This is a genomic window from Syntrophotalea sp., from assembly GCF_050253115.1.
Taxonomy (GTDB): domain Bacteria; phylum Desulfobacterota; class Desulfuromonadia; order Desulfuromonadales; family Syntrophotaleaceae; genus Syntrophotalea; species Syntrophotalea acetylenica.
On sequence record NZ_JBFWJQ010000005.1, the window covers coordinates 1 to 50,069 of the forward strand.

A 50,069-nucleotide genomic window follows, 5' to 3' on the forward strand; every position below is an offset into this window, starting at 1 on the left:
AAATTTTCGCTTTGGTGTAGCGGGTGATGTCATGCGTTACGGTAAAAACGCCGTAAGCCCCCGACCCTTTGGCATGCATGCGGCGTTCGGGGATCACCTCGCGGTCGAAATTGGCCATTTTTTCCAGGAACCAGGTGTCCTGCAGCAGCACCGGGCCGCGCGGACCGGCGGTCATGATGTTGTTGTTGTCCACCACAGGAGCGCCGGCGTTGGTGGTGAGTTTTTTCGACTTGTCGGATTTATCCTTTGCCATGAAAAACTCCTTTTTGCGTATCTGACGCATTCTTTCCGTAAGGTTTGACCCGAACCCGGCTATAAAAAGCCATCTCAGGCCGTGGTTTCATACCAACCCGAATGCTGCGGCAGAAACACATTGTCGATGATGTGGATGACACCGTTGGCGCATTCGATGTCCGGTTCGATGATGTGGGCGTTGTCGATCATGATTTCGTTTTCATCGAGATACACCGACAGGCTCTTGCCCATTTCAGTGGCCAGGGTAAAGATGTTCTGGGCGTCCAGCGCGGCTGCGGCGTGTTTTTCGGCCACCAGGTGGTATTGCAGAATGGTGGCGAGCTTGTCCTTGTCCTCCATGATCACTTCGATGTTCAGCCGTTTGAACGCATCATCGTTGGGCGCGAAAAAGGTGAAGCTGCCGGGCTTGTTCAGCCAGTCGGTCATGCCGGCAGTTTTTAGGGCGGTGGCCAGCGTTTTGAGGGTGCTGTTGGCCTCGATGGTCTGCATGATGGACGGCATGGGGTCTCCTTTCTCCCCGAAGGGAATCTTCTTAAATTTTCAGTAGTTTTCTCCAAGCAGTTCGAAGTGGGCCTGGGGATGGGCGCAGGCCGGGCATTCGGCGGGCGCCTGCGTTCCTTCATGCAGGTAGCCGCAGTTGCGGCAGCGCCAGACCGCCGGACTGTCTTTTTTGAAGACCTTGCCGTTTTTAATGTTGGCCAGCAAGGCACGATAGCGTTTTTCGTGCTGTTTTTCGGCGACCGCAATCGCCATGAAAATATCCGCGATGGCTTCGAATCCCTCTTCCCGGGCGATTTTGGCGAAGCCGGGATACATCTGGGCGTGCTCGTGGTTTTCCCCTGCAGCGGCTTCCTCCAGGTTGGTGGCGGTGTCGCCAATCACTCCGGCCGGAAAGGCCGCGCATATTTCCACCTCGCCGCCCTCGAGCAACTTGAAAAGCCGCTTGGCGTGTTCCTTTTCCTGATTGGCGGTTTCTTCGAAAATGTCGGCAATCTGCACGAAACCATCTTTTTTGGCCTGGCTGGCGAAGTAGGTGTAGCGGTTGCGGGCCTGGGATTCACCGGCGAAGGCGGTAAGGATGTTCTTCTCGGTTCTGCTGCCTTTAAGGGTCATAAGCTGTTCCTTTCTATCGTGTTACAGGTGAAAAACGCATGGTCGGAAAACGCGATGTCGCTTACACTTAACTGAAAAAATAAATGATGCAACATGCATTTCAAGGGTCGTAATGCGGATTTGGCGGAATTGCCCTTGTTTCCGAAACCCGGCTGTAGAATAGTAATTATTACTATTGAACATTTCTACCAAAAGTCAAGGTGATGGGGGTGGTTTTTCCCCGGTTTTGTTTCGACAGTCATGGCAGACGCCCCGCACCTCGACGTGGACGGAGCGGATGTCGCCGAACTCGACCACTTGTTCCGGAGCGGTGAGGCTGTCAAATGCGTCGCTGTAAAAATCCCGTACCGAGCCGCATTCAGTGCAGATGAAATGGTGGTGGTGCTGCAGATTGCCGTCAAAGCGCATGCTTTCTCCGGGCGCACTGACGCGGGAGATGATGCCTTGTTGTTCAAACAGGCGCAGGGTGCGGTAGACCGTGTCCAGGGAAATTGCGGGAAGGCGTTTTTTTACCTGGCCATAGATGATTTCCGCGCTCGGATGATCCTCTCTCGCCCGCAGCTCCCGGTAGATTTCGATGCGCTGCCGGGTCGGTTTGATGCCCTGCCGACGGCAGAATTCGGTAAAAGCCGCAAGGTCCGGGCCCGCGGTGTCACGGCATGGGGTGGTTTTCAAGCTTGTGGGTCCTTTCACCTGTTGTTATGCTTTTGTGCAAATGATATCAGGTTTCGCGCAACTTGATATCGCCAGACACCATGGCGGATATTTTCCCGCCTGCCACGGGGGGCGAGTGTTCCCTGCCGCCATGATGAACTGCCCTTCAACCCGGAGGTTGCCCTATGAACAGGCAGTCGATTGCCTCGACGGGATTCTTTGGTCTCGATGATATCCTCGACCATTTGCGGGTGGGCGACAATGTCGTGTGGCGTGTCGACAGCGTGGCCGACTACGATTATTTTGCGCAGCGCTTTGTGCAGCAGGCGCTGGGCGAGGGCCGGCAGGTCGTCTATATGCGGTTCGGCCAGCACCCGTCTCTGGTTGAGCCGGCTCCGGGGGTTACCATCCACAAACTGGATGCCTATAAAGGGTTCGAGCCCTTTGCCACCAAAGTCTATAATATCCTTACCGAGACAGGCCCCGGGGTGTATTACGTGTTCGATTGCCTGTCGGACCTGCTGCTGGCCTGGGCGACAGACGCCATGATCGGCAATTTTTTTCAGGTGACATGCCCATACCTTTATGAGTTGGATACGGTGGCCTATTTCGGACTGATCCGCAGCAGCCATTCCTTTAAAACGATTGCCCAGATCCGCGAGACGACCCAGGTGCTGCTCGATCTCTACCGGTTTAACGGCCTCATGCATGTGCACCCCACGAAAGTCTGGCAGCGGCACTCGCCGACCATGTTTCTGCCCCATGTGAAGCAGGATGAATGCTTCGTGCCGATCGCCAACAGTTACGATGCCACCAACCTGACCCGGATCTATCTGCGCAATTCCGAGAACGCCCACCGGCATCTGGATTACTGGGATCGCCTTTTCCTGCGGGCCGAAGCGCTGGCCGCTACGCCATCCTCCCGTAGTGAGCAGGAGGAAATGGTCGATCAGCTATGCCGCATCATGATCGGGCACGATGACCGCATGTTGAGCCTGGCGCGCAGCTATTTTTCCCTGGAGGATTTGCTCGAGATCAAATCGCGCACTATCGGCACCGGTTATATCGGGGGCAAGGCCGTTGGCATGCTGCTGGCCCGCGGTATGCTGCTGCGTGATTTTTCCTTTGACTGGCAGCGTTATCTGGAACCGCACGATTCCTTTTACATCGCCTCGGATATCTATTTTTCCTATATTGTCCATAACGGCTGGTGGAAACTGCTGATGCAGCAGAAAACTCCGGACGGCTATTTCCGGCATGCCCCCGATCTTGCCGAAAAATTCCGCCATGGCTCGTTCCCGCCGGAGGTGCGGGAAAAATTTCGGGAAATGCTCGAACATTTCGGGCAATATCCGATTATCGTGCGCTCCAGCAGCCTGCTCGAGGACAGTTTTGGCAACGCCTTTGCCGGAAAATACGAGAGTTACTTCCGCGTCAACCAGGGGGCTCCGGAACAGCGCTACGAACAGTTCGAAGATGCGGTGCGCCAGGTTTTCGCCAGCACCATGAGCGAAGATGCCCTGACCTATCGGCGGCAGAGGGGGCTCGACAAGCGGCAGGAGCAGATGGCCCTGCTCGTGCAGCGTGTGTCCGGAGCCTACCATGAACACTTTTATTTTCCGGAACTGGCCGGGGTGGGGGCCTCCTACAACACCTTTGTGTGGGATCGGGACATGGATCCCAGGGCCGGCATGTTGCGCCTGGTGCTCGGATTGGGAACCCGTGCCGTGGACCGCGCGGAGAGCGATTACCCGCGCATTGTCGCCCTGGATCAGCCCGGCAAGATTCCCCAGAAAAACGCCTCGGATCTCCGCCGCTTTTCCCAACGGGACGTCGATGTGCTGAATGTAAATAAAAACGCTCCGGAAACGGTATCCTTGCTGACCCTTGCCGGACACCGGCTGAATATGGAGCTGGAGCGTTACGCGGTGCCGGACCGGGAGGCGCTGCAACGACTGGAAGAGCGCGGCCTCAAGTCGCGGCCCGCCTGGTTGCTGACGTTTGAAGGGCTGTTGTCCGAAACCGGCTTCGCAAAGCTGATGCAACGCATGCTCAAGACCCTGGAGAAAACCTACTGTTACCCGGTGGATATCGAATTTACGGTAAATTTCATCGGGGACGATGTGCCCCGTATCAACCTGGTCCAGTGCCGTCCGCTGCAAACCCGCGGTCTGGAGAAGGGCGGCAATATCCCCGAGGCTTTGCCCCAAGAGCGGGTTTTTTTTGAGTCAGAAGGGCATTTCATGGGGGGCAACGTTGTGCAGCCGGTGCACTGCATCATCTGGATCGAGCCGCAGGGCTATTGCCCTCTGCCGCTGTCCGACAAGTATGAAATCGCCCGGCTGGTGGGAAGGATCAATAAAAAGGTCTGTGACAAACAGGATCTGCCCACCTTGCTGATGGGGCCTGGCCGATGGGGAACCAGCACCCCTTCGCTGGGCATCCCGGTGAGATTTTCCGAAATCAACAATGTTTCCGTGCTGGTCGAAGTGGCATTTCCGCCGGGTGGCCTGATGCCGGAACTGTCTTTCGGATCGCATTTTTTCCAGGATCTGGTGGAGACCGAGATCTTCTATCTGGCGTTGTATCCCGAAGATGGGCACTGTTTTTTCAATCGCAGCCTGCTCGATCGGCACCCGAACCGCCTTCTGAGCCTGGAGCCGACCGCCGGAAGGTATGAAGAGATTGTCAAGGTCGTGTTTCTGGACGAAGGCGAACTGCAGTTGATGTCCGATGTGCTGGCGCAAAAAGTGATCTGTTTCGGTCGCTGAAAACAGAAAAGCCCGGCAAAAGCCGGGCTTTTCTGTTTTTCGTGAGCTGTATGGATCAGACCAGGCCCATGGCCAGCATGGCCTTGGCGACCTTGATGAAACCGGCGATGTTGGCGCCGTTGACGAGGTTGCCGGGGGTGCCGAATTCCATGGCGGTTTCGGCGACGTTTTTGTGGATGTTGATCATGATCTCGTGCAGACGTTTTTCGGTGTGCTCGAAGGACCACGAGTCGCGGCTGGCGTTCTGCTGCATTTCCAGCGCCGAGGTCGCAACCCCGCCCGCATTGGCGGCTTTGGCGGGACCGTAGGCGATTTTGGCGTCGAGGAAGACGCTGACGCCTTCGGGAGTCGTCGGCATGTTGGCGCCCTCACCGACCGCGATACAGCCGTTCTTGACCAGAGCCTCGGCATCCTTGCCGGTCAGTTCGTTCTGGGTTGCGCAGGGCAGGGCAACCTGGCAGGGGATGTCCCAGATGTTGCCGTTTTCGGTGTAGACGGCATCGCTGTGGTAGCTGGCGTAGTCGCGGACGCGGCGGCGTTCGACTTCCTTGAGTTGTTTGAGCAGGTCGAGGTCGATGCCCTTTTCATGGAACAGCACGCCGTTGGAGTCGGAACAGGCTACTACTTTGGCGCCAAGGTGGAACAGTTTCTCGATGGCGTAGATGGCCACGTTGCCGGAACCGGAAACGGTGCATACCTTGCCTTCCAGCGAATCGCCGCGGGCCTTGAGCATCTCTTCCACGAAATAGACCGTGCCGTAGCCGGTAGCTTCGGTGCGCACCAGGGACCCGCCCCAGGTCAACCCCTTGCCGGTCAGAACGCCGGCTTCGTACTTGTTGGTGATGCGCTTGTACTGGCCGAACATATAGCCGATTTCGCGACCGCCAACACCGATGTCGCCTGCCGGAACGTCGGTGTTTTCACCGATGTGACGATACAGTTCGATCATGAAGCTCTGGCAGAAGCGCATGATTTCGCTGTCGGATTTGCCCTTGGGATCGAAGTCCGAGCCACCCTTGCCGCCGCCGATGGGCATGCCGGTCAGGGAGTTTTTGAAAATCTGCTCGAACCCGAGGAACTTGATGATTCCTAGGTAAACCGAGGGGTGGAACCGCAGGCCGCCTTTGTAGGGACCAAGGGCGCTGTTGAACTCGACGCGGAAACCGCGGTTGATGTGCACGCGGCCCTGGTCGTCCTGCCAGGGTACCCGGAAGATGATCTGGCGCTCCGGTTCGCAGATCCTTTCGATGATTTTGTATTCGCGAAATTCCGGGTATTTGCTCAGAACGGGTCCCAGGGATTCGAGAACTTCGCGCACCGCCTGGTGGTATTCCACTTCCCCCGGATTGCGGGCCAGTACTTCCTGATAGATGGGGGAGACTTTTTCATCCAGTGTTACAGTCATAGTGCCTCCTGTTGCGTTAAATGTGTATGTGTTTTTTGCCCAAAAAATAGGCAGTCTTAAGCCAAAATTTAAGCAGATCGCATTTTAGTGTAAAAGTGTGGGACATGTCCAGAATAAAAAATAGGTAGGCTTTACCCTGTATGACTAAAAATTAGGCAAAATTGCCGGAAATTTCATCAATTTTGCGCATCGGACCTGCTTTCGCCCTTTCCCGCATTGGATTAAACTTTTTGGTCGTGTCGGTCGATGAAGCAACAGGTCCGCTGGTTTGACGCCCAATGGTAATAGGGGTCATCCTTTTTTTTTGCAGCGGTTCGGAATCGGCATGCGCAGACCAGGTTTGCACGGCCGGTAGCATGGCTTTTGCCGGTCCGGTTTCCGGACAGGACCCCGGAGGTTGCTTGTGACTTTACGTTTGCGAACCTTTTGGCTGGTTGCCGTGACCTTGCTGGGGTTTTATGCCGTTTTATACGGGATATCCTCAACCATTTTTCTCGGCAGTTTCAAACGGCTGGAACACAAATACATGTTGCAGCGGGTGGAACTGGCAAGGCGGGTGGTGAACAGCCTGCTGGAAACCCAGTCCTTGTATGTCCGAGACTGGGCTTACTGGGATGATACCTATGCTTTCATGCAGGATGGCAACAGGCAATACGTGCGTTCCAATCTGCCGGTGGCCACTTTTCTGCAGCTGGATGCCGAGCTGTTTCTGTATTTTGGTCCTGACGGCTCCTTGTTTGAAGGCTTCTGGCACAATGGCAGCAATGTCGTGACGGCCCCACCTGCCGCCTGGGTCGCCGCAATTCAGGAAAGCGGAAGGTTCTCGCGTCTTTCGGCAAAGCATCCGCCCGCCAGCGGCTTGATAGGCGTGGAAGGTCGGCCCCTGCTGGTTGCCGCCGCGCCGATTTTGAACAGCAACGCCATGGGGCCAGGTCGCGGCACCCTGCTGGTAGGCCGTTTCCTCGATGACCGGCGTTTGCAGCAGGCCGCGCGGCCTGCCGGGTTGAACCTTTCCCTTGTTTCCCGGCCGAACGATGTGCCCGTTTCAGCAGCCTCACCTGTGGCGGTTCGCACGGAAGGCGCGGATGCCATCAGCGGATATGTTCTGATTGCCGACGATGCGAAGCGCCCGGCGGCTGTTCTGCGCGTTCAGGATGCTCGCTGGATTTATCGGCAGGGGAAAGCCGGACAACACTATCTGATGGCAAATCTGGCCGCGGCGGCGGTGGTCTTCCTGATAGTTCTGATGCATCTCATGCACCGTCTGGTTCTGGCGCGACTGAAACGTCTGGACCGGGGCCTGGCGCGTATCCGCGATGCCGGTGAAGCCGATTTGCGGCTGACGGTGGAAGGGAATGACGAACTGGGCATGATTGCCGTCAGCATGAATGAGACCCTGGACAGGTTGCAGAAGGTCCAGCAGGCGTTGCGCCACGAGGCGCTGCACGACCCTTTGACGGGGCTGGGCAATCGTTCCCTGTTTTTCCAGCGTGCGCATTCGGCCTTGCAGAGGTTAAGGGAAAACCAGTCTGCCGGTCTGGCTGTTTTGCTGATCGACATCGATCACTTCAAGCGGATCAATGATACCTTCGGTCATGGCGCTGGCGACGAACTGCTGACGGTAGCCGCGGAGCGCCTCGGCCGCTGTTTCCGGGAGAGCGACACCCTCGCGCGCATGGGGGGAGACGAGTTTGCCGTACTGCTTGATCCTGTGGCACGAAAGGTGGACGCCGTCCATCTCGCCTCGCGGCTGTTGGAATCCCTTCAGGAACCGGCTTTTCACAATGGCCATCCGGTGCGTTTTGCCGCCAGCATCGGAGTGGTTTTTGTTGGAGGTGGCCATATCGATATTGAGCAGTTGCTGCGCGCAGCTGCCGCCGCCATGTACCGTGCCAAGCGGGAGGGCAGAAGCAGAGTGGTAGTGTTTCAGCAGGCCATGCACGAAGAGTTTTCGGCGGGGCTTCCGCTCTGAGTTTTGCAGGCGGTTTGTCAGTCATCAAACCGTGCATTGTGAAAAAAGGCGGCAGGATTTCCTGCCGCCTTTTGATCGTGGGTTATTTCCGAATCAGCCGAGGATTTCCTTGAGATCGGCATCCGGGGTGCTGATGGGGGCGATGTTGAAGTTTTCCACCAGGTAATTCAATACGTTCGGCGAAACAAAGGCCGGCAGGGTGGGGCCAAGCTTGATATTCTTGATGCCAAGGTGCAAAAGGGTCAGCAGGATGACCACCGCCTTCTGCTCGTACCAGGACAAAATCAGCGACAGGGGCAGATCGTTGACGCCGCATTCGAAGGCGCCGGCCAGGGCGATGGCGATCTGGATGGCGCTGTAGGCGTCGTTGCACTGTCCCACGTCGAGCAGGCGTGGAATGCCGCCGATGTCGCCGAAGTCAAGTTTGTTGAAACGGTACTTGCCGCACGCCAGAGTCAGGATCACGCAGTCCTTGGGGACTTTTTCGGCGAACTCGGTGTAGTAGTTGCGCCCCGGTTTGGCGCCGTCGCAACCGCCGATGAGGAAGAAATGTTTTACCGCGCCGGCCTTCACCGCTTCGATGACCTTGTCGGCTACGCCCAGCACCGCGTCGTGGCCGAAACCGACCATGATTTCCTTGCCCGGTGCTTCGGGCAGGTCGGGGCAGGCGAGGGCCTTGTCGATAACCTCGGAGAAGTCCCATCCTTCCAGATGCCTGACGCCGGGCCAGGCTACGCAGTCCCAGGTGAAAAGGCGGTCTTTATAGGAATCGGCCGGACGCTGGATGCAGTTGGTATTGAAGATAATGGCGCCAGAAAATTCGGGGAATTCCTTGGCCTGGTCCTGCCAGGCGCCGCCGAAGTTGCCGGCCAGGTGCTTGTATTTTTTCAGACCCGGATAGCCGTGGGCCGGCAGCATTTCCCCGTGGGTGTAGACGTTGATGCCCTTGCCCTCGCTTTGCTTGAGAACTTCCTCCAGCATTTTCAGGTCGTGTCCGGAAACCAGGATTCCCTTGCCCTTGCGGGTACCGGTGTTGACCATGGTCGGTTCGGGTTTGCCGTAATGTCCGATATGGGCCTCGTTGAGCATCCCCATGACGGTCAGGTTGACCTTGCCGCATTCCATGGCCAGGTTGACGAAATCCATCAGTCCCAGGTTGGGGTCGCAGGTGGCGGCCAGCGCCCGGTGGAAAAAGGCGAAAACTTCATCGTCGGTTTTACCCAGGATCATTGCATGGTGGGCATAGGCCGCCATGCCTTTGAGGCCGTAGATCAGGATTTCAATGGCTGAACGCACGTCCGGATCGGCGTGCAGATGCTCGATGCTGTAGCTCTCCCCCTGTTTGATCAGGTCGGAAGTCGGTTTCCAGTCCTTGGCGTCCGCCGGCACCCCGGGTTTGAAGGCTTCCTTGATGCCGCTCACCAGCTTGCCGATGCCGCAGCAGGAGGTTCCGGCCAGATCCATGGCTTTTTTTTCCATGTTGTAGCAACGGGCGATGAGTTCTTCAAGGTGCTTGGGATCGAAGTCGACGTTGGTCACGATGGCGAACAGCCCGGCCAGCATGAATTTGTCGATCTGCATATCTTTTTTACCTTGTTTGCGCGCCTCGTTGGCGTAGTAGGCCAGACCCCGCAGGCCCTGCAGCAGGTTGTCCTGCAGCGCCGCCGTTTCCGGTTGCTTGCCGCATACGCCGGTTACCGTGCATGCTACGCCTTTTGCCGCCTGTTCGCATTGATGACAGTACATGTTTCCTCCTCGTCTTGGTGGGATATGCCTGGGCGATATCTGTTCAGAAGCGTTTCAGGGTGTCTTTGATGGCAACCTAACCCGGATCGACAAGAGAAAAATTGATGCCGGTCAACTTTGCACCGATTTACCTGACCGTCCTGTGAATTTATCAGAAACTTCTGCGAAATCAATTTCATGCGTTGATATTTCGCAGGGTTTTGCGCAGCGCTGCGATCAATGCCTGTTGCAGCCTTGCCCAAGTGTTTTTGCCGCTGAGCGGGATGGCCTGGTTGATTTCGATTTCGATGCCGAGATAGCTGTTTTCCCCAAAATTTTGGCGAAGAGAGGTAACCAGGGCGTCAGCGTTGCCGCGATAGGGGTAGTTACGACGGATGCGCAGTGTCGGTTGTGTTGCCGCGAGGGCTTTTTGCCACTGGCGGCAAAACAATTTTTCGGCGCTCCGCGACGGGTCGTACAGCAGGCCGATATCGGCATTGCGGACCTTTCCGTTGAGGATCGGCGTGAAGCTGTGCACCGAAAGGTGCAGCGCGCGATCGTTTTGAGCGATGATGCCGGCGACGATGTCTTTGGCGGTGCGCCAGTAGGGCCGGTGGTAGTGTTGTTGCAACAGTTGCTGCTCCGAGAAAGGCAGGTGGCGGCTGAATTCGGAAAACAGCGTACGGTTGGCGGCAGACCGGTTGAGGTCCACGAGCAGGCGGCTGACATTGGCGACAAGCAACGGTGCCTGGAAGGCTGCCGCCAGACTTTCGGCAAAAGGCAGTATGCCGATATCGTATCCACGATGGGTTTCGAGTACGGCCCGCCGATCTTCGAAAAGGTGCCGGTATCGCACTGGAATCCGATTGCTGGCATGTTCGCAACTGACAAAAATCCGGGGCGTGCAAGTCATGGGGTGATCCTTTGATCCGGTTGGGTCAGGAGTGCAAAGAGCCATGGGTTTATCTGCTCTGCCGCTCACTCGGCAAGAAACATGCGGCCTTTGCCAAGGCAGTCGCACAGGGCTCGGTAGATTGCGGCTATATTATCCAGACCGGGATGTTTGCCCAGGGCATCAAGGATGCGCCGCGCCAGTGGCCCCCGATCCAGGATGGTTGTCAACTCCGGCAGAAACGATTTCAATTCCCCCCATTGCTCCCGCCCCAGAGTGGTTACGAGGTGCCGCCACAACTCTTTCGCCGTGGCACGGTCGCGGTCGAGACCGAACATAGAGAGATAGGCGCGGTTGCCGATGACAGCTTGTTCGGCGTCGCGGATGGTGGCGGAAAGTATTTCCGCCAGTGGTTCCACCGGCCAGTCCCGCATCTTTGCCGGAGACTGCCAGCGTTGTTTGGTCAAGGCTTTGAGCGTGGCTACCACGGCAGCGGCAATCGCCAGGTCGGCCACCGGCGTTTCCTGCACATCCAGGGTGCGTATTTCGATGGTGCCCCGCTCGAACCGGGCGATGGCACCCCGCGAATTGAGCCATTCTTCCTGCAGAACGCCTTGCGGGTCGTCGGTGGCGATGGCGCGGTAGAGTGGCCACAGGATCTGCTCCCGGTAGGTCCGCCGGCTGAACACCGCTTCAGGGATTACCCGGCCGGTAATCATCGGGATACGTTTCTGATTGTCGCGGTAAACCTGCAGGCGGGTGTCGAGCAACCCGCTGAAGCGACCGTCCATAAAAGGCGAGCTGGCCGACAGTGCCGGCAGGATCGGCAGCAGCAGGCGAATGGCGGCGTGCAGACTGCCGAATTCCGCATCGCCGCAAAACGGCAGGTTGAGGTGACAACTCTGCAGGTTGGCCCATCCGTGGCCGCGACAGTCGAAAATCCGATGGTAGGTCTGGTAGATAAGGCTGTTGTCATGGGGCCACAGACGGCTGTCCCTGGCGGGGTCCATCCAGGGGTGCATGGCGGTGGGCATCAGCCGTGCGTTAAATGTTTCCAGACGCCGGTTGACCGCGGCAACACCTTCTTGAAAAATCGGCGCTAACTCGGTCAGGCCGGCTGCGGGGCCGTTGGTTTTCAGCTCGATCACATGCAGGACCAGCTCGTTGGACCAGCGCAGCGGTCCGGCCTCCACTTCGTCCTTAAGATGCCCGGCCTGGGCGGCCAGCAGCCGGTCGGCCATGGGTGCCACCGCCAGGGATTGCCGGTCGACGAGCATGTACTCCAGTTCCACGCCAATGCCTTCGAACAGATGCAGCCTTCTGGATGTTGTCATTTGCCCGGAATCCCCTTGCGCATCTCCACCCGCCGCATCAATCCCTGCATGATGATGCGATACAGGTTCTCCTTGAGAACGGCGTCTTCCACTCCTGCATCGATATTTGGATTGTCATTGACCTCGATGACATAGACCCGTCGGCCCACCTGTTTGAGGTCCACCCCGTACAGACTGTCACCGATGAGGTTGGCGGCCTTGAGCGCCGTGGAAACGACCCCGGCGGGGACGTCCTGGATTGGCAGCGTTTCCCAGCGGCCTTCGTCGAGCAGCCTGCCATCAAGATCGTGGCGCAGGATCTGCCAGTGCCGGGCCGCCATATAATAGCGACAGGCATACAATGGCTGACGATCGAAGATGCCAATGCGCCAGTCGAAAGTTGTTGGCAGGTAGCGCTGGGCAATCACCAGGTCGGAATGGGCCAGCAGGTGGATAAGTTCCTGACGCAGGTCTTCTGCCCGATCGACCTTGAGCACGCCGCGGGAAAAGGAACCATCCGGCTGTTTCAGAATGCAGGGCAGTCCCAAACTGGCGATCACCGGTTCCGGGGCGGGGCGGTGCAGGATCAGGGTATCCGGCACAGCGATGTGATGTCGGCGCAGCAGTTCTGCCAGAAATACCTTGTTGGTGCATTTCAGAATCGACTCCGGACTGTCGATGACGACCAGGCCTTCAGCGACAGCGCGGCGGGCGAAACGGAAGGTGTGGTGATTGACGCTGGTCGTTTCTCGCAGAAACAGCGCGTCAAACTCGGCCAGGCGGCCGAAATCATTGCGCCCGATGATCTCTGCTGAGAATCCGACCTGCCTGGCGGCATGCAGAAAGCGCTGCAGGGCTCGGGTGTTGGATGGCGGTTCGGCTTCATCGGGGTTGGTCAGGATAGCCAGGTCGAAGCGCGCCCGGCCGTGCCGCTGCGTTCGCGGTCGGGGACGCTGAAAATATTCGACGGCCTTCTCGAGGGCAAATGCTCGATGTTCTTCGGGGATTTCGCTGGCGGCCAGCGGCATGATGTTCTGCATCTGCCACTTTTCCCGTTTGGGGTTGTAGGCGAAGCAGGCCCTCAGAAACGGTGCCGGAAACAGGCTGAACAGTTGCTGGCTCAGTCGGTCGTAGCGTTTGGCAAAATTACGTCCAAGGTAGATGCTGAGGATGAATTCTCCGGAACGCAGGGGACGCAGGCTTTTCTGGATCATATCGTCCAGTTCGTCCGACACGGTACGAATCATGCTGTTCGATTTCAGATCCTGAATCGCCGAGACATCCGGCAGCGGCCGGTGACCGCGGGCCTGGGCCAGCAACGAGACGTAATACCCCAGGCTCTGGTAGCGGTAGGAGCGACAGAGGTTGAAAACCTTGACACGCCGCCGGTTTTGATATCCAGGGTCGGTCAGGTAGTGGCGTGCTTTAACGAGTTCCGTGCCGGGGATATCGATAGGCCAGGCGGCCGGGTCGTCAACCACGATCAGGGTGTCGAGAGGCATGGTGTTGTCGCTCCTGTCGGGGTTGGATGATCAGCAGGTTGGCGTCATAGGTCAAAACACCCAGCAGTATGGCGCACAGCACCCGTTCGATGAGAACATTGTAAATCTGCCGATCCGCCACCGGATTGGGCAGCAGCGGGTCGGCCACGGCGATGGTGCGCCGTTCCTTGTCGTAGCCACACAAAACGACGAAATGTCCCGAAGGTTCGCCGCGGATATCGTCGTATTCGCAGAGTGGACCATACTCGCGGGGAGTGCGGTACAGGTAGGTGGCGCTGAGCCCGGTGATGATCGGCAGTTCGCGCTTGACGTAACGTCGGATAAGATCGAGGGTAAGATCCTCGAAGCGCAACTGCCCTCCCAGATCAAGAAAACGCAGATAAGCCCGTGAGGCGGCCTGCAGTTTCGGATCCTTTTTGAACAGCATCTGTTTTTGCAGGCGGTCCCGAATATCCGGCCCGCCCGGCATCAGCCAGGTGGGGTCGAAAAGCTGCATCTTGTAGCTGTAGATGGTGGCGCGAAATCCCTTGTCCAGAGCGTGACAGGCCAGCAATACCGCCAGGGTGCCGCCGCCTTCGAGCATCGGCACCTCCCGGATCACCTGCGACAGGGGCATTTCCTGGTTGAAATAGCAATAAAGCGCATGGAGGCAGGTCGGGCCGCAGGTTGTTTCATCCGGTTGCGGTAAAATATCAAAGGGCAGATGCATGTGCCGCATGCGACAGCCTCCTTTGAGCATGGGATTTCTTTCCTTATTCTAGCAGATTGAAGGGTGGTGGCGTGGCATGCGGATCTGTAAAATGAATGCTTTTGGTTGCAGAAAAAACATAATAGGTGTAAAAAATATCTATTAACAAAAAACATGATACACCAAGGGAAATGATATGGCTTTTGGTTTTGGCAGAGGTGGCAGACGAGGTGGAAATCCCTGGAGTGGCTGCAAACGGCCCGGCGGTCCGCCCAGCCATTGCGTGTGCCCGGTATGCGGGCTTAAACTTCCTCACCAGCTCGGAGTGCCCTGTTTCAAGCGGATCTGTCCTGAATGCGGCTCGCCCATGACACGGCAGCTCGTTACCGAAGAGAGGTAGCGGCATGACTGAGGTCTGTGTTCAACGAGCCCAGACGGCCCGGCTTCAGCGCGGCCAGAGAATCGCCCTGCTGGCGACGGCGGCCACCTTTGGTCTGGCCGTCGGCAAGGCTCTGGTGGGCTGGCATTACAATTCTCCGGTGCTGATCGCCGACGCTTTTCACAGCGGTGCGGATCTGCTGGCGATTTTTGCCAGCTTCTTTGGCCTCTGGCTGGCCGCCAAGGAAAAGACCGAGCGGTTTCCCTACGGTCTTTACCGGGCGGAAACCTTTGTCACCCTGCTTGCCGGGGCGGTGATCTGCTGGGCGGGACTGGAATTGATTCCGGAAGGGTTGGACAAACTGGGGCATGCTGCGGGCAGGGGAACCATGCCATTGGTACCGATGCTGGCCAGCGCCGTTTCCATGGTGGTATCCCTGGCGATCGCTTTGGCGGAAAGACACGTCGGCCGCGCCATCAATTCCCAGTCGCTGCAGGTCAATGCCGGCGAATCGTTTCTTGATATCGCGACCTCGAGCGTGGTGCTGGCGGGATTGCTGCTCGACTACCTGGGTATCCGTTATATCGAGGGGGCTGTCATTCTGCTGATCGCCTTTCTGATTATCAAACTGGGCTGGAGCAGCGTGCGGCAGTCTTTTCTGGCGCTGCTGGACGCCAACCTCGATCCCCGGTTGACCCATGCCATCGAAGCGTGTGTCAACAGCATCTACGGTGTCAAGGGCATCAGCGAGGTGCGTATTCGTCAGGCCGGCCCGTTTCGCATGGTCGATTGCGTCATCTATACCAGTCCCACCCTGCCTTTGTATCGCGCCCACCATCTGGCGGATCTGGCCGAGCAGGCCATCCGCAAGCAGAGCGAACACATTGAATCGGTTTTCGTGCATGTCGAGCCGGCCACCGATCATGAATTGACCGCTATCGTTCCGGTCAAGGATATCAAGGGACTGGAATCCCGGGTACACGGTCATTTCGGGCGTGCGCCCTTTTTCGTGGTGCTGCGTTTGCATGCGCAGGGCGAGGAAATCGAGGACTTTTATTCCAACCAGTTTCTCGACCAGAAAAAATTCATCGGCCTGAAGGTCATCAAGACCATGCTGGCGCAAAAAATCGACCTGCTGTTTACCCCCCGTATTGGCGAAATTTCCTTCTATATGCTCAAGGACAATCTGGTCGACATCTACCAGGTGGCCGAGGACCAGAGTGTCAGCGAAGTCATTGCCCGATTCCGCGAAAAACAGCTGCCGGTCCTGAGCGAACCGACCCATTCCGTCGAAGAATCCCTGGTGGAATAATCACCCTTGACAAGGCGGCACACGGGTATTATCTTTTAAGTGTAAAGAACATCTACAAGCAATTTGTGTGGATCGCAATAGCGAAAAGGATCCCGCAGAGGCCGCGCAAGCGGCGGAAAGGAGGGCGAAATGCCACGTGGAGATGGAACAGGACCGATGGGATATGGGCCGTTGACCGGTCGGCGGATGGGGTATTGCGCCGGTTTTGATATGCCTGGCTTTGCCTATGGTGCAGGTTTCGGCATGGGCCGGGGGCGCGGCGGTGGCCGGGCCATGGCCTGGCGGCGCGGTTTTGGCGGGTGGGGTTTTCCTGCTGCCTATCCCGCTGCCTATCCTGTACCGGGTCCAATCGCGCAGGCTCCGGACAGCAACCAGCTCAAGGCTCAGATCGATGCGCTTGAGCAGTCGTTGACGGTGTTGAAACAGCAGCTTGAGGCCATGGAGAAAAGCAGCGAATAAATGCTGCCATTCATGAAATGAAAAGAGGTGATGCGGGAAATATCGGCATTGCCTCTTTTTTTATTGAAAGACCGAAAAGTCCGCTGGATGCCGGAATATTAAAATTCCAACTTCCCGGTTTCGTCCATCGGGCCAATCTGGTAAAGTATGCAGTGATTTGGTTGCCGTTTGTTATGGAGGTATGTATGCGCCAATTATCCAGTCTGACAGCGGGCCTGCTGTTTGCGGCGTTGTTGTCGGGGTGCGCCGGCTCGGGAGACGCTCTTCTACGTTTGCAGGAAGAGAATCGGCTCCTGCAGCAGCAGCTGGTACTTGCCCAGCAGAACATCGCGGACCTTACCGGGGAGAAGGCTTCTCTGGACGAAAAGGTCGCCGATCTGACGCGGGTATCGGGTACCTTGCAGCGGGAAAAGCGCGCCAGGGTCGAAGAGGCGGAGCAATTGCGCAAGTCCATGCGCGGTTTCGTGCAGGCGCAGATGGATGCCCTGCGGGAATTCTCCATCAGGCAGGATTTTTTCGACTACATCGGTGCCGAACTGGTGAATCGCCAGCACAGCGGCGAAGAGAATCTCACCCTGGTCGACCATGGCAATCGCATCCCTGGCAGCGGAACCCTGCTGGCGGTGCGGGGGTACTTTATCGTGCCCTGCAGGTTGCGGGTGCTGGTACTGCGGCCAGCCCAGAACGTATGGGAGGTGGTGAAGGTGTCGGAATTGCAGGAAGTCGCCAAGCCCGGCATGGCCCAGGTCGAGCTTGATGTGCCCATGGCCGTGCAGGCCGGAGATATCCTCGGTTTTGCTTTCGCGGGCCCGGTGGGGGTTCCCTATGATGAGAAAACCGGAGCCACGGTGCTGTTTTCCGATCCCCTCAAGGCGGGCAGCCGCCTGCATATCCCGGAAATCAAGGGGACTCCCAGGCGGCGCGCCTATTCCATCGGCGGCGTGGGTTTATTTGATTAGACCGGTGCTCTCCGGCCGCGGATAATTCAACAGGAGTTTATTAAGGCAGGTCGGGATTTTCCCGGCCTGTTCTGTTTGGGGAAAGCTCCGGATTAAAAATGCATTGCGCGGCAGGGAGTGTCAACACCATGCCTGTGCCTGCCGGCTGTATGCTTCGGCCTGCAATCCGGATCAAGCTCTTGTGTCGTTTTTACAAACGATAATTTGGCGGCGGTCCGATTCCCGGCCCATCTGCAAAAATGTCTAAAGGAAAATAAGAGTGATCATCGAATGCGAGCAACTATGTCACACCTACGGTGAAATGGATGTTTTGCACAACATATCCTTTAGTGTGCAAAAGGGCGGCGTGTTTGGGCTTCTGGGTAAAAACGGCGCCGGAAAAACCACCATTATCAATATCATCATGGGATTTCTGCGTCCCACCGCTGGATTTTGCCGGGTTCTTGGTGAGCCCGGTCACGCCTTGTCGCCTCCGACTCGCAGTCGCATTGGCCTTCTCCACGAGCGCTTCATTCAGTATGACTTCATGTCCATTGCCGAACTGGAACGTTATTACGCCGGTTTTTATCCCCGCTGGGAGCGCGAACTTTTTTTCGATCTGGTCAGACGTCTCCAGGTGCCTTATGAGCGTACGCTTGGCCGCTTGTCCTGTGGACAGCGATCTCAAGTGGTTTTGGGGCTCATCGTGGCGCAGCGCCCCGATCTGATGATCCTCGATGATTACAGCATGGGGCTTGATGTCGGTTATCGGCGGCTGTTCGTCGAGTATCTGGGAGAGTATGTGCAAAAATATGGAACCACCATTTTAATCACCTCCCACATCGTTCAGGAACTGGACCCGATCATTGACAATCTCATCATTCTCGACCATGGCCGGGTCTGCATTTCGGGCCGCAAGCAGGCCTTTATGGAGGAGTTCCAGTGCTTCAGTTTCGAGCGCTCGCCATCCGCGGAGCGGCTCGAGGCGGGTGACGTGTTGGTGCGCGTGGAGCATGTGGGTGGGCGGACCCTCGTGCATGGCTTTATTACCGGCGCAGAGTTGGCCGGCTATCTGGATGCGCACGGTGTTTCGCATGAGACGCTGCGGCGGTTGCCAATGAACTTTGAAGATGCCTTTATCGGTTTGACCGGAAAGTACTGAAAATGCTCAGGCGTTCACCTTTGCATTCCTTGCTGTTGAAGGAACGCATCAAATTGCGATACATAGTCTGGCTTTTGCCACTGCTGTTGTTCTATGCAACTGTAGACAGTTTTCTGATTCTCAAGGCCGTGCATCGCGCGCACGGAAGCTTCGGTCTGGTTTTCACACTGTTGACCCGGGAACCCCTGTTTTTCAGGAGTTTCCGGGTGCTGCTGGTGGCCGGCGTGCTGCTGGCCTTTATGCAGGTCTGGCCGGAAGTGCGTGGCAAGCGGTTGCGCCTGCTCTTTCACACGCCTTTGCCACCGGAGAAACTGGTCGGCATGACGTTGCTTTGTGGCATGATAATCATGCTGACGGCCAACCTGGTTGCTCATATGCTGCTTGCCGGCACCATGTTCTTTTTTCACATCCCGACCGATATTATCGGGCCGGTGTTGCTGACCTTGCTGCCGTGGAGTTTGTTGAGCCTGATTGTTTATCTGGGTTGCGCGGCGCTTCTCTATAACGACAGCATGGTTTTTCGCGGTTTTGTCTTGCTTGCCTGTATCGCCATGCATGGGTTGATGGCCCCTTTTGCGGGATACGGTCTGCAGGCGCACGCTTCCGGCCTGTATGCGGTTTTCTTGCTGTTTTTCAGCGCACTGGCTTTTTTCGCCTGTCTGCGCTTGTCAAGTGCCCCCGACCAGAGATTAATCTACCGTCTTGCCCGTGCCATCAGTCTGACCTTGATCATCCTGTCTTTGTGTTCGCTGCTTCCCGATCTGTACTGGCGTTTCGCCACGCCCAGGCAGGTGCGCCACAAGCTTTTTTACAGTCCGGTCCATGAACAGTTTGTCGTTGTAAAACAGTTCCCCGACAAGGTGATCGGTCCGTCGGGCACGGGGCACAGCCGCATCGAGCTGGAGGACGGCACGCCGCTGAGCCGTAGACAGATGGTTTATGCCCTGCCGATCCTGCATGCGGACAGCCTGCTCAAATGGAACGCTTTTCCCGACAATATTCAGGGGATCCACCTCACTCCGGAACAGGCCCGCAACAGCTGGCGATACCTGACCCTTCATCCGCATGACTGGAATGCGCCGGAACCCAGGCTGCACTTGCTGCTGGAAAGCGAACCGGAGGGGGCCAGGCTGGAGTTGCCGAGCGATTTCTTCCGCCTGAGCGCCGCCCGCAGCGCGTTGGAGTTTATCAACCCCCGGACCGGTTGTGTCGATCGGGGCAAGAGCACACACTTCACGGCGGCCCTGCGCGGGGCAGGATTCAGTTTCCCGGTGCGGGCTTTGGCCGGCAATCCCGACCCGCGCAAGGATTACGACGAAGGTTATCTGCTGCTTGATGGGCAAAACCGTTTGTTTCAGCTCAAAATGGCCCGTGGGGCGCCGGTCTGCCGTGCGGGCGGTGTGCTGCCGACAGGCGTGGTGCGGGGCATGATTCTGATGGAACACCGTAGCAGCGAATTGCTTGGTCTTATCATCACCGCTGCCAAGGTTTTTGGCGTCATGCAAAAGGATCTGTCTTTGCATGCTATCCCGATTTCCGGGTTTGATGCCGACCGGACCCGTTTCAGTCTGTGGGCCGATCTGCTTGGCAAGTGCGTGGTCAGCGGGGACGTAACGGATCCCTGCGGGGGCAGCTTGGGGCAGGCCATGACGCCCGATTTCAGTATCCGGCGGGAATATTACCAACCCCGGGAAGCGTCGGACATTTTATCCATGCGCCGACGGGAACAGGTTGCCGCCGTGCTGTTCCCGTTGCGGCTGGTTCAGCAGGACATCACCCGTACCTTTGCCCATTTGCGCCTGGAGCCGACCCGATTTGCCGGTCTCGGGACAATCGGCAATCTGCTGTGTGTTTTGCTGCTGATGGTGCTCCGCTACTGGAAGCGGGTCTCTTTACGTTGGTGGGAATATGCCCTGGTCGGGATTTTCGGACTTGTAGCTCTGGTGGTGCTCTGGTTGGAAAAGTTCCCCGTAACGCCCAAATGGCGCCGGTTTGGAATGTAATATCATGCAGCCCTCGTTCCCCGGAGCTGGTCTGTAGCCGGCCCCGGGGGACGAAAGCCCAGGGGAGGGGTCAGAATTCGAAAGCGAGCTGTGCGGTAAGCACGTCTTGGTTATCGTGGTTTTCAAATTCGCCGTGCAGATATTCGAGGGACAGGGTGGTGCTTTCGAACAGCCCGTAGCTGGCGGCGATTCCGTACTGGTTGTCCGGCAGCAGATCGCCGAGGTCGTCGCCGCCTTCGTATCTGGCGGCGACAGTCAGCTTGTCGGTGACCGCGTAGCCGAGTTCGGTGTTCCAGGTTTTGGGCTCCAGGGACTGCCCGTCGTCGAAGGCCAGTTCACCGGCTCTGAACTTTTTCAATGCACCGACGTATTCGGCGATCAGGGTCAGGCGATCCTGCCAGGTGGCGCTGAAAAAGGCTCCGACGCCATTGATTTTTCGACGGATGCTGTGGTCGATTTCCTCCGACAGCACATCGCTGTCGGCCAGGTTGGAAATCCAGGATACCCCGGCACTCAATGCCAGTCCGGGAATGGCTTCCCGCGGCATGTTGTAGACCGCGCTGGCGACAAAGCTGTCAAGATGGCTGTCTTTGCCTGTTTCGTCGACATCGCCGTTAAAAACGCCGAAGGACAGCTCCAGCAAGTCACTGGCGTAGCCGATGACCACCGCCGATTCGCGGGTTTCACCCAACTCCAGCGTAAGCGGGTCGCTGATGAAGTGGGTTTCGAAGTTGCCGAAGGGGACATACATTTTTCCGGCCTGCAGGTACATGGGCACCACGTCTTCTCCGTCGAGACGGATGAAGGCTTCATCCACGTCCAACGGTTCGGTTTCGTCTTCTTCCCACAACAGCAGGACGTGGCCCGAGACATGTTTGACGAAATCGACATCGATGCCAAGTTCCACCGTCGCCAGGGTCAGGTCGCTTTCGTTGCCGTCAGCGTCGGGGTCATCGGAATCGACGTTGACATAGGCTGCTTCCACTTCGATCAGTCCGCCGATGCTGATGCGGTCCAGCCAGCTGTGCAGACCGCCAGCCGATTCCTCCAGCGTTGCGACGCGGTCGGCGAGACTCCGGGTTTCAGGTTCGGCGGCCAGAACCCAGGCCGGAAAAGTTAATGCGAGTCCCAGAATCAGAAAAATGGAACCTGATTTGCCCTTAGCGATCATGGCGTTGGGTTTCGCCTTCTGTCGATGCACGGTGTTTCTCCTTTTCGGATGTCAGTGGTTGATGGCAGGTGCCGCAATTTCCTGTGCAGCAATTCATGTTGGCTGTGTTGAATTTTTGGAGCAGTTGCCGGATGCCATAAACAGCGGCTATCAGAACAATCGTGCCAACCAGCAGTTTTTCCATGGGCCGTTATCCTCCAAACAGGGTTAAGGATCCGATCTGGTAGACCAGGGTTGCCAGGATGAAGGCCAGGGTGGTGTTGAAGATCACGGAAAAGGCCCCCCATTTCCATGAGCCGGCTTCGCGGGCGATGCACACCACCGTGACAAAGCAGGGGGCATAGAAGATGGTAAACACGATCAGGCTCAGGGCGACCGCCGGATTCCAGGCCGGCGAGCTTGCCAGGGTCTGGGACAGGGAGGCGGTTTCTTCCGGGTCGACTGCTCCAAGGGAATAGGCGGTGCCGAGAGTGGAAACCACCACTTCCTTGGCGGCAAAGCCGCCGACCAGGGCGATGTTGGTTCGCCAGTCGAATCCGGCCAGGCGTGTCACGTTTTCCATGGCGATGCCGATGCGACCGGCGATGGAATGGCGCAGGGCGGCCTCGGCCTGGCGGGCGTCGATGGCCTGCAGCTGTTTTTCCATGTCCCGCGGGGCGAGGGCGGTGACGGCGGCCCGTTCCGTTTCAAAGCTCTGCTCGCGGTTCTCCGGCAGGCCGGGAAAGGTCATAAGCGCCCACAGCAGGATGGAGATGGCCAGAATCACGGTGCCGGCTTTTTTGATGTATTGCCAGGTGCGTTCCCAGGTGTGGATCAGAAGCCCGCGGAACGTCGGCAGACGGTAGGGAGGCAATTCCATGACGAAGGGGGTCGACTCGCCTCGGATGATGGTGGAACGCAGCAGCTTTGCGGCCAGCAGAGCGCCGATCCAGGCCGTAATCGTGATGAAAAGCATGACCCTGGCTTCGTTTTCGGCGAAAAAAGCCCCTACCAGCAGAGCGAAGACCGGCAGTTTGGCGCCGCAGTTCATGAACGGAGCGGTGAGCAGGGTCGCCAGCCGTTCTCGCGGCGATTTCAAGGTGCGGGTGGCCAGCACGCCGGGTACCGCGCAGCCGCCGGCGATGCCGCCGGAGACGATGAAGGGCATGACCGACGCACCGTGCAGGCCGAAGCTGCGAAACACCCGGTCGAGCATGAAGGCGACCCGCGCCAGATAGCCGGAATCTTCCAGAATCGCGATGCCGAAGAACATGAACATGATGATCGGGGCAAACCCCAGCACGCCGCCGACGCCGTCGATGATTCCCGAAACAATCAGTGATTTGAGAAGCCCGTCGGCCAGGTTGGCCTCGGCGACGCCGCCCAGCCATCCGAAGAGGCCTTCCAGCCAGACGACGGGCCATTCGCTGTAGGTGAAGGTGAATTTGTAGAGGCCCATAATAACTGCAAGCATGATCAAGGGGCCGGCGATGCGGTTGGTGAGAACCTGGTCGATGCGATCGGAGAGAAACAGGCGATTGCGGTCCTGATTGTGGCTGACCACGCCCTGCCTGATCAGTGATTTGATATAGCCGTAACGGTGATCGGCAATCACTGCTTCGGGACAGGTGGCCAGCGTGTCGTCAATGTGCTTGACGACCTGCTTGCGGACGGCTTCCAGGGCGATGAACAGATCGATGCTTTGTTTCTGGCAAAAGGTTTGGATCTGTTCGTCGTTTTCCAAAAACTTCAGTGCCAGCCAGCGCGGCGGGCAGTTCAGGTCCGGCAGCACGGCGCAAATGATCCCCTGCATTTCTTGCAGGGCAAGGTCGATGTCCTTGCCATAGGACAGCGCCAGTGGTTCGGTTTTGCTGCCGTTTTCTATCAGTTGTGCCGCGGCGCGCATGAGTTCGGTTTTGCCCTGTCCGCTGCGCGCCACGGTAGGAACCACGGGGATGTCCATCAGCCTGGACAGCTTTTCGCCATGAATTTCGATGCCGCGTTTCCGGGCCGCATCGACCATGTTCAGGGCTATGCACACAGGTATGCCCAGTTCCCTGAACTGCACGGTAAGGTAGAGATTCCGCTCCAGATTGCTGGCGTCGACGATATTGGCAATGGCCGCCGGTTTTTCCTGGATCAGAAAATCCCTGGCGACCATTTCTTCCATGGAGTAGGCGGTCAGGGAATACATGCCTGGCAGGTCGATAAGGTTGAACCGCTGTCCGTTGAGAACGTAAGCCCCCTCTTTTCTCTCCACCGTGACCCCCGGATAGTTGCCAACGTGCTGGCGCGCACCGGTAAGGGCGTTGAAAAGCGTGGTTTTTCCGGAATTGGGGTTCCCCGCCAGGGCTATGGTGATACCTGTGCTCATTTTTCAGTCCTCCACGGTCACGTCAATGTAATCGGCTTCACTGTTGCGCAGGGTGAGGGTAAATCCCATGATCCGGATGGCCACCGGATCGTACAGGGGCGCCCGTCCCTGGATCTTGACCTCGGCGCCGGGAACCAGCCCCATGTCCCGGATCCTTTTTCCCAGCTCTCCTTTTGCCCGCACCTCGGTGATAACTCCGCTCTGGTTTTCCTTCATTTCCCGCATGCTGAGTCTGAACATTGGCTGTCTCTCCCTGATGCATGTTGCGGCATGCCGCGGCACGCGAACACCCGTTCAAATGTGCAACGCCTGTTGTGAAATTGAAAACAATTTTCAGGAAAATAGACGACCGTTTCTGCGATGTCAAGTTTAAAATTGACAATCGTTTTCATTTGTTGCGACGCCATCGTCACTGTCAAGTTGCAGCGTTGATGTCTGTCGTTATGCCTTCGGAGTTTTTTTTGTCGCCGGTTTGGGGTAGTATGCGGCGGGGCGGACAGGCGGAGGCCGTTCGCCATTCTGAATCGGGCTCTTTTTTATCGGGAGGAATGTCGTGAAAAAAAACGATTGGTTGTTTATTCTGTGCCTGGGACTGTTTTTCGGCCCGTTCGTTGTGTCGCGCCAGCTGCTGGATCTGTATCTGGCGGCAGTCGGCTCCCGGCCCTTGTTGATGAGCTTCGTCAAGTTCGCCGTTCTTGCCACTTTGGGCGAGGTTATCGGGCTGCGGATTTCACGGGGCGTCTATTACCGGAAGGGCTTCGGCGTGCTGCCGAAGGCGTTCGTCTGGGGGTGTCTGGGTATTGCAATCCAGTTGGTTTTTGTGATGTTTGCCGTCGGCGCACCGGCGGTGGTGAGCAGATTCTTCACGGCATTGCCGGCGGATGTTTTAAAGCAGGGAGTCAGCGGCGCCAAGCTGCTGGCGGCTTTCGCCATCAGTGTCAGCATGAACCTGATTTTTGCGCCGATGTTCATGACGCTGCACCGGATAACCGACATGCATATCCAGCAGACCGGCGGTTCCTTGAGGGGTTTTTTCCGTCCTATCGATTTCAGTCGTATGCTGCAGCAGATCGACTGGCAGGTCATGTACGGCTTTGTGTTCCGGAAGACGCTGCCGCTGTTCTGGATCCCGGCCCATACCGTTACTTTCCTGCTTCCGGAAGTGCATCGGGTATTGTTCGCGGCCCTGCTCGGGGTCGTTTTGGGTACAATCCTGGCAGTAGCCGGTCTTGCCAGGGGAGAGCGTGCGGCGTCGGCGTAACAAGGCCGGGGCCGGGATGCGCATAAAAAAGACGCGTTGCTCAGGAGGTGAGGCAACGCGCCAAAAATGGAGGTGTTGGTTTGTGATTTGCCAACCGTTCTTATCGACGGCCTGTCGATGGACTGAGCATACCCCGCCCGCGGTTGTCGGGCCACGTGGATTGCCGTAAAAAATCAGCGGCAAACCCTCGCCGCAAAGCTGTGCTTTTGAACAGGCGGGTTCCGCTTTGGGGTTTTTCAGGCCGATTTTTCCATGCCTTGTTCCATAGCCATCACCAGATCCTCGATGCTGACCACGCTAAGGTAGTGACGTTCTGCAAAGGTGATGATTTCGGACAGGCGCGCCATGCTGCCATCTTCGTTGGTCAGTTCACACAGCACCCCCGCCGGTTTGTAGCCGGCCAGACGCATCAGGTCGACGGTTCCTTCGGTATGTCCGCGCCGGGTCAGGACGCCGCCGGGACGGGCGCGCAGAGGGAACACATGGCCAGGTCGAGCCAGATCGTCGGGGCGGCAGTCATCGGCGATGGCGGTGCGGATGGTGGTGACCCGGTCGGCTGCCGAAACTCCGGTAGTGACGCCGTGGCGCGCTTCGATGGAGAGGGTGAAGGCGGTCTGGTTGGCGCTGGTGTTGTTCCCGACCATCTGCGGCAGTTCAAGCTGTTTGAGTTTTTCATCGGTCAGACACAAACAGACGATGCCGCTGCACTCACGGATCAGCATCGCCATTTGCATCGGCGTGATGGTTTCGGCGGGAAAGATCAGGTCGCCTTCGTTTTCGCGGTTTTCATCGTCCACGAGCAGCACGCCGCGACCTTGGCGCAGGCGCTCTACAGCTTTGTTTACGCGTTCAACTGGGGTTCCGAAACGGTCGAGCAGAGACAGGGACATCACGACGCTCCTTGAAATGGTGAAGGGTTGCATCTCAAGGCGTGATGGGGTTGCGCGTGGTTCGCGGGGAGTCGAGGCGGCAGGCGCCTGCAGGCATGCATTCTCTCCCGTCCGGACTGTAACCGTCGGCCCCGGATTCCAACCGGGTCAGCTGGCCTTCCCTGGGGGACAGGCGCTCGCGGGCTTGTTTGCGCATGGCAACATCACCGCCGGTGGGGACTTTCACCCCGCCCTGAGAATTTTTATCGCGCTCAACATATCGCCGGTCGCCGAAGGTGTCAACGGTTTTTTACGCCAGCAGAATACAGCATGGCGTCCCGCCGGCAAGGCCCGAGTTGCAGTCTTTCCCGGCGGGACAGTCGCACCTGTTCTCTGTCACCCGACTGTTTCCAGAAGGGTGGCCTGCTTGCCCAATCGGCGGCTGAGTTTACGCAGCATGCTGTCTTTTTGCTCCGAGTCCGCGATTTGGATGGTCAGACGGTCGCCTTCGATGAAAATGCGCCCCAGTTCGGGGTTGTCGGCATCGGAAGGTTTGCGGTTGCCTTTTTCCAGCCAGGGGAAAGCCATGCGACGGGGCTGGCCCTGTTCATTTACCTCGGTATCCGGGGGCAACTCATCGTCACCCAGCTTCCAGCTCAGGGTGCGCAGCGCTTCGAAGGCCTCCTGGACAGTGCAATCCAGCCGGTACGCCAAGCGCGCCCCGTTCCCGGAAGTCACGGGAGGCGTTTCCTGCTGTGCTGTGGCCACGGTATCCCCGGCGCTATTTTCCTGCTCTTCGTCCAGCTTTTGCATTTCGCTGCGGATTTCGAAATAGCAGTTCCTCAGCCGATCCGCCATGGCAAAGAGCGTGTTGCGATCGATACCGCCGAGATTTTTTTGCATGGCGTCGCGTACCTCGATAAGGCGTACCTGATAGGCGTCGGGGATGGCAAAGGGCGCACAGCCGAGCAGGATGGCCGCGTTGTCGATGGGCAGTACCTGGGTGTACAGGAGATTGCCGCGGGACAGCAATGTGGAGGCTTTCTGCTCGAACACTTCCAGTTCCCGCGGCCAGAACAGGTCGCGCAGGGTTATGGAGATTCCGGGGTTGAGGTCGGTGACGACGAAAAAGCTGAAGGGTTGACGGCAGGCTTCATCCAGAAATCGACGCTGCATGATGGGGAGTCGATGGCCCATGCGACGGCGATAGCGGCCGGCCAGGCTTTCAAGCGGCTGCTCGCCGGCTCCCGTTTGCCAATGCAGCAGCAACCAGGACAGGAAACAGGTATTGGCCTCAGGCTGGGACTGCGGATCGGGGAGGTCTTCCCGGCTTCGGCAAAAAACTCGCCAGGCTTCCGTAATTCCTTCGGGGCCCAATTGGTTTTGGGCCTGCTGGAACAGGATGTGGAACAATTCTTCTTCGGCTTTGCGCAACGGTTCCACCGGTGGGCGCGTCTGGCCAAGGTCGTTTTTTACGAGACAGCATTTCTTGAATTTCAGGCCGCTGCCGCAGGGGCAGGGCGCATTCCGGTTGATTTTGCTCATCGGGCTACTCCATGGGCTTTTCCGGAGGGTGGTATTCCGCCGGGCAAGGTGAATCGGGGTGAATCACGGTTTTATCGCATGATCGATCCAGTCTTCGATTGGGCCTCACGGCCAGGGGCGCCTGTCTGCACGGCGGGATTATGCGAATCCGGATAAAGCTCACTCCCAGTACAAAAAGCTTCTAGATATCACAGGTCCACCCGAAACTGCAAAAAAAACCGCAGAAGTTTCTCTGATGGATGCGATGTCGGGAAGCAAAACCCGTGGATCGGGAAATCGTCCGCGAAAATAAGGCATCAACGACGAATGGTCAGCTCAGGGCGCTTTGCGGTGATGGCGCAATCCGCGCCAGAGAGACAGTGTAAGCGTGATCGCGGTAAGGGGTATGAAGAAAAAAACCATGGCCTGCACGAAGGCCCCCATGCGGGGGTGATGCATGGAGTTGAGGACGGTGAAAGCGGTATAGGCTATAAAATAGGCCAGGAACAGCCCCCCTTCCCAGCGGGCGATGCGATGTTCAGTGAGGAAAATGGGCAGGCAGGCAAAGCTCGCCGCGAGCATGATCGGCAGGTCGACCATCATGGCCTGCCGGGGAATATCGATGGCCACTGGTGCAATCCCGGAGGTCAGCCCCAGCACCACGAGAATATTGAAAATATTGCTGCCAACCACGTTGCCCACGGCAATATCCCGCTGACCGCGCAGGGCGGCCAGGGCCGAGGTGGCCAACTCGGGAAGGGAGGTCCCGACCGCCACCACGGTCAGACCGATGACCATATCGCTGACGCCGAACCAGGTTGCTATATCGACGGCGCCGCCGACCAGCCAACGGGATCCAAGCCCGAGCATCGCAAGGCCGGCGACGATCTGAACGATCTGCAGAAGACGTCTGGGCCGCGGTCGTCCGTCCAGTTCACATTGTGGCGCCTGGCCGTTGTTTTCGCGCCGGCTGCGCAGAACCGTCCAGGTGACATAAACCGCGGCGCAGGCAAACATCAGCAGCCCTTCCCCGCGGCTCACGCTGCCATCGAGGCTCAGCAGCATAAACAGCAGCGCCGCGCCGATCATGATAGGCACTTCGAGCCGCACCACCTGACGGGATACCACCAGGGGCGCGATCAACGCCGAAACACCGAGGATCAGGAGGATATTGCAGATATTGCTGCCCACCACGTTGCCGAGCGCCAGCCCGGCCTGACCGTTCCATGCCGAAAACGCGCTGACGGCCAGTTCCGGTGCGCTGGTGCCGAAGGAAACCACGGTGAGGCCGACCACCAGCGGTGAGATGCCCATATCCGAGGCCAGCTGCGCCGCTCCGCGAACCAGCAGTTCGGCGCCGCCGATAAGAATAATGAAGCCTGCCAGAAGCAGGATGAATGTCAAAAGCTGCATAATTTCCCCCGGGAAAGAATCGCATGAAAATCCGCGCCACCGATAGCCATGGCGCGGTGGTGAACGCCCACGGTAATATGATGCAACCCGTAAATTTTTTCAAGGCGCTGCCGTTAATTGCCGGGGGGAACAGGCCCGCCAGGTTTTTTGCCCTTGTCCCGGCCGCCGTAACACCCGCCCGGACACCGCCGCAAAATGGGCTGGCACCGCCGAGCCCGGACCGGAAGCGCGGTTTTGCCGATGCGGAGGCAAGATTACTCCTGATCCTGCCCGGGCCACGGCAGGACCGACCCTTCGTTGCCCGGAGCGATAACGGTTTGCAAAATCCAGCCGGTATTGTCCCAGGGCAGGCGTTCGTAGCCGGGCTCGATGCCGCTGTGGAAGAATCTGCCCAGGGGCGTATCGTAGTATCCCCCCGGATCCCTGGGCATCATGATCTCCTGTCCTTTGTAATAGAGCCGCCCCTCAAGGCCTTCACTGCGGGTGCCGGGGTTGCGGATTTTGACCGCGTAAGTCCAGTCATCCTTGCTGGTGGTCCGGTTCTGGCTTTGTGACGGGCGCGCAACGACCATTTTCCCGATTTGATCAGCCGGCATCTGGCCGGGGGGACCGCCGCAGGCTGCCGCTGCCAGCAGACCCAGTCCGCCGGCCAGTGTAAGTATCCGTTTCATCGTTGAGTTCCTTTGTACTGGCTGCATATCAAAACGGCAGGCCCCGTCGCGGGGCCTGCCGTTTGTCACATTGCGAGCGGAGCTTATTTGTCCTTGCACTGCCGGTAGCCTTCGCGGCAGCCTTCCAGGGCCTGGTCGTCGCCGGCGGCCTGCTTGATGCAGTCCATGAACACTTCGGCACAGGCGGTGGTTTTGGCCTGGCGTTCCTCGCACTGCTGGCTTTGTTCCTGGCAGCGGTCGAGACAGCGCTGGTAAGCGTTGGCATTTTTGGATTGCTCGGCCATTTCGTCGCAGGCTTTTTCACAGCGCGAAGCCTGTTCCCCACAATGATAGTCCGGCATGCTCCCAGCGGAGGCGGGAATCGTGAGAATGGTCAGAAACACCATTGCCAGAGAAAACAAAAGCGTGCTTTTCATGGTAGCGATTTCTCCTTTCCGTTCATGTTTGCAAAAAACGATCGATACCTCTACCTATCATTAATCGGAGGAAATTTGAAGTTTTTTCACTCTGTTGGCATTTGTTGCCGGCTGCCGGCGGATGCTATCCCCGGCCTCGCGTTTTTGTTTTGCCGGGGCGGGTATGCTTTTCGATGAAGTGGATAATCGCGTCGGCGACATCCTTGCCGGTGATCGTTTCAATGCCCTCCAGCCCCGGTGAGGAATTGACCTCCATGACAATCGGACCGCGATCCGATTGCAGGATATCGACTCCGGCGACGTTCAGTCCCATGATGCGCGCCGCCTTCACTGCCGTGACACGCTCCGCCGGGGTGAGCCGCACGGTCGAGGCTTTGCCACCGCGATGGATGTTGGAGCGGAATTCACCTTCGGCTCCCTGGCGTTTCATGGCGGCGACCACTTTGCCGCCGACCACCAGGCAGCGGATGTCCGCACCGTGGGCTTCCTGAATGAATTCCTGCACCAGAATCTGCGCTTTGAGGCCCTTGAAGGCTTCGATGACGCTCTCGGCGGCTTTGCGGGTTTCGGTCAGTACCACACCGATGCCCTGGGTGCCTTCCAGCAGTTTGACCACCAGCGGCGCGCCGCCGACCCTGGCGATGAGATCCTGCGTATATTGGGTCGAATGGGCAAAACCGGTTACCGGCAACCCGATGCCCTCGCGGGACAGCAGCTGCAGACTGCGCAATTTGTCGCGGGAGCGGCTTATGGCCACCGACTCGTTGACGCTGTAGACGTTCATCATCTCGAACTGTCGCACCACTGCCGTGCCGTAAAAGGTGATGGAGGCTCCTATGCGCGGAATAATGGCGTCGAATCCGCACAGTTCGTCGCCCTTGTAATGGATGGTCGGGCGTTCCGAGGCGATGGTCATATAGCAGCGCAGCGGATCGATGATCCTGGCCTGGTGACCGCGGATAATGGCGGCCTCGTACAATCTGCGGGTGGAATAAAGTTCGGGGTCGCGCGACAGGATGCCGATTTTCATGGGTGGTGTCCCGGATCGTAGGCTTGGCTCAATTGACGTCCCCGCAGATAGGAGGCCGCCGGGTCGACCAGCAGCTGGCCGGCCATGGCCGAGCGGCCCAGCAACATGCGAAACCGCATGGTTGTACGATCGGTAAGGGCGATTTCGATGGGCCACTGCATTTCGCCGAAACGTACGGCGGTCTGGATGATATAGCGCATTTCCCGGTGGCCGCCGCTGTCGGTGATTATCCGGCGGTCCTTGACCGGCGCTTCACAATTCATGGCGATATCGGTGCGGCGCTGCAGGGGGTGCAGGCCGAAACGGACATGCTCCGCGCCGTTTCGGCGAAAGGGTTCGATAAACCAGGCATGCAGCGACGACGTGCGTGCGCCGGTATCGATCTTGGCCTTGATGGCGGGTACGCCCAGTTCGGGCAGGGCCAGCCATTCGCGCCAGCCTACGGATGATTTCATGGTGAAGCCTCTGCGGTGAAAGGGCACGGCCCGACCACGGGGATGGAAAGCCTGTATATGAAGCAAGCGGGCCCAATTTGCAACATGTATTATCGCGCCAAAGCGAATTTTATCGAACCGGGCATGAAAACATAACCCCGGCGTAATCCGTTTCTAATGGCGTCACGATAGCCTCCTGTCCGAACTGCTGATACAAGGAGGCGAGGCCGATGCAGCATAACTACGAAAACAATCCCTTTGACATTCCCTGGCCGATGCGTGGCAGTCGCATGGCGCAATCCCTGCTGATAACTCCCCTGGAACATCTGTTTGGCATCAGGCAGTTCCGCAAGCTGTATCAACTTCTGCCGGAGACATCTTCCCCCGAGGCGTTTTGCCAGGCAGCGCTTGAAGCGCTGTCCGTCGGCTGCGTCTGAGATGGCGGCTGCGCTCCCTGCAAAGGCAATGTGTCTTTTTGCAGAAGCGCATGCAGGCCGCCAGTCACTGAATCCATATGCGATTCTAACAAACACCTTACATGTTCGGGGAAGAATAAGACGCAGGTTGGCATTCGACAGATGCGGAGGTAAACGCCATGGCATTTCTTTTCGGCTTGCTGATGCTGGCTGGTTTTTGCGGTCTGGGCTATGCCTACTACCGGATTGTCCGCAAAGCTGCCCGCCGGTTGCAGCGGCTTTTCACGGACGAGACGTGACGGGCCGGCCGGCGCCACCGGCAATGATTTTTCTTTCGACATTGGAGGAGCGATGGACCCATGCCGCTGAAGCTAACCCTGGTTTCCGAAACCTACATGCCGCAGATCAACGGCGTGTCCCGTACCCTTGAGCGGCTGGTTGAGCACTGTCTGCAATGCGGAGATCACCTGCAGCTTCTGGTGCCGCACTATCGGGACCGGGTCGAGGACAGCGCTGGCGTGGTGCGGCATGCCTGGCGCGGTGTGCGGCTGCCATTTTACCGGGAGGTCTGTCTGCCCCTGGCGGTGACATCGCTGGTGCGCCGTCAGCTGCGCCGTTTCGGTCCGGACCTGGTGCATGTGGCCACGGAGGGGCCGCTGGGTCTGGCGGCGTTGAAGGCCTGCCGGCAGCTCGGCCTGCCGGTGGTGAGTTCTTATCACACCAATTTTCCGAACTATCTTGTTTCTTATCGATTGGGGCGGCTGGAACCGCTGGCATGGCGTTATCTGCGCTGGTTCCACAACGCCACATCAACAACCCTGTGCCCGACCCCGACGATTCGCGACATGCTCGCGGAACGCGGCTTCGAGCGTGTCAAGGTCTGGGGCCGGGGGGTGGATACCCGTATGTTTGACGTTTCCCGTCGCGAGGAAGCGGTGCGCCGCGAACTGGGAATCGGTGCCCGGGAGGTGGTGGCGGTATATGTTGGACGGCTGGCGGCGGAAAAAAATCTTGAGCTGCTCATGGAAGCCTGGCGGCAGCGCTCACCCGGGGGCCCGGACCGTCTGCTGCTGGTCGGGGATGGACCCTTGCGGTCTCTTCTCGAAAGGCGGGCGCAACCGGATGTGATATTTGCCGGATATCGCCAGGGCGAGGACCTGGCGCGCTGCTACGCCGCCGGTGATTTCTTTGTTTTCCCGTCGCTTACCGATACCTTCGGCAACGTCATGCTGGAGGCTATGGCGTCGGGGCTGCCGGTCATCGGCTTCGACGTTGCCGGCCCGCGGGATATTATTCGTCACGGTCAGACCGGTCTCATTGTGGAAGAACGTAACGCGGCGGCGCTGGCGCTGGCCATGGGACAGCTGGCGGGCATGGCGCGGCAGCGGGCCCATATGGGCCGGGCGGCGCGCAAGTTTGCCGAAACACAGAGCTGGCAACAAATCCTGGAGCAAATTCGTGATCAGTACCGTGTTGTCATGTCCTTTGTCCAACATGGAGAAACTCGCCCCGGATATGCTGGCCGAGATCCTGAACGACATTATTGAAAACCGTCGTCTGACATTCGTCTGACATCTTTGTACCAACCGATCATCGAAATCAGGACCGGTGGTGTTGTGGGGCATGAAGCGCTGCTGCGCGGCCCTTCCGACAGCCCGTGAACGCGGCGAAACACAACTTTAGCGAACCTCTAATCAACCCGAAATTACGGGCCGCTATCCTTTGGCGCATAATCCCGGGCCGCGTCGCGGCATCTTTTGTCTTTTGCCAGGAGGGGGTGGTTATGTCCGGTTCTTACGCGCACAGAAGATGGGTTGCCGGTTACACACATTATGTAACACCTGTCGAGGCTGCTTTGATGCGGCGTCTTGGCTGGCTGCGCGATTATCCCTGGCTGACAGCAGGGTTCAAGTTGGTGAGCCGCCTTGGCGACGGCGTTCTTTGGGGAGCCGTCGCCGTCACTCTGCTGCTGGTCGGAGGTACGCGCGAACGGGCGGCGGTGGGGGCGGCAGCTGTAGCCGCTGTGTTGGCGATTGCCCTGTTCAGTATCATGAAACGGGTGATTCGCAGGCCGCGTCCCTTCGAGCGCTGGTCGGATCTTTCCTGCCTGATGATGCCTCCGGACCGTTTTTCCTTCCCTTCAGGTCATACCCTTACCGCATTTGCCATGTATGGCAGCCTGGGGGGGCTGCTGCCGGTATTGGTGCCTCTGCTGCTGACCTCGGCCGTGTTGATTGGTCTGTCGCGGGTCTACCTCGGTGCTCATTATCCGACCGATGTGTTGGTCGGTGGCCTGCTCGGCACCTTGCTGGGGCGCCTGATTGCCTGGAGTTGGTGCGCTTGGCTGCCTTTTTAAAGTGCCATGTTCTGATTGGTTTACCGATGTGCTGATCCAGAAAATCCTGCAGAAAGTTGAACTCAAATCCGCGGTGGCGGCGTCGACGTATCAGGCGTTGCGGGAAATGGCGCGACCTGGCCCGATCCTTGAAAAGAAAACGGTTTGGTGTAAGAATGGTCCGATATAAATCCAAGGACGACCTGACCGTTGATACGACTTTCGGTTTCACAAAAAATTGCCGCGGGATACCTGCTGGTGGTGGTTTTCTGCCTAACGGCCATCATTTATGCTCTGACGGTGCTCGGCGATCTGACCCGCCGTTCCGAACAGCTGGTGGTCAGGGAATTCGGGGCTGTGGTGCTGGCGCGGGATCTCTCCCAGGCATTGTGGGATCAGGAACGTCTGGAAAAGCAGGTCCTGATTCTCAAGGACGCCTCCATGATTCCCCTGATCGACGCGCGGCAGCAGTCTGTTGACACCCTTATGGAGCGGTTGCGGGCGCTCTCCCTCGGGCAGCGCCTTGATGCGGTTGAGCAGCGCTTTGCCAGCCTCGAAGCGGCGCAAAGCGAGGCCCGCGCTCTGCTCGATGAGGGGCTTTGGCAACGGGCCGAACGTCATTCCGCGGAGGTGGTCACGCCTTTGCACGAGGAGACGGTCGATAGCCTTGAAGCGTTTCGTCAGCGTCGGGAAGCTCTTATGGATCAGATGCTGCACGACTTTTCCGATCGGAGCGGCAACGCCTACCGTCTGACATTGCTGCTGGCCGCTGTCGGCATCGGGCTGGCCGCCCTGGTGGTTACCGCCGTCATTCTCAAGATGCAGCGTGCCCTCGCCCGCCTTACCGAGGCCACCCGGGTGATTGCATCCGGCCGCTTCAATCATGCCGTCGGGCTCGAAGGGGAAGACGAGTTCGGACGCCTGGCGCGTGACTTCTCTGAAATGGAGAACAAGCTCAACGAGTTGCAGCGACTCAATCTGGACGCCAATCCGCTGACCCGTCTGCCGGGAAACCTCGCCATCGACCGGGAACTGGAAAACCGCATTGCCTCCGATCGGCCCTTTGCCCATATTTATATCGACCTCGACTATTTCAAGGCCTACAATGATCGCTACGGGTACCTGTCCGGCAGCGAAATTATTGCCCGGGTCGGCTCCATGATCAAGGATGTTGCCGCGCGTCTCGGCAACGCGGAGGATCTCATCGGCCATATCGGAGGTGACGATTACGTGGTGTTGAGCACCCCCGACCGGGCCGAAGCCATATCGGCTGCCCTGATTCGGGAATTTGACGCATTGGTTCCCGGATTTTACTCGGAACAGGATCGCGTCGCCGGTTTCTTCAAAGGGCTGGATCGTTATGGGGTCGAGCGACAATTTCCGCTGTTGTCCATGTCCATCGCCATTGTCTGCTCGGACAATCTGCGCAACCCCTCCGCCGAAGCCATTGGCCGTGAGTGCGCCAAAATGAAGGAATATCTCAAAAAACTGCCTGGCAGCAATTACCTGCTGGACCGCCGGGAGAAACGGTAATGATGCGTTTGCTGTGCTGCCTGTGCCTTGCCTTGCTGGTCGGGGGGTGTGCCTCGCGACCCATGCCCGGGCTTTTTACTCCGCGCGATCAGCAATTGTTTGTCCAGGGGATGGACGATCTGTTGGCCCACAGGCATCCGTCACCCGCCTTCGCTGCTTTGCAGCAGGACTGGCCGGAGAGCCCCTGGACCCGCAAATCCCTGGAAATCGCGGAGCTGGTGAAAACCATCCAGACGCAGCAAAAGACCATCGACCAGCTGCGACGCGACCAGGCTAACCGCGTTCGGTTGCAGAACACGCTTCAGGCCAAGGTCAAGACTCTGGAAAACGAGCGGGAAAAGTTGCGGCAGCTTCTGATCGATCTGGAAACCCGCGGCAGGTAGCTCGTCTACGGGTTGGTTCGTTTGGGGGCACATGGCTCCATGGTCGTCAGTGCACCGTTCCCCCAGGCCTCCCAGCCCGAGGTGCAGCCAGAGAGGCAGCCTTGTCGCGGCAAACAGATTTCCGTTGCCCGGCACCACGGCTTCCATGCAGTCGGTTGCTGGCCCGGAAGGCCGCAGCCCGGTTTTCACCGGCTGTTCTGCAGATACCTGTAAAAATCGCTGTCCGTACTGAGCACCAGTCTGCCATTTTTGCCGACCGATTTGCGGTAAGCTTCGAGGCTGCGCAAAAATGCGTAAAAGTCACGATCCCCACCGTAGGCGGCCGCGTAGATGGCCGCCGCTTCGGCGTCGGCCCGGCCTCGTATCTCTTCGGCCTGGCGATAGGCGTCGGAAGTGATGCTTTTGAGTTCCTTTCCCATCTGGCCGAGGATGTCGGCTTTTTCCCCTTCGCCTTCGCTGCGGAATTCCGCGGCGACTTTTTTGCGTTCGGAGATCATGCGCTCATAAACGCGCTTGCGCACCTGCTCCACATAGTTGATGCGCTTGATCTGTACATCAATCAGTTCGATGCCGTATTCCGGCGTGCTGGCGCGGGCTTTTTTCAAAAGATCGGCCAGAATTTCCTCGCGGCCGACCAGATGTTCGCTTGCTACGGGAACACCTTCAAGCTCAATCTGTTCCATCGCATTGCCGGGCGGGCGGTAGTCCTTGCCCCGTACCAGTTCGACCAGCAGATGCCCGGAAACGGCATCGCGCACCACCGAGTCCAGAATATCGTCAAGGCGGCTTTGGGCGCCGCGCTCGGTGGCGACGGTCTTGAAAAACAGCAGCGGATCGGCAATGCGCCAGCGTGCGGTGGTGTCGAGGAAGATGTAGCGCTTGTCCTTGGTCGGGATCTGGTTAGGGTCGCCGTCCCACTTGAGGATCCGGTTTTCGAAGCGGTGCACTTTCTGGATAAAGGGTATTTTCAGATGCAGCCCGGGGCCGAGGACCCCGCCGACCGGTTTTCCGAACTGGGTCACCAGGGCCTGTTCGCCTTCTTCGACGATGACCATGGGGGATTGCACAAAGCCCGCGATCAGCAGCATAAGTGCCAGCAGCAACAGGGGCTTTTTCATGGCTGACCTCCTTTGGTCTCGCTGCGCAGGGGCAACAGCGGCAAGGTGCCGGTGCCGGCGCGGTCCATGATGTAGATTTCCTCGAGCCTGGGCAGGATCTGCTCCAGCGTCTCCAGGTAGAGGCGCTGCCGGGTTACCTGTGGCGCCTTGCGGTATTCGGTCAGCAGGTCGAGAAACCGGCGGGTTTCGCCGCGAGCCTTGTTGATCCGCTCCACAGCGTAGCCCTCCGCCTCCTGGATGGTTCGACGCGCCTCCCCGCGGGCTCTGGGCACTTCGCGGTTGTACTGTTCCCTGGCCTGGAAGATCAGGCTTTCCTTCTGCTGCTCGGCTTCGTTGACTTCATTGAAAGCGGCTTTGACCGGATCCGGCGGATTGACGTCCTGGAATTTGACGGTGACGATACGGATGCCAATATCGTAGCTGTTAAGGATTTCCTGCAGCTCCCTGTGGGCCGCGTCGGCCAGCATTGCGCGCTCCGTGGTAAGCACCTCGGTGACTTTGGAATTCCCCACCACCTTGCGGACCACAGCTTCGGCCAGATCGCGGATGGTCGCTTCCGGCTGACTGATGCGGAACAGGTATTTGTAGGGGTCGGCGATCTGGTACTGGACGATCCACTCCACATCGCTGACGTTGAGGTCGCCGGTCAGCGTCAGGGATTCATCTTCAAGTGCTTGTTTGGTATAGAGGGAGCGTCCCTTGGTCTGCAGGGTGCGAAAACCGAACTCCTCCTTGAGTACCCGGCCGGTCTGCACTTTGTGGATGCGATCGATACCGAAGGGAAGTTTCAGGTGCAGTCCCGGCTCGGCAAAACCGCTGAAGCGGCCGAAGCGCAGAATCACGCCGGTTTCTTCCGTAGCCACCTTGTAGAAGCTGCTGAACAGGCCGATCACCAGCAGCAGTCCGGCCACGGCAGCAAACCGCAGCCGCGGTGACAAAGGGTGCGATCTGAGGTTTCTGGCCAGGTTTTGCAGATTGTCGCCGGAAAACCTTGCGGGCATGGTTCCTCCTGTCTGAATCCGGTTCGAAGCCTTGTTTTCGTCCGGGAACGGTCTTTTCCCCGGACGCAAACGGTGTTGTGTCCGTTTGCGTTTTGCGGATGAACGTCAGGTAGTGTCCATCATGAAACAAACGGGTCGTGGCAGGATTATAACAGAGATTTTATAAACTCCGGCAGAAAAGCTGCTGAACCATCACAGCGGCTGTCCGCCGCCGGGCATTCCGGGTTGCCGGGCAGGCTTGGAAGTTCGACGGCAAGTGTGATAGGATTTTTGAAAAACGACCGTGCAAGGGGGAGAAGGTGAGTCAGAAAAAAACGTCGGCGGATATTCATGTTCACGACCAGACCGCGGCCCGGACGGCACCGCCATCGCTCTACAGGGTATTGATGCACAACGACGACTACACCACCATGGAGTTTGGTGGAGGTTCTCGAGGGGATCTTTCATAAATCGGCAACGGACGCACATCACATTATGCTGAACATCCACAATGAGGGGACGGGCGTATGTGGAACCTTCCCCCATGAAATCGCCGAAACCAAGGTTGCCCGGGTTCATCGGCTGGCACGTCAGGCCGGTTTCCCGCTGCGCTGCAGCCTGGAAGAAGCCTGAAGGGAGCGATCTTATGTTCGCACAGGAAGTACAGATAACCTTTTCCCTGGCGGTGCGTGAAGCTCAACGGCGACGCCACGAATACCTGACCACCGAACATGTCCTCTATGCCATGCTGCTTGAACAGCACGGCAAGGATCTGATCGCGGCCTGCGGCGGTGACACCGAAGCCCTCAAGGTGCAGCTGGAAAGGTATTTTGCCGAGCATCTTGAAAGCCTTGTCGATGATGCCGATGCGGTTCCGGAGCAGACCGTCGGGCTGCAGCGGGTTCTGCAACGGGCGGTGCTGCATCTGCATTCCGCGGGCAAGAAAGAAATCACCATCGGCGATTTGCTGGCGGCCATGTTTGCCGAAAAGCACACCCATGCCGTCCATTTTCTCGAAGCTCAAGGCGTGTCGCGGCTCGATGTGCTCAATTACATCTCCCACGGCGTGACCAGGGTCCCGCCACGGCACGATGCCCCCTCCGCCGGGGATCCAATCCCTTCGGACAGCGGCAGCCGCGAAAAAAGCGACGAAGCACGAGACAAGCCGAAACAGGATCCTCTGGCCCTGTTCACCGTCGATCTGGTGGCGCGGGCGCGTCAGGGGCGCATCGATCCGCTTATCGGCCGTGAGGCCGAACTGAAGCGTACCGTACAGGTGCTGTGCCGCCGCCGCAAGAACAACCCCCTGTTCGTTGGTGAAGCGGGGGTTGGCAAGACCGCCATGGCCGAAGGCCTGGCACTGATGATCAGCCAGCAAACGGTGCCGGAAATTCTTCGCCAGTGCTCGGTGTTTGCTCTGGATATGGGGGCCTTGCTGGCAGGCACCAAGTTCCGGGGGGATTTCGAGGAGCGCCTCAAGGCGGTTGTCAAGGCGCTGGAAAAGCACCCCGATGCCATCCTGTTCATCGACGAGATTCATACCGTGGTCGGTGCCGGCGCCACCAGCGGCGGTTCCCTCGATGCGTCCAATATCCTCAAGCCGGTGCTGGCCAGCGGCGATTTCCGCTGTATCGGATCGACGACCTACGAGGAATACAAGAATCTGTTCGACAAGGATCGTGCCCTGTCCCGGCGTTTTCAGAAAATCGATATTGTCGAGCCGAGCGTCGAGGAAACCATTGGTATCCTTCACGGACTCAAGGATCGTTATGAAGAGCATCATGGCGTAACCTACACCGAAGACGCCATCCAGGCCGCCGCCGAGCTGTCCGCGCGCCATATCAACTTCCGCCACCTGCCGGACAAGGCCATCGACGTCATCGACGAAGCGGGGGCGGCCATGCGTCTGGCCGGGGGCCGGGTGGTGCATCTGGACGATATCGAACGGGTGGTGGCCGGCATCGCCCGCATCCCTGAACGCAGCGTCTCGACGTCCGACCGTCGTCGGCTTAAAACCCTGGCGCGGGATCTGAGCCGCAAGGTGTTCGGGCAGGATGAGGCGGTCGAGACCCTCTCCCGCGCCGTGCTGCGGGCCCGCGCGGGGCTGGGGCATCCGGAAAAGCCGACCGGATCTTTTCTGTTTACCGGCCCGACGGGTGTCGGCAAGACCGAAGCGGCCCGGCAACTGGCTTCGCAGCTGGGTGTGGCCTTTATCCGTTTCGACATGAGCGAATATATGGAGAAGCACTCCGTTTCACGGCTGATCGGTGCGCCTCCCGGCTATGTCGGTTTTGATCAGGGCGGGCTTCTGACCGAAGCCGTGATCAAGCAGCCCTACGCCGTATTGTTGCTCGATGAAATTGAAAAGGCCCATCCGGATCTGTTCAGCATTCTTTTGCAGGTCATGGATCATGGCAGCCTGACGGACAATAACGGCAAGAAAGCCGATTTTCGCAATGTTGTGCTGATCATGACCAGCAACGCTGGCGCCCGGGAAATGAGTGCCAACCCCATCGGTTTCGGCAAGGAGGAGGGGGGCAGCCCCCGGCAGGCGGTGGAGAGGACCTTCTCGCCGGAATTTCGTAACCGCCTCGACGCGATTATCCCCTTCCATGGTCTGGGCGAAGACACGATGCTCAAAATCGTCGACAAATTTATCGAAGAGTTGCGCAGTCGCCTGACGGAGCGCCGGGTCAAGCTGGCGCTGTCTCCGGCCGCCCGTTCCGATCTCGCCCGCCGCGGTTACGATCCCCGCTTCGGCGCACGTCCTCTTGCCCGGCTCATCCAGGCCGAAATCGGCGATACCATTGCCCAGGAAATATTGTTCGGGGAACTGCAGGATGGTGGGGAAGTGCGGATCGGCTGTCGCTCGGGCAAGTTGACCTACCATTTTTCCAAAGGGTAGCATGCCCATATATCAGCTGATCGATGACATGATCTTTCCGCCTGTGGAGCATGCCGAGGATGGCGGAATCCTTGCGATCGGGGGGGATCTTTCCCCCCGGCGCCTGTTGCTTGCCTACAGCATGGGCATTTTCCCCTGGTTCGGCGATGACCAGCCGATTCTCTGGTGGTCTCCCGATCCCCGCTGTATTCTTGAGCCCGGAGCGCTGCGCGTGAATCGCAGCATGGCCAAGGAGCTGCGACGCGCCCGTTTTAACATTACCTACGACCGCGCTTTTTCCCGGGTCATCGAGGCCTGTGCCAAAACCCCGCGCAGGGAAGGGCCCGGTACCTGGCTGACGAGGGATATGCTGGAGGCGTACAAACTGCTGCACGGTCTCGGTTATGCCCATTCCGTCGAAGCCTGGCTCGAAGACCGGCTCGTCGGAGGCCTGTACGGCATCGCGGTGGGGCGCTGTTTTTTCGGGGAGTCGATGTTTCACTCCATCGACAATGCCTCCAAGGTTGCTTTCGCAACCCTCGTAACCCGCCTCGCCGAGCTTGGATATCAGCTGATCGACTGCCAGCAGACATCCACACATCTGTTGTCCTTCGGTGCCCGGGAAATTGCCCGCGACCTGTTTCTGCAACGCCTGGAAGCCGCTGGCATATTGCCTTCCACGCATCCGGCCAAGGGGATTTTCCCTGTCTGATGCGGGCATGTTCCCTGCGCCATGCCGCTGCACCCTGATGCTTCGGCCGGCGGTTATGCAGCGGCCTGTCCTCGGGTTTTTACCGGGGGCAACCCGCCCTGTTTCTGGCTATTTCTGTCTGCTTAAAAAATATGCAAAGAGCCAGAAGTGCCCTTTGTATCAAGGGTCTGCGGGGGATGCATGCCCGTTCCCCACAGGGTTTTCCACGGATCTGTGGATGGATTGAAAAACATCTGTGAAAATAGCAAATTAAAAGTTGTGATGAAGGTGGTTTCAGGGGCGCTGCCGGTCTGCGCCGGGCCAACTGCGCGAATTTTAAACGGTCCCTGGATTTTCTCCAGTGGTTTGCCTGACAGCCAAATTTTTTCGGGAAGAGGTCGCTGTGAAAAGGCTGGACAGACCCAGCCTTTTCACTGGGGCGGGACCGGCTTTTTTTGCCGATTCATGCGGGCAGTGCGGATGAATTTCTCGAGGCGTTTTTGATCTTCGGCCATGATGGCCGTGAATTGCAATCCTGCCATGCAGGTATCGGCGCTTCCATGGCCATGGCTCCACACCACTTCCGCCACAGTGCAGATCGGGGCGTCGTCGGGTTCGATCTGCATCAGCAGCAGGCACAGCTGGGCCTTGTCGATCGGGGTCTTGAAACCGAGGCGGATGCCGCCGCTACTCAGGTTGACCATGCCGCAAGGCAGCTTGGGCAGGGACCCGGGCGGGGTGTTGGCAAGTCTGTGGATATTCTGTTGCCACTGTTGACGCACCTCCTGCAGGTCTCCTGTTGAGCGGGTGTAACGAATGCCGATGGGCAGGTTGATCCGCTCGGCTGGCCGTATCTGAAAAAACTGCAGATGCCCGTCGAATCGCAGCTGAATTACATCCCTGCCAATATGATTGTGGTAGAAGGCCTGGGCTTTCAGACCCAGCCCCAGACTCTCGGAAACCACGGACAGCCGGTTGCCGGCGGCAAACAGGGAGGTGTCGGCCCGGTAAGGCAGGCTCAGCGTCAGGATGCCGTTTTCCACGGACTGGCAGCAGGCGGAAAAGTTTTCGATACGGTCCTCGCCTCGGTCGGGGCTGGCAGAATGGATGAGAACTTTTTGTCCTGGCTTGAAGTGTTTATTGTACATGGCACGTGTTTTCCGTTGCGGATTCCGGTTATAAGGCGCGATAAGAAAGGATGTCGGAACCTCAGATTAGCAGGTTTTGTGCCATGCTGGAGGATCCTGCCGGCTGGCCGGAACCGCCACCGGCATGGCGTGCAGGCAGGTACTGCCGCCGTGGGTATCAGGACGGCGTGTCCGCAGGGTGTCGGTCAAGCGCCAGGCGGCCCCTCAGATCATCGATGAACTGGCGGGCCACCAGTCCGGAAAACCGCCCGCGCCGTTCGGCCCACAACAGGGCGGCACGTTTTTGTTCCTCATCGTCCACCGATAGATTGTGCCTTTTTGCTAAGTGCCGGCAGATGTCGAGATAGGCGGCCCGTTGTGGCAGAGGCAGGTCCAGAACGACGCCGAACCCCGCGCAGGCTGCGAAGGGTGCTGTCTGCGGCGGTCCTTCCGGGGCGGCAAGCGTGTCGGGTGCAGCGTTGTCGGTGTTGTGCAGAGGCTGTAGCGAGGTGTCCATGGTCGCGTAGATCCGCAGGTTTTCCGGACAGGTTTCGATATTGCCCTGCAGCAGGTTTCTGAGTTCCCGGAAACACGCGGGATCCTTGCAGGGAAACACCTCCCGACAATACAGGATAAAGCGGAACGGGAGATTGCGCAGGCGGGAAACCATGATGGGCAACTGCTGCAAATCGTCGCTGCGGATCTCGATCATGCGCAGTCCCTGATCCTGGAATTTTTCCAGCAGCCCTACGATGGCCGAACGCTTGCCGGTGCCGGGTTCCCCCCGGAGAAGCACATGGTTGGACGGCAGGCCATGAGCGAACTGAGCTGTGTTCCGGCACAGGTTTTCGAGGATGGGGTCCAATCCTTTCAGGTCGGCATGGCTCTGCAGGCCAGGCCGGGCGATTTCCTCAAGATAGCCGGTATGGTGGTTTTTTATCCAGCGAAAGGCAATGTATTCATTGAACATCTGGGGAGCGGGAGCGTATTCGACCAGACTGCGTGTCAGGTACTCCTCGCCGAGATCAAGAAAACGCTCCAGCCTTTCGAAGAGATATTCCCAATCGATTTCCATATGGTTGAATTCCATGCCGCTTCTTTCCTTGCGTACCGGTGAAAAATGGACCCGTAATGAATAATAACAGAATTTTCTCCAGGTGTTCTCCATGCAAAGGCCGGCCTTGCTGACGGATCGGCAACAAATCATGCGAGACGCGGGACAGTGTTGGTCATGGCTGCGGGGAGGGTGTAAAATACTGCATTTTACGGGAGAGGTTCGTGGAAAAAAGAGTATTTGAGCTGTTTGCCGTAACGGCCCTTGGGCTGGAGGCGGTTTGTGCCGGAGAATTGTCGGCGTTGTCCTTGCCCGGAATCCGCATCGCAAAGGGCGGCGTCTGTTTCAGCGGCGGGCTTGAAGAGCTGTACCGCGCCAATCTGTGGCTGCGTAGCGCGTCGCGTGTCGTGGTCAGGCTCGGGGGTTTTGCCTGCAGGGATTTTCCCGCCTTCTACCGAAAGACCCTGCAGCTGCCCTGGGGCCGGTTTGTGCGGCCCGGGACCCCTTTGCAGGTCCGGGCGACCAGTCACCGGTCGCGACTGCAGCATACCGGCCGTATCGCCGAAACCCTGCGGCAGGCCGTGGACCGGGCCCTCGGAGGCGTCCCTCTGTGCACGGATCGGCCTCAACAGCTAATTCTGGTGCGTTTCGAGGACAACCAGTGCCAGATTTCCATTGACAGCAGCGGGGCTCTGCTGCATCGCCGCGGCTATCGGACCATGACCGGCGCCGCGCCACTCCGGGAAACGCTGGCCGCCGGGATTCTGATGTCGCTGGACTGGACTGCCGGCCAGCCGCTTGTCGACCCCATGTGCGGCTCCGGCACCTTTGTCATCGAGGCGGCCCTTTTGGGCATGGGGCGGGCGCCTGGCATCTCACGCGAATTTGCCTTCATGCATTGGCCCCGGTATCGTCCCGGTTTGTGGCAGGTTCTTCGAACCGGCGCTTTGAGCCTGGAACGTCCGCTAGATGTGCCGCTGATCGGTCGGGATCAAGATAACGCCGCCATCGCCCTGGCCAACGCCAATGCGCAGGCCGCAGGGGCGGGGGCCGCCAGCCGTTTCGAGGTTGCCGAGCTCGGCACGGGCATGGTGCCGGACCGGCCCGGGCTGATGGTGTGCAATCCCCCTTATGGCCAGCGGCTTGGCCGCGGTGTCGACCTTGCCCGCCTCTACCGTCGACTCGGTGCATACTGTCGCGAATCCTGCAAGGGTTGGCGGGTTGCGGTCGTCTGTCCTGTCGGTCCCCTTGGCGCCGCCCTTGGCCCTGATTTTCAGTGTCACTCCGTGTTGTATAACGGCGGCATGGCGGTCGGTCTGCATGTTGCTCATCCGTAGCAGGGTTCTGAAAATCCACGTCTGCCGCTTCCGCAAGCTGATTCTTTTTCAGGAATCTGCTGGCTCGTGGCTGTTGGCGCATTGTCGACAGAGGTTGCTTATCCACTGTCTGGTACATATATTTTCCTTGCATTGAAACAACGTAGACACTATAATCCCCCTTCGTGTCGTCCGGCGGTGCCGGTCAGCACAACTTGATTGAAGGAAAGCGAGGTGAAGGTTACGTGGAAATTCAAGTCGTCGACAACAATGTCGAAAAGGCTATCCGTGTGCTGAAGCGCAAGTTGCAGCAGGAAGGTTTGTTTCGTGAAATGAAGCAACGCAAATTTTACGAAAAACCCAGCGTCAAGCGCAAGCGTAAGGAAAAAGAAGCACAGCGGCGTCTGCGCAAAAAAATGCGCCTGATGAAAAAAGCCTGATGCCTCGCAGCTATAGGGTTTTGATACAAAAAGGGACGATTCTTTATGAATCGTCCCTTTTTGCGTTGTGCGCGGCATTCAGTGGTTTTTTACGGCGGCCGGGTTTTGGCAGGTATTCCCTGCTGGTCCGCGCGATAAAAAGCCGGCCCTCCTGATGGCGGAGGTGCCGGCGTTTTTGTCAGGCAGACTGCTGAAAATCAGTTCGGCATGATCGGCAGTTCGATTCCGGCGATTTTCTGCAGCAGGCGAACAACCTGACAGGTGTAGCCGAATTCGTTGTCGTACCACACGTACAGTACGCAACGGTCTCCGTTGACAATGGTGGCCAGGGAGTCAACCACCCCGGCATGACGGGAACCGATGAAATCGCTGGAGACCAGCTCCGGTGAATTGACGAAGGCGATCTGATTCTGCAAATCGGAGTGCAGAGCGATGTCGCGCAGATAGTCGTTCAATTCTTCGACGGAGGTTGTCTTGCTAAGGGACAGGTTCAGAACCGCCAGGGATACGTTGGCTACCGGCACGCGAATGGCGTTGCCGGTGAGTTTTCCGGCGAGTTCGGGCAGGGCCTTGGCGGATGCCTTGGCCGCTCCGGTTTCGGTAATGACCATATTGAGGGCGGCGGCTCGGCCGCGGCGGCTCTTTTTGTGGTAGTTGTCGATAAGGTTCTGGTCGTTGGTGTAGGAATGGCAGGTTTCCAGATGTCCGTTGACGATGCCGAAACGGTCGTTGACGGCCTTGAGCACCGGCACCACGGCGTTGGTGGTGCAACTGGCAGCCGAAAAAATATTTTCGTTGGGCGTGGCCAGTTCGTTGTTGATTCCGAAAACGATGTTGGGGATGTCGCCTTTGCCGGGGGCGGTCAGGATGACCTTCGATACGCCTTTGGCCTTGAGGTGGCGTCCGAGTCCCTCCCGGTCCCGCCAGAGGCCGGTATTGTCGATAACGATGGCATCTCGGATGCCGTAAGCGGTGTAATCGATGTCTTCCGGTGCATTGGCATAGATCAGACGGATCATGTTGCCGTTGGCGATGATGGCGTTTTCCTCTTCGTCGAAGCTCAATACGCCATGAAAGGGACCGTGCACCGAATCTCTTTCCAGCAGACTGGCACGTTTCATCAGGTCGTTGTCGGTGCCTTTGCGGACCACGATGGCGCGCAGCCGCAACTTGTCGCCTCCTCCGGTTTTTTCCACCAGCACGCGGGCCAGCAGGCGGCCGATGCGACCGAAGCCGTAAAGCACCACGTCGCGGGGTTCGTTCAGCAGGGAGCCTCTGCCATTGTTGACCGCCGTGAGTTTGTCCGCAACAAATTGCTCTAAGGACAATTTATCCTTCTGCTCCCGGAACTGAACCGACAGTTTCCCGATGTCGATGCGGGACGGGGACAGGTCGAGCTTGCTCATGGCCTGCAGGACGGGATACGTATCAAGGATCGAAAGTTCGCTTCCGAGTACCTGTTGGGCAAAACCGTGGGCGTTCAAAACATCGATGACCGTTTTGTTGACCAGCGACTGACCGTAGACGTTGATGTTGACGCCACGGTCGCGGTAGAGGTGGCCGATCAGGGGAAGCATGGCCTCTGCGGCTTCATCTTGCCTGATCCAGTCATTCAGGTACTTTTCCTGCTTTTGCATGCTCATCGCTCCCTTCTGGAGCCCGATGGGAATATCGGGCCTGCGGTTGAAAAAACGGCCATCATCCTATAAAAACAGGAGAGGCATTTCAATGGTTTTGTGCCGCGCGGGGCACTTTGGGCTGGACTTCGCATCCGTATCTGATATTAATATGCATTAGGGTTGCCCGGCAGGCGGGGGCAGGGAGGCGATGCACCAGATTGCATCGGCGTTATGGGCAAACAGTCCCTGTCCGGTGTGGTTTCTCATTCTTTTTTAAACTTTTTTATTCTAAACCAACTGTCTTGCCTTTTCAATCAATTGTTGATAGTTTCTGGTACTTTTTACTCAATCTGGATGCCGTGCTCCTGGGCAGGGACACATGCGTGCCCGGCCAACAGGCAGGTGTCTTTTGCGAACCGAAGGGGAGGTGCGGGGAATGGTGGACAAAACCTTTTATCGGGAGCTGGGACTGGTCAATACGCGCGATATGTTCCGCAAGGCAATGGCCGGCGGATATGCCATCCCCGCCTACAATTTCAACAACCTCGAGCAGCTGCAGGCGATTATCCAGGCCTGCGCCCAGACCGGCTCGCCGGTCATCGTTCAGGTCAGTAAGGGCGCTCGAAACTATGCCAACGAGACCATGCTGCGCTATATGGCCATGGGTGCCGTTCGCATGGCTCGCGAGATGGGTTCCGAGATTCCCATCTGCCTGCATCTGGACCACGGCGACTCCTTCGAGTTGTGCCAGTCCTGCATCGAGTCCGGTTTCTCCTCGGTAATGATCGACGGCTCCCATCTTGCCTACGATGAAAATATCGCTCTGACACGCAAGGTCGTTGAGTACGCGCATGCCCATGATGTAACGGTGGAGGGGGAATTGGGCGTGCTTGCGGGTATCGAAGACGAAGTGTCGGCCGAGCATTCGACCTACACCAAGCCTGAGGAAGTCGAGGATTTTGTCGGTAAAACCGGTGTCGACTCCCTTGCGATATCCATCGGTACCAGTCACGGAGCCTACAAATTCAAGGTTCGGCCCGGTGAGCAGCCGCCACCGCTGAGGTTCGATATCCTTTCGGAGGTTGAAAAGCGCATCCCGGGTTTTCCCATCGTGCTTCACGGGGCATCGAGCGTGGTGCCCGCCTATATTGAACTTATCAATCGATATGGCGGAAACCTCGAAGGAGCCATCGGCGTTTCAGAAGAACAGCTGCGCAAGGCCGCGGCCAGCGCCGTATGCAAAATCAACATCGATTCCGACGGCCGCCTTGCCATGACGGCCAAGGTAAGGGAATACCTGGCGAACAATCCCCGGGAATTCGATCCTCGCAAGTACCTTGGCGCCGGGCGTCAGGAGCTGATCGATCTGATCACTCATAAAAACAGAAATGTGCTTGGCAGTGCCGGTCGGGTTTGACCACGACAGGCAGGGGCCGAGCCGGAAAAATTGGGATGTCACCAGAAAGAGGCCGCCGGTTGGGGCCTCTTTCTTTTATCGGGGCAGACCAAAATGGCAGTTGGTGTCTTTGTGTTGTTTCTTTGTTGCCCAGTGTCAGCAGGCCATGCGCGATGAAATATCGGCTCTGCCTGCAATGCGGGCGGATAGGGCCGCGGCTTATTCGCCTGGAGGAGGAGGGGAGTGTACGCTGAAGATTGTTCGATGGGAACAACACTGAAGTTTTCTGATCCGGATCTTGAGAAGCAGTTCCAGAATAAAAAGATTACGGATAATCTATTTGTTCCAAGATTAATTTATTTGTCCGGATCTTTTTTATACGCAGTATTTTTCGTACTCGATGTGTTTTTGCTGAAAAATGTAATATTTATATGTGCCTTTATAAGATTTTTGATTGTATGCCCCTTGCTTTTGGTTTCCTATTTTATGTTGGGAAAGCCATTATATAAAAAATATAGAACTTCTATTGAAGTCTTTAATGGTTTCGCTGCCAGTGGTGGAATTCTGGTGATGATTTCAATAGCGAATCCTCCTGGAAGTCACCTTTATTATGGTGGCCTCCTATTATGCTGTTTGTTTTTCTATGTCTTTGAACCAAGACAGATTATTTCGAATGTCCTTTCATGGGGTACCTTTTTTTCGTATTGCATTGTTGCAATGTGTTTTACGGAAACTCCAAGTTCAATATTTCTAAATAATGTTTTTATTTTTTTCTTTTTTAATATTGGCGCCATGTTTGCCTGTTATTCAATAGAACTTTTTCAGAGAAAAGAATTTTTGCAAAAGATTACCATACAGGATCAATCTGATCGTTTATATCAGGCTTTATGTGAAGTCGACCTTCAGCGTGAAAAAGCTGAAAAGCTGTCCCTTTTGGACCCGCTTACCGGACTGGCAAATCGGCGCCACTTTTTTTGGCTCTTCCCCCGATCGAGTGGGTAACACCTATCGGGCAATGCTTTCGGGGTAGAGATTCAACCCCCCGAGGTGGAAATAGATGGCATTGCGGAACCGCTCTTTGTTGCGGAAGCC

Annotated in this window: 46 protein-coding genes, 1 pseudogene and 1 riboswitch; of the genes and pseudogenes, 20 read left to right on the forward strand and 27 right to left on the reverse strand. The window is 57.8% G+C overall.

Annotated elements, in window-relative coordinates; all coding sequences use genetic code 11:
- From AB7E65_RS01085 to AB7E65_RS01100, 4 genes are all read right to left on the reverse strand, one after another.
- On the reverse strand, nucleotides 1-253 hold a 253-nt coding region (locus tag AB7E65_RS01085), incomplete at its 3' end, for a catalase (RefSeq protein WP_428745109.1).
- A gap of 74 nt (nucleotides 254-327) precedes the next feature.
- Complete coding sequence (locus AB7E65_RS01090; protein WP_072285873.1) at nucleotides 328-756, reverse strand: fasciclin domain-containing protein; 429 nt, start codon at nucleotides 754-756, stop codon at nucleotides 328-330.
- A gap of 39 nt (nucleotides 757-795) precedes the next feature.
- Complete coding sequence (rbr, locus tag AB7E65_RS01095; RefSeq protein WP_072285872.1) at nucleotides 796-1,368, reverse strand: rubrerythrin; 573 nt, start codon at nucleotides 1,366-1,368, stop codon at nucleotides 796-798.
- A 195-nt stretch (nucleotides 1,369-1,563) separates the two neighbouring features.
- Nucleotides 1,564-2,043, reverse strand: coding sequence for a Fur family transcriptional regulator (locus AB7E65_RS01100; protein WP_072285871.1), 480 nt, complete (start codon nucleotides 2,041-2,043; stop codon nucleotides 1,564-1,566).
- Between the two features lie 164 nt (nucleotides 2,044-2,207).
- Here AB7E65_RS01100 and AB7E65_RS01105 point away from each other — a divergent pair, with 164 nt between their 5' ends.
- On the forward strand, nucleotides 2,208-4,793 hold the full coding sequence (locus AB7E65_RS01105; RefSeq protein ID WP_072285870.1) for a PEP/pyruvate-binding domain-containing protein: 2,586 nt from the start codon (nucleotides 2,208-2,210) through the stop codon (nucleotides 4,791-4,793).
- A 55-nt stretch (nucleotides 4,794-4,848) separates the two neighbouring features.
- Here AB7E65_RS01105 and gdhA read toward each other — a convergent pair whose 3' ends face one another.
- Together gdhA and AB7E65_RS01115 are read right to left on the reverse strand one after the other, a co-directional pair.
- Nucleotides 4,849-6,198: an NADP-specific glutamate dehydrogenase gene (gene gdhA, locus AB7E65_RS01110; protein WP_072285869.1), complete on the reverse strand. Its 1,350-nt coding sequence runs from the start codon at nucleotides 6,196-6,198 to the stop codon at nucleotides 4,849-4,851.
- Between the two features lie 151 nt (nucleotides 6,199-6,349).
- Complete coding sequence (locus AB7E65_RS01115; RefSeq protein ID WP_428745110.1) at nucleotides 6,350-6,556, reverse strand: hypothetical protein; 207 nt, start codon at nucleotides 6,554-6,556, stop codon at nucleotides 6,350-6,352.
- Nucleotides 6,557-6,601: 45 nt separating this feature from the next.
- Here AB7E65_RS01115 and AB7E65_RS01120 point away from each other — a divergent pair, with 45 nt between their 5' ends.
- Entirely contained in the window at nucleotides 6,602-8,170 is a 1,569-nt protein-coding gene (locus AB7E65_RS01120) for a diguanylate cyclase domain-containing protein (protein ID WP_428745111.1), read from the forward strand.
- A 93-nt stretch (nucleotides 8,171-8,263) separates the two neighbouring features.
- Here AB7E65_RS01120 and hcp read toward each other — a convergent pair whose 3' ends face one another.
- From hcp to AB7E65_RS01145, 5 genes are all read right to left on the reverse strand, one after another.
- Nucleotides 8,264-9,916 (reverse strand): hydroxylamine reductase, encoded by a 1,653-nt coding sequence (hcp, locus tag AB7E65_RS01125; protein WP_428745112.1) that lies wholly within the window; start codon nucleotides 9,914-9,916, stop codon nucleotides 8,264-8,266.
- Nucleotides 9,917-10,091: 175 nt separating this feature from the next.
- Nucleotides 10,092-10,808, reverse strand: a complete 717-nt coding sequence (locus tag AB7E65_RS01130; RefSeq protein ID WP_072285866.1) for an N-formylglutamate amidohydrolase — start codon at nucleotides 10,806-10,808, stop codon at nucleotides 10,092-10,094.
- Nucleotides 10,809-10,873: 65 nt separating this feature from the next.
- On the reverse strand, nucleotides 10,874-12,121 hold the full coding sequence (locus AB7E65_RS01135) for a carboxylate-amine ligase (protein WP_428745113.1): 1,248 nt from the start codon (nucleotides 12,119-12,121) through the stop codon (nucleotides 10,874-10,876).
- Complete coding sequence (locus tag AB7E65_RS01140) at nucleotides 12,118-13,602, reverse strand: RimK family protein (RefSeq protein WP_320360879.1); 1,485 nt, start codon at nucleotides 13,600-13,602, stop codon at nucleotides 12,118-12,120. Before AB7E65_RS01140 ends, AB7E65_RS01135 begins: the two co-directional genes overlap by 4 nt.
- Entirely contained in the window at nucleotides 13,574-14,341 is a 768-nt protein-coding gene (locus tag AB7E65_RS01145; protein WP_428745114.1) for a hypothetical protein, read from the reverse strand. The genes AB7E65_RS01140 and AB7E65_RS01145 overlap by 29 nt, the downstream gene beginning before the upstream one ends.
- A 353-nt stretch (nucleotides 14,342-14,694) precedes the next feature.
- Between AB7E65_RS01145 and AB7E65_RS01150 the strand changes: the two genes are divergently transcribed.
- The 5 genes from AB7E65_RS01150 (at nucleotide 14,695) to AB7E65_RS01170 (ending at nucleotide 20,543) form a co-directional block, all read left to right on the forward strand.
- On the forward strand, nucleotides 14,695-15,981 hold the full coding sequence (locus tag AB7E65_RS01150) for a cation diffusion facilitator family transporter (protein ID WP_072285862.1): 1,287 nt from the start codon (nucleotides 14,695-14,697) through the stop codon (nucleotides 15,979-15,981).
- Nucleotides 15,982-16,110: 129 nt separating this feature from the next.
- Nucleotides 16,111-16,440, forward strand: coding sequence for a DUF5320 domain-containing protein (locus tag AB7E65_RS01155; protein ID WP_428745115.1), 330 nt, complete (start codon nucleotides 16,111-16,113; stop codon nucleotides 16,438-16,440).
- A 185-nt stretch (nucleotides 16,441-16,625) separates the two neighbouring features.
- Complete coding sequence (locus tag AB7E65_RS01160; RefSeq protein ID WP_320360877.1) at nucleotides 16,626-17,399, forward strand: hypothetical protein; 774 nt, start codon at nucleotides 16,626-16,628, stop codon at nucleotides 17,397-17,399.
- 259 nt (nucleotides 17,400-17,658) lie between these two features.
- Nucleotides 17,659-18,540 (forward strand): ABC transporter ATP-binding protein, encoded by an 882-nt coding sequence (locus tag AB7E65_RS01165; RefSeq protein WP_320360876.1) that lies wholly within the window; start codon nucleotides 17,659-17,661, stop codon nucleotides 18,538-18,540.
- A gap of 2 nt (nucleotides 18,541-18,542) precedes the next feature.
- Nucleotides 18,543-20,543 (forward strand): DUF4857 domain-containing protein, encoded by a 2,001-nt coding sequence (locus tag AB7E65_RS01170; RefSeq protein ID WP_428745116.1) that lies wholly within the window; start codon nucleotides 18,543-18,545, stop codon nucleotides 20,541-20,543.
- A gap of 70 nt (nucleotides 20,544-20,613) precedes the next feature.
- Here AB7E65_RS01170 and AB7E65_RS01175 read toward each other — a convergent pair whose 3' ends face one another.
- From AB7E65_RS01175 to AB7E65_RS01190, 4 genes are read right to left on the reverse strand one after another with little or no spacing between them, the layout of a single operon-like run.
- Complete coding sequence (locus AB7E65_RS01175) at nucleotides 20,614-21,744, reverse strand: LbtU family siderophore porin (RefSeq protein ID WP_428745117.1); 1,131 nt, start codon at nucleotides 21,742-21,744, stop codon at nucleotides 20,614-20,616.
- Nucleotides 21,704-21,898, reverse strand: a complete 195-nt coding sequence (locus AB7E65_RS01180; RefSeq protein WP_072285857.1) for a FeoB-associated Cys-rich membrane protein — start codon at nucleotides 21,896-21,898, stop codon at nucleotides 21,704-21,706. The genes AB7E65_RS01175 and AB7E65_RS01180 overlap by 41 nt, the downstream gene beginning before the upstream one ends.
- 6 nt (nucleotides 21,899-21,904) lie before the next feature.
- A complete protein-coding gene (feoB, locus tag AB7E65_RS01185) occupies nucleotides 21,905-24,067 on the reverse strand; it encodes a ferrous iron transport protein B (protein ID WP_428745118.1) in 2,163 nt (720 codons plus the stop codon).
- A gap of 3 nt (nucleotides 24,068-24,070) precedes the next feature.
- Nucleotides 24,071-24,307: a FeoA family protein gene (locus AB7E65_RS01190; RefSeq protein WP_072285855.1), complete on the reverse strand. Its 237-nt coding sequence runs from the start codon at nucleotides 24,305-24,307 to the stop codon at nucleotides 24,071-24,073.
- Between the two features lie 313 nt (nucleotides 24,308-24,620).
- On the opposite strand from AB7E65_RS01190, the gene AB7E65_RS01195 reads away from it, so the two are divergent.
- The gene (locus AB7E65_RS01195; protein WP_072285854.1) at nucleotides 24,621-25,328 is read left to right on the forward strand and encodes an Mpv17/PMP22 family protein; all 708 of its coding nucleotides are present in this window, start codon (nucleotides 24,621-24,623) and stop codon (nucleotides 25,326-25,328) included.
- 236 nt (nucleotides 25,329-25,564) lie between these two features.
- On the opposite strand, the gene ribB is transcribed toward AB7E65_RS01195, so the two are convergent.
- From ribB to AB7E65_RS01230, 7 genes are all read right to left on the reverse strand, one after another.
- On the reverse strand, nucleotides 25,565-26,218 hold the full coding sequence (ribB, locus tag AB7E65_RS01200) for a 3,4-dihydroxy-2-butanone-4-phosphate synthase (protein ID WP_072285853.1): 654 nt from the start codon (nucleotides 26,216-26,218) through the stop codon (nucleotides 25,565-25,567).
- Between the two features lie 95 nt (nucleotides 26,219-26,313).
- Nucleotides 26,314-26,462: riboswitch (FMN riboswitch) on the reverse strand.
- 131 nt (nucleotides 26,463-26,593) lie between these two features.
- Nucleotides 26,594-27,742, reverse strand: a complete 1,149-nt coding sequence (locus AB7E65_RS01205) for a YecA family protein (RefSeq protein WP_428745119.1) — start codon at nucleotides 27,740-27,742, stop codon at nucleotides 26,594-26,596.
- A gap of 315 nt (nucleotides 27,743-28,057) precedes the next feature.
- A complete protein-coding gene (locus AB7E65_RS01210; RefSeq protein ID WP_072285851.1) occupies nucleotides 28,058-29,134 on the reverse strand; it encodes a calcium/sodium antiporter in 1,077 nt (358 codons plus the stop codon).
- Nucleotides 29,135-29,388: 254 nt separating this feature from the next.
- Nucleotides 29,389-29,805, reverse strand: a complete 417-nt coding sequence (locus tag AB7E65_RS01215; RefSeq protein ID WP_428745120.1) for a hypothetical protein — start codon at nucleotides 29,803-29,805, stop codon at nucleotides 29,389-29,391.
- Between the two features lie 83 nt (nucleotides 29,806-29,888).
- Complete coding sequence (locus tag AB7E65_RS01220) at nucleotides 29,889-30,221, reverse strand: hypothetical protein (RefSeq protein WP_072285849.1); 333 nt, start codon at nucleotides 30,219-30,221, stop codon at nucleotides 29,889-29,891.
- 124 nt (nucleotides 30,222-30,345) lie between these two features.
- Nucleotides 30,346-31,251 (reverse strand): 30S ribosomal protein S6--L-glutamate ligase, encoded by a 906-nt coding sequence (gene rimK, locus AB7E65_RS01225; RefSeq protein ID WP_072285848.1) that lies wholly within the window; start codon nucleotides 31,249-31,251, stop codon nucleotides 30,346-30,348.
- Complete coding sequence (locus AB7E65_RS01230; RefSeq protein WP_072285847.1) at nucleotides 31,248-31,706, reverse strand: ATP-dependent zinc protease family protein; 459 nt, start codon at nucleotides 31,704-31,706, stop codon at nucleotides 31,248-31,250. The genes rimK and AB7E65_RS01230 overlap by 4 nt, the downstream gene beginning before the upstream one ends.
- 209 nt (nucleotides 31,707-31,915) lie before the next feature.
- On the opposite strand from AB7E65_RS01230, the gene AB7E65_RS01235 reads away from it, so the two are divergent.
- From AB7E65_RS01235 to AB7E65_RS01255, 5 genes are all read left to right on the forward strand, one after another.
- Nucleotides 31,916-32,122: a hypothetical protein gene (locus AB7E65_RS01235; protein ID WP_072285846.1), complete on the forward strand. Its 207-nt coding sequence runs from the start codon at nucleotides 31,916-31,918 to the stop codon at nucleotides 32,120-32,122.
- A 338-nt stretch (nucleotides 32,123-32,460) separates the two neighbouring features.
- The gene (locus tag AB7E65_RS01240) at nucleotides 32,461-33,648 is read left to right on the forward strand and encodes a glycosyltransferase family 4 protein (protein WP_428745121.1); all 1,188 of its coding nucleotides are present in this window, start codon (nucleotides 32,461-32,463) and stop codon (nucleotides 33,646-33,648) included.
- Between the two features lie 236 nt (nucleotides 33,649-33,884).
- Nucleotides 33,885-34,457: a phosphatase PAP2 family protein gene (locus tag AB7E65_RS01245; protein WP_083558455.1), complete on the forward strand. Its 573-nt coding sequence runs from the start codon at nucleotides 33,885-33,887 to the stop codon at nucleotides 34,455-34,457.
- 189 nt (nucleotides 34,458-34,646) lie between these two features.
- Complete coding sequence (locus AB7E65_RS01250; protein ID WP_428745122.1) at nucleotides 34,647-35,969, forward strand: diguanylate cyclase domain-containing protein; 1,323 nt, start codon at nucleotides 34,647-34,649, stop codon at nucleotides 35,967-35,969.
- Nucleotides 35,969-36,352 carry a hypothetical protein gene (locus tag AB7E65_RS01255; protein ID WP_320360868.1) on the forward strand — a complete coding sequence of 128 codons (384 nt, stop codon included), beginning with the start codon at nucleotides 35,969-35,971 and terminating at the stop codon, nucleotides 36,350-36,352. The genes AB7E65_RS01250 and AB7E65_RS01255 overlap by 1 nt, the downstream gene beginning before the upstream one ends.
- A 185-nt stretch (nucleotides 36,353-36,537) precedes the next feature.
- Here the strand turns inward: AB7E65_RS01255 and hflC are convergent, their stop codons facing one another.
- Nucleotides 36,538-37,470: a protease modulator HflC gene (hflC, locus tag AB7E65_RS01260; protein WP_428745123.1), complete on the reverse strand. Its 933-nt coding sequence runs from the start codon at nucleotides 37,468-37,470 to the stop codon at nucleotides 36,538-36,540.
- The gene (gene hflK, locus AB7E65_RS01265; protein ID WP_072285841.1) at nucleotides 37,467-38,471 is read right to left on the reverse strand and encodes an FtsH protease activity modulator HflK; all 1,005 of its coding nucleotides are present in this window, start codon (nucleotides 38,469-38,471) and stop codon (nucleotides 37,467-37,469) included. The genes hflC and hflK overlap by 4 nt, the downstream gene beginning before the upstream one ends.
- A gap of 326 nt (nucleotides 38,472-38,797) precedes the next feature.
- Between hflK and AB7E65_RS01270 the strand changes: the two are divergent.
- From AB7E65_RS01270 to aat, 3 genes and pseudogenes are all read left to right on the forward strand, one after another.
- Nucleotides 38,798-39,083: pseudogene (locus AB7E65_RS01270) on the forward strand (ATP-dependent Clp protease adaptor ClpS).
- A gap of 13 nt (nucleotides 39,084-39,096) precedes the next feature.
- Nucleotides 39,097-41,355, forward strand: a complete 2,259-nt coding sequence (gene clpA / locus AB7E65_RS01275) for an ATP-dependent Clp protease ATP-binding subunit ClpA (protein WP_072285839.1) — start codon at nucleotides 39,097-39,099, stop codon at nucleotides 41,353-41,355.
- A 1-nt stretch (nucleotide 41,356) separates the two neighbouring features.
- Entirely contained in the window at nucleotides 41,357-42,046 is a 690-nt protein-coding gene (gene aat / locus AB7E65_RS01280; protein WP_072285838.1) for a leucyl/phenylalanyl-tRNA--protein transferase, read from the forward strand.
- 410 nt (nucleotides 42,047-42,456) lie between these two features.
- Here the strand turns inward: aat and AB7E65_RS01285 are convergent, their stop codons facing one another.
- Both AB7E65_RS01285 and AB7E65_RS01290 read right to left on the reverse strand, forming a co-directional pair.
- Nucleotides 42,457-43,173, reverse strand: a complete 717-nt coding sequence (locus tag AB7E65_RS01285) for a PilZ domain-containing protein (protein ID WP_428745124.1) — start codon at nucleotides 43,171-43,173, stop codon at nucleotides 42,457-42,459.
- A gap of 157 nt (nucleotides 43,174-43,330) precedes the next feature.
- Nucleotides 43,331-44,242 (reverse strand): DUF815 domain-containing protein, encoded by a 912-nt coding sequence (locus tag AB7E65_RS01290; protein ID WP_072285836.1) that lies wholly within the window; start codon nucleotides 44,240-44,242, stop codon nucleotides 43,331-43,333.
- A 188-nt stretch (nucleotides 44,243-44,430) separates the two neighbouring features.
- On the opposite strand from AB7E65_RS01290, the gene AB7E65_RS01295 reads away from it, so the two are divergent.
- Both AB7E65_RS01295 and rpsU read left to right on the forward strand, forming a co-directional pair.
- Nucleotides 44,431-45,543, forward strand: a complete 1,113-nt coding sequence (locus AB7E65_RS01295; protein ID WP_320360864.1) for a THUMP domain-containing class I SAM-dependent RNA methyltransferase — start codon at nucleotides 44,431-44,433, stop codon at nucleotides 45,541-45,543.
- 224 nt (nucleotides 45,544-45,767) lie between these two features.
- Nucleotides 45,768-45,962, forward strand: a complete 195-nt coding sequence (rpsU, locus tag AB7E65_RS01300) for a 30S ribosomal protein S21 (protein ID WP_072285834.1) — start codon at nucleotides 45,768-45,770, stop codon at nucleotides 45,960-45,962.
- A 197-nt stretch (nucleotides 45,963-46,159) separates the two neighbouring features.
- Here rpsU and AB7E65_RS01305 read toward each other — a convergent pair whose 3' ends face one another.
- A complete protein-coding gene (locus AB7E65_RS01305; RefSeq protein WP_072285833.1) occupies nucleotides 46,160-47,605 on the reverse strand; it encodes a glyceraldehyde-3-phosphate dehydrogenase in 1,446 nt (481 codons plus the stop codon).
- A 412-nt stretch (nucleotides 47,606-48,017) separates the two neighbouring features.
- Here AB7E65_RS01305 and AB7E65_RS01310 point away from each other — a divergent pair, with 412 nt between their 5' ends.
- Nucleotides 48,018-48,998, forward strand: a complete 981-nt coding sequence (locus tag AB7E65_RS01310; RefSeq protein ID WP_072285832.1) for a class II fructose-bisphosphate aldolase — start codon at nucleotides 48,018-48,020, stop codon at nucleotides 48,996-48,998.
- 222 nt (nucleotides 48,999-49,220) lie between these two features.
- Complete coding sequence (locus AB7E65_RS01315; protein ID WP_428745125.1) at nucleotides 49,221-49,979, forward strand: hypothetical protein; 759 nt, start codon at nucleotides 49,221-49,223, stop codon at nucleotides 49,977-49,979.
- The last annotated feature ends 90 nt before the right edge of the window (nucleotides 49,980-50,069 follow it).

Excerpts from the sequence above, each read along its gene's own strand:
- AB7E65_RS01145 (WP_428745114.1), bottom strand. The coding sequence starts at position 14,341 with ATGCTCAAAGGAGGCTGTCGCATGCGGCACATGCATCTGCCCTTTGAT.
- AB7E65_RS01155 (WP_428745115.1), top strand. The coding sequence starts at position 16,111 with ATGCCACGTGGAGATGGAACAGGACCGATGGGATATGGGCCGTTGACC.
- AB7E65_RS01105 (WP_072285870.1), top strand. The coding sequence starts at position 2,208 with ATGAACAGGCAGTCGATTGCCTCGACGGGATTCTTTGGTCTCGATGAT.
- AB7E65_RS01170 (WP_428745116.1), top strand. The coding sequence starts at position 18,543 with ATGCTCAGGCGTTCACCTTTGCATTCCTTGCTGTTGAAGGAACGCATC.
- AB7E65_RS01240 (WP_428745121.1), top strand. The coding sequence starts at position 32,461 with ATGCCGCTGAAGCTAACCCTGGTTTCCGAAACCTACATGCCGCAGATC.
- AB7E65_RS01310 (WP_072285832.1), top strand. The coding sequence starts at position 48,018 with ATGGTGGACAAAACCTTTTATCGGGAGCTGGGACTGGTCAATACGCGC.
- AB7E65_RS01135 (WP_428745113.1), bottom strand. The coding sequence starts at position 12,121 with ATGACAACATCCAGAAGGCTGCATCTGTTCGAAGGCATTGGCGTGGAA.
- AB7E65_RS01220 (WP_072285849.1), bottom strand. The coding sequence starts at position 30,221 with ATGAAAAGCACGCTTTTGTTTTCTCTGGCAATGGTGTTTCTGACCATT.
- AB7E65_RS01245 (WP_083558455.1), top strand. The coding sequence starts at position 33,885 with ATGTCCGGTTCTTACGCGCACAGAAGATGGGTTGCCGGTTACACACAT.
- aat (WP_072285838.1), top strand. The coding sequence starts at position 41,357 with ATGCCCATATATCAGCTGATCGATGACATGATCTTTCCGCCTGTGGAG.
- rimK (WP_072285848.1), bottom strand. The coding sequence starts at position 31,251 with ATGAAAATCGGCATCCTGTCGCGCGACCCCGAACTTTATTCCACCCGC.
- gdhA (WP_072285869.1), bottom strand. The coding sequence starts at position 6,198 with ATGACTGTAACACTGGATGAAAAAGTCTCCCCCATCTATCAGGAAGTA.
- AB7E65_RS01285 (WP_428745124.1), bottom strand. The coding sequence starts at position 43,173 with ATGTACAATAAACACTTCAAGCCAGGACAAAAAGTTCTCATCCATTCT.
- AB7E65_RS01160 (WP_320360877.1), top strand. The coding sequence starts at position 16,626 with ATGCGCCAATTATCCAGTCTGACAGCGGGCCTGCTGTTTGCGGCGTTG.
- AB7E65_RS01230 (WP_072285847.1), bottom strand. The coding sequence starts at position 31,706 with ATGAAATCATCCGTAGGCTGGCGCGAATGGCTGGCCCTGCCCGAACTG.
- AB7E65_RS01305 (WP_072285833.1), bottom strand. The coding sequence starts at position 47,605 with ATGAGCATGCAAAAGCAGGAAAAGTACCTGAATGACTGGATCAGGCAA.
- AB7E65_RS01210 (WP_072285851.1), bottom strand. The coding sequence starts at position 29,134 with ATGCAGCTTTTGACATTCATCCTGCTTCTGGCAGGCTTCATTATTCTT.
- AB7E65_RS01140 (WP_320360879.1), bottom strand. The coding sequence starts at position 13,602 with ATGCCTCTCGACACCCTGATCGTGGTTGACGACCCGGCCGCCTGGCCT.
- AB7E65_RS01115 (WP_428745110.1), bottom strand. The coding sequence starts at position 6,556 with ATGCTACCGGCCGTGCAAACCTGGTCTGCGCATGCCGATTCCGAACCG.
- AB7E65_RS01255 (WP_320360868.1), top strand. The coding sequence starts at position 35,969 with ATGATGCGTTTGCTGTGCTGCCTGTGCCTTGCCTTGCTGGTCGGGGGG.
- hflC (WP_428745123.1), bottom strand. The coding sequence starts at position 37,470 with ATGAAAAAGCCCCTGTTGCTGCTGGCACTTATGCTGCTGATCGCGGGC.
- hflK (WP_072285841.1), bottom strand. The coding sequence starts at position 38,471 with ATGCCCGCAAGGTTTTCCGGCGACAATCTGCAAAACCTGGCCAGAAAC.
- rbr (WP_072285872.1), bottom strand. The coding sequence starts at position 1,368 with ATGACCCTTAAAGGCAGCAGAACCGAGAAGAACATCCTTACCGCCTTC.
- AB7E65_RS01090 (WP_072285873.1), bottom strand. The coding sequence starts at position 756 with ATGCCGTCCATCATGCAGACCATCGAGGCCAACAGCACCCTCAAAACG.
- AB7E65_RS01150 (WP_072285862.1), top strand. The coding sequence starts at position 14,695 with ATGACTGAGGTCTGTGTTCAACGAGCCCAGACGGCCCGGCTTCAGCGC.
- AB7E65_RS01130 (WP_072285866.1), bottom strand. The coding sequence starts at position 10,808 with ATGACTTGCACGCCCCGGATTTTTGTCAGTTGCGAACATGCCAGCAAT.
- clpA (WP_072285839.1), top strand. The coding sequence starts at position 39,097 with ATGTTCGCACAGGAAGTACAGATAACCTTTTCCCTGGCGGTGCGTGAA.
- AB7E65_RS01190 (WP_072285855.1), bottom strand. The coding sequence starts at position 24,307 with ATGTTCAGACTCAGCATGCGGGAAATGAAGGAAAACCAGAGCGGAGTT.
- feoB (WP_428745118.1), bottom strand. The coding sequence starts at position 24,067 with ATGAGCACAGGTATCACCATAGCCCTGGCGGGGAACCCCAATTCCGGA.
- AB7E65_RS01205 (WP_428745119.1), bottom strand. The coding sequence starts at position 27,742 with ATGAGCAAAATCAACCGGAATGCGCCCTGCCCCTGCGGCAGCGGCCTG.
- hcp (WP_428745112.1), bottom strand. The coding sequence starts at position 9,916 with ATGTACTGTCATCAATGCGAACAGGCGGCAAAAGGCGTAGCATGCACG.
- AB7E65_RS01215 (WP_428745120.1), bottom strand. The coding sequence starts at position 29,805 with ATGAAACGGATACTTACACTGGCCGGCGGACTGGGTCTGCTGGCAGCG.
- AB7E65_RS01235 (WP_072285846.1), top strand. The coding sequence starts at position 31,916 with ATGCAGCATAACTACGAAAACAATCCCTTTGACATTCCCTGGCCGATG.
- AB7E65_RS01180 (WP_072285857.1), bottom strand. The coding sequence starts at position 21,898 with ATGGAAAAACTGCTGGTTGGCACGATTGTTCTGATAGCCGCTGTTTAT.
- ribB (WP_072285853.1), bottom strand. The coding sequence starts at position 26,218 with ATGTCCCTGTCTCTGCTCGACCGTTTCGGAACCCCAGTTGAACGCGTA.
- AB7E65_RS01290 (WP_072285836.1), bottom strand. The coding sequence starts at position 44,242 with ATGGAATTCAACCATATGGAAATCGATTGGGAATATCTCTTCGAAAGG.